55 protein-coding genes and 4 pseudogenes (2 of these 59 cut by a window edge) are annotated in these 56,447 nt (G+C 59.0%); 31 read left to right on the forward strand and 28 right to left on the reverse strand.

Annotation, left to right across the window (positions count from 1 at the left end):
• A protein-coding gene (locus ACA062_RS25280; protein ID WP_497453501.1) for an amidohydrolase family protein crosses the window boundary here: on the reverse strand, positions 1-523 show its 5' portion. Its footprint begins 434 nt before the window's first position; the window shows 523 of its 957 coding nt (coding positions 1-523); it begins with the start codon at positions 521-523; the stop codon falls past the left edge of the window.
• A 475-nt stretch (positions 524-998) separates the two neighbouring features.
• On the opposite strand from ACA062_RS25280, the gene ACA062_RS25285 reads away from it, so the two are divergent.
• The 4 genes from ACA062_RS25285 to ACA062_RS25300 all read left to right on the forward strand — a co-directional run bounded on the left by ACA062_RS25285 (position 999) and on the right by ACA062_RS25300 (position 5,136).
• On the forward strand, positions 999-2,012 hold the full coding sequence (locus ACA062_RS25285) for a Bug family tripartite tricarboxylate transporter substrate binding protein (RefSeq protein WP_497438159.1): 1,014 nt from the start codon (positions 999-1,001) through the stop codon (positions 2,010-2,012).
• 53 nt (positions 2,013-2,065) lie between these two features.
• The gene (locus ACA062_RS25290) at positions 2,066-2,599 is read left to right on the forward strand and encodes a tripartite tricarboxylate transporter TctB family protein (protein WP_497453502.1); all 534 of its coding nucleotides are present in this window, start codon (positions 2,066-2,068) and stop codon (positions 2,597-2,599) included.
• Entirely contained in the window at positions 2,596-4,125 is a 1,530-nt protein-coding gene (locus ACA062_RS25295; protein ID WP_497453503.1) for a tripartite tricarboxylate transporter permease, read from the forward strand. Before ACA062_RS25290 ends, ACA062_RS25295 begins: the two co-directional genes overlap by 4 nt.
• Before the next feature lie 69 nt (positions 4,126-4,194).
• Entirely contained in the window at positions 4,195-5,136 is a 942-nt protein-coding gene (locus tag ACA062_RS25300; protein WP_497438166.1) for a LysR family transcriptional regulator, read from the forward strand.
• Positions 5,137-5,174: 38 nt separating this feature from the next.
• On the opposite strand, the gene ACA062_RS25305 is transcribed toward ACA062_RS25300, so the two are convergent.
• The 3 genes from ACA062_RS25305 to cysK form a co-directional block, all read right to left on the reverse strand.
• Complete coding sequence (locus ACA062_RS25305; RefSeq protein WP_497453504.1) at positions 5,175-6,038, reverse strand: DMT family transporter; 864 nt, start codon at positions 6,036-6,038, stop codon at positions 5,175-5,177.
• 522 nt (positions 6,039-6,560) lie between these two features.
• Entirely contained in the window at positions 6,561-7,499 is a 939-nt protein-coding gene (locus ACA062_RS25310) for an aspartyl/asparaginyl beta-hydroxylase domain-containing protein (protein ID WP_497453505.1), read from the reverse strand.
• Positions 7,500-7,779: 280 nt separating this feature from the next.
• A complete protein-coding gene (gene cysK, locus ACA062_RS25315) occupies positions 7,780-8,754 on the reverse strand; it encodes a cysteine synthase A (protein WP_497453506.1) in 975 nt (324 codons plus the stop codon).
• Positions 8,755-8,850: 96 nt separating this feature from the next.
• Here cysK and ACA062_RS25320 point away from each other — a divergent pair, with 96 nt between their 5' ends.
• Complete coding sequence (locus ACA062_RS25320) at positions 8,851-9,957, forward strand: DUF748 domain-containing protein (RefSeq protein ID WP_497453507.1); 1,107 nt, start codon at positions 8,851-8,853, stop codon at positions 9,955-9,957.
• Here ACA062_RS25320 and ACA062_RS25325 read toward each other — a convergent pair.
• Both ACA062_RS25325 and ACA062_RS25330 read right to left on the reverse strand, forming a co-directional pair.
• On the reverse strand, positions 9,954-10,454 hold the full coding sequence (locus tag ACA062_RS25325; protein ID WP_497453508.1) for a DUF2442 domain-containing protein: 501 nt from the start codon (positions 10,452-10,454) through the stop codon (positions 9,954-9,956). The two genes, ACA062_RS25320 and ACA062_RS25325, sit on opposite strands and share 4 nt — an antisense overlap.
• A complete protein-coding gene (locus ACA062_RS25330; RefSeq protein ID WP_497457496.1) occupies positions 10,442-10,672 on the reverse strand; it encodes a DUF4160 domain-containing protein in 231 nt (76 codons plus the stop codon). Before ACA062_RS25330 ends, ACA062_RS25325 begins: the two co-directional genes overlap by 13 nt.
• 204 nt (positions 10,673-10,876) lie before the next feature.
• On the opposite strand from ACA062_RS25330, the gene ACA062_RS25335 reads away from it, so the two are divergent.
• Positions 10,877-11,722 (forward strand): AAA family ATPase, encoded by an 846-nt coding sequence (locus ACA062_RS25335; protein WP_497453509.1) that lies wholly within the window; start codon positions 10,877-10,879, stop codon positions 11,720-11,722.
• Between the two features lie 33 nt (positions 11,723-11,755).
• Entirely contained in the window at positions 11,756-12,934 is a 1,179-nt protein-coding gene (locus ACA062_RS25340; protein ID WP_150797968.1) for a vWA domain-containing protein, read from the forward strand.
• A gap of 135 nt (positions 12,935-13,069) precedes the next feature.
• Here ACA062_RS25340 and ACA062_RS25345 read toward each other — a convergent pair.
• Positions 13,070-13,441 (reverse strand): annotated as a pseudogene (locus tag ACA062_RS25345) (5-oxoprolinase subunit C family protein); the annotation flags it as partial.
• Between the two features lie 59 nt (positions 13,442-13,500).
• Positions 13,501-13,890: pseudogene (locus ACA062_RS25350) on the reverse strand (5-oxoprolinase subunit B family protein); the annotation flags it as partial.
• Positions 13,891-14,009: 119 nt separating this feature from the next.
• Between ACA062_RS25350 and ACA062_RS25355 the strand changes: the two are divergent.
• From ACA062_RS25355 to ACA062_RS25365, 3 genes and pseudogenes are all read left to right on the forward strand, one after another.
• A pseudogene (locus tag ACA062_RS25355) lies at positions 14,010-14,609 on the forward strand (IucA/IucC family protein); the annotation flags it as partial.
• Positions 14,594-15,760 carry an MFS transporter gene (locus ACA062_RS25360; protein WP_497453510.1) on the forward strand — a complete coding sequence of 389 codons (1,167 nt, stop codon included), beginning with the start codon at positions 14,594-14,596 and terminating at the stop codon, positions 15,758-15,760. The pseudogene ACA062_RS25355 and the gene ACA062_RS25360, both read left to right, overlap by 16 nt.
• 62 nt (positions 15,761-15,822) lie before the next feature.
• A complete protein-coding gene (locus tag ACA062_RS25365; protein WP_497453511.1) occupies positions 15,823-17,934 on the forward strand; it encodes a TonB-dependent receptor in 2,112 nt (703 codons plus the stop codon).
• A gap of 190 nt (positions 17,935-18,124) precedes the next feature.
• Here ACA062_RS25365 and ACA062_RS25370 read toward each other — a convergent pair whose 3' ends face one another.
• Genes ACA062_RS25370 through ACA062_RS25380 form a run of 3 tightly spaced genes read right to left on the reverse strand, consistent with a single transcriptional unit; the run spans position 18,125 to position 19,986 of the window.
• Positions 18,125-18,667: a DUF2937 family protein gene (locus ACA062_RS25370; RefSeq protein WP_150766662.1), complete on the reverse strand. Its 543-nt coding sequence runs from the start codon at positions 18,665-18,667 to the stop codon at positions 18,125-18,127.
• Positions 18,668-18,679: 12 nt separating this feature from the next.
• Positions 18,680-19,456, reverse strand: coding sequence for a class II glutamine amidotransferase (locus tag ACA062_RS25375; RefSeq protein ID WP_128872030.1), 777 nt, complete (start codon positions 19,454-19,456; stop codon positions 18,680-18,682).
• A gap of 32 nt (positions 19,457-19,488) precedes the next feature.
• On the reverse strand, positions 19,489-19,986 hold the full coding sequence (locus ACA062_RS25380; RefSeq protein ID WP_497453512.1) for an MFS transporter: 498 nt from the start codon (positions 19,984-19,986) through the stop codon (positions 19,489-19,491).
• A gap of 246 nt (positions 19,987-20,232) precedes the next feature.
• Between ACA062_RS25380 and ACA062_RS25385 the strand changes: the two genes are divergently transcribed.
• Positions 20,233-22,287: a S9 family peptidase gene (locus ACA062_RS25385; protein ID WP_497453513.1), complete on the forward strand. Its 2,055-nt coding sequence runs from the start codon at positions 20,233-20,235 to the stop codon at positions 22,285-22,287.
• Between the two features lie 32 nt (positions 22,288-22,319).
• Here ACA062_RS25385 and ACA062_RS25390 read toward each other — a convergent pair whose 3' ends face one another.
• Positions 22,320-22,610, reverse strand: a complete 291-nt coding sequence (locus tag ACA062_RS25390; RefSeq protein WP_128872027.1) for a hypothetical protein — start codon at positions 22,608-22,610, stop codon at positions 22,320-22,322.
• A gap of 97 nt (positions 22,611-22,707) precedes the next feature.
• Between ACA062_RS25390 and ACA062_RS25395 the strand changes: the two genes are divergently transcribed.
• The 4 genes from ACA062_RS25395 (at position 22,708) to ACA062_RS25410 (ending at position 25,204) form a co-directional block, all read left to right on the forward strand.
• A complete protein-coding gene (locus ACA062_RS25395; RefSeq protein WP_497453514.1) occupies positions 22,708-23,394 on the forward strand; it encodes a spermidine synthase in 687 nt (228 codons plus the stop codon).
• Positions 23,395-23,443: 49 nt separating this feature from the next.
• Positions 23,444-23,815 (forward strand): YajD family HNH nuclease, encoded by a 372-nt coding sequence (locus ACA062_RS25400; protein WP_064679221.1) that lies wholly within the window; start codon positions 23,444-23,446, stop codon positions 23,813-23,815.
• Positions 23,816-24,264: 449 nt separating this feature from the next.
• Positions 24,265-24,735, forward strand: coding sequence for an RNA methyltransferase (locus ACA062_RS25405; protein ID WP_128872026.1), 471 nt, complete (start codon positions 24,265-24,267; stop codon positions 24,733-24,735).
• A gap of 91 nt (positions 24,736-24,826) precedes the next feature.
• Positions 24,827-25,204, forward strand: coding sequence for a YgaP family membrane protein (locus tag ACA062_RS25410; protein WP_497453515.1), 378 nt, complete (start codon positions 24,827-24,829; stop codon positions 25,202-25,204).
• Between the two features lie 142 nt (positions 25,205-25,346).
• Here the strand turns inward: ACA062_RS25410 and ACA062_RS25415 are convergent, their stop codons facing one another.
• Positions 25,347-26,576, reverse strand: coding sequence for a hypothetical protein (locus ACA062_RS25415; RefSeq protein ID WP_497453516.1), 1,230 nt, complete (start codon positions 26,574-26,576; stop codon positions 25,347-25,349).
• Positions 26,577-26,595: 19 nt separating this feature from the next.
• Positions 26,596-27,045 (reverse strand): YcgN family cysteine cluster protein, encoded by a 450-nt coding sequence (locus tag ACA062_RS25420; protein ID WP_497453517.1) that lies wholly within the window; start codon positions 27,043-27,045, stop codon positions 26,596-26,598.
• A gap of 278 nt (positions 27,046-27,323) precedes the next feature.
• On the opposite strand from ACA062_RS25420, the gene ACA062_RS25425 reads away from it, so the two are divergent.
• Complete coding sequence (locus tag ACA062_RS25425; protein WP_497453518.1) at positions 27,324-27,917, forward strand: nitroreductase family protein; 594 nt, start codon at positions 27,324-27,326, stop codon at positions 27,915-27,917.
• A 122-nt stretch (positions 27,918-28,039) separates the two neighbouring features.
• On the opposite strand, the gene ACA062_RS25430 is transcribed toward ACA062_RS25425, so the two are convergent.
• The 6 genes from ACA062_RS25430 to ACA062_RS25455 form a co-directional block, all read right to left on the reverse strand.
• Complete coding sequence (locus ACA062_RS25430) at positions 28,040-28,972, reverse strand: D-2-hydroxyacid dehydrogenase (protein ID WP_497453519.1); 933 nt, start codon at positions 28,970-28,972, stop codon at positions 28,040-28,042.
• Between the two features lie 129 nt (positions 28,973-29,101).
• Positions 29,102-29,395, reverse strand: coding sequence for a YcgL domain-containing protein (locus ACA062_RS25435; RefSeq protein ID WP_307327718.1), 294 nt, complete (start codon positions 29,393-29,395; stop codon positions 29,102-29,104).
• Entirely contained in the window at positions 29,392-30,525 is a 1,134-nt protein-coding gene (gene rnd, locus ACA062_RS25440; protein ID WP_497453520.1) for a ribonuclease D, read from the reverse strand. The genes ACA062_RS25435 and rnd overlap by 4 nt, the downstream gene beginning before the upstream one ends.
• A 123-nt stretch (positions 30,526-30,648) precedes the next feature.
• Entirely contained in the window at positions 30,649-31,311 is a 663-nt protein-coding gene (locus tag ACA062_RS25445) for a class I SAM-dependent methyltransferase (protein WP_497453521.1), read from the reverse strand.
• A 73-nt stretch (positions 31,312-31,384) separates the two neighbouring features.
• On the reverse strand, positions 31,385-33,034 hold the full coding sequence (locus tag ACA062_RS25450) for a phosphoethanolamine transferase (RefSeq protein WP_497453522.1): 1,650 nt from the start codon (positions 33,032-33,034) through the stop codon (positions 31,385-31,387).
• A 179-nt stretch (positions 33,035-33,213) separates the two neighbouring features.
• Entirely contained in the window at positions 33,214-34,596 is a 1,383-nt protein-coding gene (locus tag ACA062_RS25455; protein ID WP_497453523.1) for a glutamine synthetase family protein, read from the reverse strand.
• 535 nt (positions 34,597-35,131) lie between these two features.
• Here ACA062_RS25455 and ACA062_RS25460 point away from each other — a divergent pair.
• Both ACA062_RS25460 and ACA062_RS25465 read left to right on the forward strand, forming a co-directional pair.
• Complete coding sequence (locus tag ACA062_RS25460) at positions 35,132-36,316, forward strand: cyanate transporter (RefSeq protein WP_497453524.1); 1,185 nt, start codon at positions 35,132-35,134, stop codon at positions 36,314-36,316.
• 222 nt (positions 36,317-36,538) lie between these two features.
• Positions 36,539-37,474: a LysR family transcriptional regulator gene (locus ACA062_RS25465; RefSeq protein ID WP_497457497.1), complete on the forward strand. Its 936-nt coding sequence runs from the start codon at positions 36,539-36,541 to the stop codon at positions 37,472-37,474.
• Positions 37,475-37,477: 3 nt separating this feature from the next.
• On the opposite strand, the gene ACA062_RS25470 is transcribed toward ACA062_RS25465, so the two are convergent.
• The 5 genes from ACA062_RS25470 to ACA062_RS25490 all read right to left on the reverse strand — a co-directional run bounded on the left by ACA062_RS25470 (position 37,478) and on the right by ACA062_RS25490 (position 40,251).
• The gene (locus ACA062_RS25470) at positions 37,478-37,843 is read right to left on the reverse strand and encodes a 5-carboxymethyl-2-hydroxymuconate Delta-isomerase (protein WP_497453525.1); all 366 of its coding nucleotides are present in this window, start codon (positions 37,841-37,843) and stop codon (positions 37,478-37,480) included.
• 57 nt (positions 37,844-37,900) lie between these two features.
• Complete coding sequence (locus ACA062_RS25475) at positions 37,901-38,827, reverse strand: LysR substrate-binding domain-containing protein (protein WP_497453526.1); 927 nt, start codon at positions 38,825-38,827, stop codon at positions 37,901-37,903.
• Positions 38,828-38,949: 122 nt separating this feature from the next.
• Positions 38,950-39,333 carry a hypothetical protein gene (locus ACA062_RS25480; RefSeq protein ID WP_497453527.1) on the reverse strand — a complete coding sequence of 128 codons (384 nt, stop codon included), beginning with the start codon at positions 39,331-39,333 and terminating at the stop codon, positions 38,950-38,952.
• 89 nt (positions 39,334-39,422) lie between these two features.
• Entirely contained in the window at positions 39,423-39,974 is a 552-nt protein-coding gene (locus ACA062_RS25485; protein WP_497453528.1) for a GNAT family N-acetyltransferase, read from the reverse strand.
• A complete protein-coding gene (locus ACA062_RS25490) occupies positions 39,946-40,251 on the reverse strand; it encodes a type II toxin-antitoxin system TacA family antitoxin (RefSeq protein WP_497453529.1) in 306 nt (101 codons plus the stop codon). The genes ACA062_RS25485 and ACA062_RS25490 overlap by 29 nt, the downstream gene beginning before the upstream one ends.
• 458 nt (positions 40,252-40,709) lie before the next feature.
• On the opposite strand from ACA062_RS25490, the gene ACA062_RS25495 reads away from it, so the two are divergent.
• Positions 40,710-42,803: an acyltransferase family protein gene (locus ACA062_RS25495; protein WP_497453530.1), complete on the forward strand. Its 2,094-nt coding sequence runs from the start codon at positions 40,710-40,712 to the stop codon at positions 42,801-42,803.
• Positions 42,804-42,929: 126 nt separating this feature from the next.
• Here the strand turns inward: ACA062_RS25495 and ACA062_RS25500 are convergent, their stop codons facing one another.
• The gene (locus ACA062_RS25500; protein WP_497457498.1) at positions 42,930-43,835 is read right to left on the reverse strand and encodes a MerR family transcriptional regulator; all 906 of its coding nucleotides are present in this window, start codon (positions 43,833-43,835) and stop codon (positions 42,930-42,932) included.
• Positions 43,836-44,011: 176 nt separating this feature from the next.
• Between ACA062_RS25500 and ACA062_RS25505 the strand changes: the two genes are divergently transcribed.
• From ACA062_RS25505 to ACA062_RS25535, 7 genes are all read left to right on the forward strand, one after another.
• A complete protein-coding gene (locus ACA062_RS25505) occupies positions 44,012-44,458 on the forward strand; it encodes a PAS domain-containing protein (protein WP_497453531.1) in 447 nt (148 codons plus the stop codon).
• A 124-nt stretch (positions 44,459-44,582) separates the two neighbouring features.
• Complete coding sequence (locus ACA062_RS25510; protein WP_497453532.1) at positions 44,583-45,005, forward strand: nuclear transport factor 2 family protein; 423 nt, start codon at positions 44,583-44,585, stop codon at positions 45,003-45,005.
• Positions 45,002-45,751, forward strand: a complete 750-nt coding sequence (locus ACA062_RS25515; RefSeq protein WP_497453533.1) for an SDR family NAD(P)-dependent oxidoreductase — start codon at positions 45,002-45,004, stop codon at positions 45,749-45,751. The genes ACA062_RS25510 and ACA062_RS25515 overlap by 4 nt, the downstream gene beginning before the upstream one ends.
• A 6-nt stretch (positions 45,752-45,757) precedes the next feature.
• Positions 45,758-47,005 (forward strand): NAD(P)/FAD-dependent oxidoreductase, encoded by a 1,248-nt coding sequence (locus tag ACA062_RS25520; RefSeq protein ID WP_497453534.1) that lies wholly within the window; start codon positions 45,758-45,760, stop codon positions 47,003-47,005.
• The gene (locus tag ACA062_RS25525) at positions 47,002-47,814 is read left to right on the forward strand and encodes a DUF1365 domain-containing protein (RefSeq protein WP_497453535.1); all 813 of its coding nucleotides are present in this window, start codon (positions 47,002-47,004) and stop codon (positions 47,812-47,814) included. The genes ACA062_RS25520 and ACA062_RS25525 overlap by 4 nt, the downstream gene beginning before the upstream one ends.
• On the forward strand, positions 47,789-49,048 hold the full coding sequence (locus tag ACA062_RS25530) for a class I SAM-dependent methyltransferase (RefSeq protein ID WP_497453536.1): 1,260 nt from the start codon (positions 47,789-47,791) through the stop codon (positions 49,046-49,048). Before ACA062_RS25525 ends, ACA062_RS25530 begins: the two co-directional genes overlap by 26 nt.
• A gap of 1 nt (position 49,049) precedes the next feature.
• Positions 49,050-49,538 carry a DUF2878 domain-containing protein gene (locus tag ACA062_RS25535; protein WP_497453537.1) on the forward strand — a complete coding sequence of 163 codons (489 nt, stop codon included), beginning with the start codon at positions 49,050-49,052 and terminating at the stop codon, positions 49,536-49,538.
• A 57-nt stretch (positions 49,539-49,595) separates the two neighbouring features.
• On the opposite strand, the gene ACA062_RS25540 is transcribed toward ACA062_RS25535, so the two are convergent.
• Entirely contained in the window at positions 49,596-50,132 is a 537-nt protein-coding gene (locus tag ACA062_RS25540) for a DUF3833 domain-containing protein (RefSeq protein WP_497453538.1), read from the reverse strand.
• A gap of 10 nt (positions 50,133-50,142) precedes the next feature.
• Positions 50,143-50,700, reverse strand: a complete 558-nt coding sequence (locus ACA062_RS25545; protein WP_497453539.1) for a chalcone isomerase family protein — start codon at positions 50,698-50,700, stop codon at positions 50,143-50,145.
• Between the two features lie 387 nt (positions 50,701-51,087).
• Between ACA062_RS25545 and ACA062_RS25550 the strand changes: the two genes are divergently transcribed.
• The 5 genes and pseudogenes from ACA062_RS25550 to ACA062_RS25570 all read left to right on the forward strand — a co-directional run.
• A complete protein-coding gene (locus ACA062_RS25550; protein ID WP_154979802.1) occupies positions 51,088-51,504 on the forward strand; it encodes a hypothetical protein in 417 nt (138 codons plus the stop codon).
• 143 nt (positions 51,505-51,647) lie between these two features.
• Positions 51,648-52,025 (forward strand): GNAT family N-acetyltransferase, encoded by a 378-nt coding sequence (locus tag ACA062_RS25555; RefSeq protein ID WP_497453540.1) that lies wholly within the window; start codon positions 51,648-51,650, stop codon positions 52,023-52,025.
• Between the two features lie 381 nt (positions 52,026-52,406).
• Positions 52,407-52,670: pseudogene (locus ACA062_RS25560) on the forward strand (short-chain dehydrogenase); the annotation flags it as partial.
• 316 nt (positions 52,671-52,986) lie between these two features.
• Entirely contained in the window at positions 52,987-54,510 is a 1,524-nt protein-coding gene (locus tag ACA062_RS25565; protein WP_497453541.1) for a tyrosine-type recombinase/integrase, read from the forward strand.
• A 966-nt stretch (positions 54,511-55,476) separates the two neighbouring features.
• On the forward strand, positions 55,477-56,447 hold the 5' portion of the coding sequence (locus tag ACA062_RS25570) for a hypothetical protein (protein ID WP_497453542.1). It continues 406 nt past the right edge of the window; the window shows 971 of its 1,377 coding nt (coding positions 1-971); the start codon lies at positions 55,477-55,479; its stop codon lies beyond the right edge, outside the window.

The following is a 56,447-nucleotide window of genomic DNA, read 5'->3' on the forward strand; positions in this document are numbered from 1 at the left end:
CGGCTTCGTGCAAGTTCCACCAGGGCGTCTGCAAATCGAAATGCAGCCCCAGCCCTTGCAGCGTGGCGTAACTGCGCCGCCAACGCTCATCACTCATCAGGCTGCGGACATGACCCACCTGCGCGGGCGTGGACGGGCCACCGGGTTTATGCCGAACGCTGCGCACACACTTGTAGCGTGCTTGCTCGGCCAGTACCTCGAGGGCGTCCGGGTGATCGAGCCAGGCTTGCGCGACGATCGCGTTCGGTACGCCGTAGCGCGCGGCCAGTTGCTCGATGAAACGGGTTTCGCCGATCGGGTCGCGCGGGTTCCATTCGGTCTCGACGTACACCGTTTTCACGACCTGATGGGGCCCGGTATCGTTGAAGTAATCGTCAGGCAGATACCGACGCTTGATCGCACTGTAATCACCGTAGCGAAACGGGATATTGGCCTCGGGCGCCAACCAGGGATGGTCATTGATCGACGGGTCCCAGAAGTGATGATGGGCGTCGATGATCGGCCCACTCCAAAGCTCACCCATGAGGCACCTCGTGGAGGTTGATGATCGCTGGCGATGTCGCCGCAGCCGTCGGCTGGAGACCTGCACCAGGCGAATGCGGGGAAGCACTGGGACGGGCCATGGTGCGTACCTCGATTTATTATTTTTCGGGGTGCAATACACCGCTTGATGGCGGTACTGGCGAGCACTATCGAAGCCTCAGTGATAACCGTCCAATCAAAACTTGAAATAAGGCGATAGCCTTGGGTTATGTCATGCCCTGCTTTGAGGGGGCTTACAGGGTATTGCACCTGGACCTACTTGCTACTCAAATGGCTCTGGCGCAATGGTCCTGGCGATGTATGCGATTTTCGGCGCGGCAACCTATAACCCCAGGCTATCGGCGTATGTATTGTTTTGACTAGACGTGGAAGCGACGCCTTCCCACACTCACTCCAGGCTTGCAGCTCAACCACCGACAAGTCACTCATAACAACTACAAAAACGAGGCCCTTCCATGCGAAATGCATTCGTCCGTCGCACATCCCGTCTGGCTCTTGGCTGCACACTGGTCGCCGCAGGTGTCCTTCCCGCCCTGGCTCACGCCTGGCAGCCGGACAAGAACGTCGAAATCGTCGTCGCTGGCGGTCCCGGTGGCGGTACCGACCAACTCGGCCGACTGATCCAGTCGATCATCACCACGCACAAGTTCCTTGAGGTGAATACCATCGTCCTGAACAAGGGCGGCGGCAATGGCGCCGAAGCCTTTCTCGACCTGAAAATGAACAAGGGCGACCCGGAAAAACTGGTGATTGGCACCAACAACATCTACCTGTTGCCGCTGGTGTCCAAGCTCGGCTATCAATGGCAGGAACTCACTCCGGTAGCGGCCGTGGCCGAGGATGACTTCATTCTCTGGAGCTACAAGGACGCACCGTGGAAAGATGCCAAGGGCTTCTACGAAGCAGCCAAGGCCGATCCGTCGAAAATGCGCATGGGCGGCAGTCAGTCCAAGGATGTCGACCAGACCCTGACCCTGCTGCTGAACCAGACCAACAACAGCAAACTGGTGTACATCCCGTTCAAGAGCGGCAGTGAAGCCGCGACCCAACTGGCCGGCAAGCACATCGCCGCCAACGTCAACAATCCCAGCGAAAGCATCAGCCAATGGCGTGGCGACCAGGTCGAGCCGCTCTGCGTGTTCAGCAAGGAGCGCATGAGCTACACCGAGAAAGTCGCCGGCGATAAATCCTGGGCCGACGTTCCGACCTGCCACGAACAAGGCCTGGGCATCGACCAGTACCGCTTCCCGCGCACCGTGTTCATGCCCGGCGAAGTCACCGCCGAACAACGCGCGTTCTATGTCGAGTTGATGCGCAAAGTCACCGAGACTCCGGAGTTCAAGGCCTACGTCAAGCAGAACGCACTGGTACCGACCTTCCTCGAAGGCGAGCCACTGACCGCCTACATTGAAAAGGACACCGCACGCGTCACGCCGGTGTTCAAGGAAGCCGGCTGGCTGAAAAACTGAGTTGTCCCCGGCCGTCCGCCTGCGCACGGCCGTCACCTGCTGGAGGTGTTTTCATGTCCCATTCTTCGGATTCACCGGCACTGGTCGGTACCCGCTGGGTCGAACTCGGTCTGACACTCTTCACCGCGCTGATCGGCGTGGTGGTGATGTTCGGCAGCGTCGAACAGGGTATCGGCTGGGGCGATTCCGGCCCCGAGCCGGGTTACTTCCCTTTTTACATCGGCCTGCTGTTGAGCGCCGCGAGTGTGGGCAACGGCGTGTTGACCCTGGTGCGCTGGAAAGCGCTGAGCATTTCTTTCGTCAGCCGCCCTGCGTTCAGGCAAGTGCTGTCGGTGTTCATCCCGATTGCGCTGTTCATCGCGGCCATGCCGTTCACCGGTATTTATGTGGCCTCGGCCTGCTTTATCGCCTGGTTCATGTGGCATGACAAAACCCGCGTCAAACCTTATGGCAAGTTGATGATCGCCACGGTATCCCTCGGTGCAGTCCTCGCCAGCTACCTGATTTTCGCACTGTGGTTCAAGGTCCCGCTGGATGCTGGCCCGCTGGGCGACTGGATTGCCCTGGCCGGGAGACATTTCAAATGAGCGAGTTCGATTCCCTGCTGCAAGGCATGAACCTGATCCTCACCCCCGGCCATATCGGCCTGATGGTGATCGGTGTGCTGCTGGGCATTCTGGTCGGCGTATTGCCTGGCCTCGGCGCCCCCAATGGCGTGGCGTTGCTGCTGCCGCTGACGTTCACCATGTCGCCGGTGTCGGCGATCATTCTGCTGTCGTGCATGTATTGGGGCGCGCTGTTCGGCGGCTCGATCACCTCGATCCTGTTCAACATTCCCGGAGAGCCCTCATCGGTGGCGACCACCTTCGACGGCTATCCGATGGCCCGCGAAGGCCGCGCCGCCGAAGCGCTGACAGCCGCCTTCAGTTCGGCGCTGATCGGGGCGCTGGCCGGGGTCTTGCTGCTGACATTCCTGTCGACGCGGATTGCCGCTTTCGCCATGTCCTTCAGTTCGCCGGAATTCTTCGCGGTGTACCTGTTGGCGTTCTGCACCTTCATCGGCATGAGCAAGAACCCGCCGCTGAAAACCGTGGTGGCGATGATGATCGGTTTCGCCATGGCCGCGGTCGGCATGGACACGGTCTCGGGCAACCTGCGCCTGACCTTCGACCAGCCGGCCCTGATGACCGGCATCAGCTTTGAAGTGGCGGTCATCGGCCTGTTCGGCATTGGCGAAATCCTCTGCACGGTCGAGGAAGGCCTGGTGTTCCGTGGCGAGCATGCACGCATCACACCGATGATCATCCTGCGCACCTGGGCCAAGTTGCCGCGTTACTGGTGGACCATTGTGCGCAGCACCCTGGTCGGGTGCTGGATGGGCATCACGCCTGGCGGTCCGACCGCGGCATCGTTCATGAGCTACAGCCTGGCGCGACGTTTCTCGAAAAACCGCGAGAACTTCGGCAAAGGTGAACTCGAAGGCGTGATCGCCCCCGAAACCGCTGACCACGCCGCCGGGACCAGCGCTCTGCTGCCAATGCTGACCTTGGGCATCCCAGGTTCAGCTACCGCCGCCGTCATGCTCGGCGGGTTGATGATCTGGGGCCTGCACCCTGGCCCGACGCTGTTCGTCGAACAACATGACTTCGTCTGGGGCCTGATCGCGAGCATGTACCTGGGCAACGTGGTGAGCCTGATCGTGGTGCTGGCCACCGTGCCGCTGTTCGCTTCGATCCTGCGCATACCGTTCTCGATCATTGCGCCGATCATCATCATGGTCTGCGCCATCGGGGCCTACTCGGTGCACAACTCGTTCTTCGACGTGGTGCTGATGCTTGGCTTCGGCGCGCTGGGTTATCTGTTCAAGAAGCTCGGTTACCCGATCGCGCCGCTGGTGTTGGCCGCGGTGTTGGGGGACAAGGCTGAAGACGCTTTCCGTCAGTCGATGCTGTTCTCCGACGGTCAGATCGGGATCTTCTGGTCGAATGGGTTGGTGGGCAGCCTGACCACGGCGGCACTGCTGATGCTGTTCTGGCCGCTGATCTCCAAAACGCTGCAAGCCCTGCTGGGGCTGCGCAAACCGAACATCGCCAAGCCAAAATCGGTGCTGTGACACAGCAATGCTGGCAACGCCTGACATTTGTTGTCAGGCTTGCCGCAGTCCTTTTTCGCGAGCGCGGCCATGACCCGAATTCCCGTTGCCAATGTGATCCACAGTCGACTGCGTCTGCGCCAGCTACGGCTGATGCTGGCGTTGCAGGAATTCGGCTCGTTGCGCCGCGCCGCCGACCACATCGGCATGACCCAACCGGCGGCGACCAAGATGCTGCACGAAGCCGAGGACTTGCTGGGTGTGGAACTCTTCGAGCGGCTGCCCCGGGGCATGCGCCCTACCCCCTTCGGGGAAACCGTGACTTACTACGCGCGCATGGTGTTCGCCGAAATCAGCGGCATGCGCGAGGAACTGGTTGCGCTTGAATCCGGCAACCTTGGGCGGGTCGCGGTCGGCGCGATTCCGGCGCTGGCTTCGGGGCTGTTGACCCGGACCATCGCAACCTTGAAAAAAAGCCATCCACGGTTGTCGATGAGCATCCAGGTCGATACCAGCGACGTGCTGGTGCAGGCCTTGCTGCAGGATCAACTGGACATCGTATTGGGCAGGATTCCAGCCGGCGCACGGGCCGAAGAATTGCTCTTCGACAGCCTCGGCGAAGAAGCCCTGTGTGTGATTGCCGGCGCGCAACATCCTTTGGCCCAGGAGAAGCAGCTGAGCTGGGCAGAGTTGCAGAACATGACCTGGGTGCTGCAACAGCATCCAAGCCCGATGCGCGCGATCATCAATCAGGTGTTCCACAATGCGCGGGTCGATATCCCCAGCAGCATTGTCGAAACCACCTCGATCATGACTTTGCTCTCATTGGTCCAACAGACCGACATGCTCGGTGTGACACCGGTGTCGGTGGTCGAGGATTATCCTGGCCGTGATCTGCTGGCGGTGCTGCCGATCAAATTCGAAGCACGGCTGCCCCCTTATGGGCTGATCACCCGGCGGCATCGCATTCAATCGTCGGCGATGCAGGCGTTCATGAATTCAGTGCGCGCCGAACATGCGCAGGCCAAGTAAAAAGGCCCGGAGCGCATGCCCCCGGGCCTGGTTTTACTTCAAACAGTTTTTCGGAAGACGAACACCAGACCCACGATGATCAGCAACATACCGAGCACGCTCAAGGCCGCCAGGCGATTGCCGAAAATCAGATAGTCCATGACCGCCGTCACCGCCGGCACCAGGTAGAAAAGACTGGTGACATTCACCAGGTTACCCCGGGCGATCAGCCGATACAGCAGCAAAGTCGCCAGCACCGACACCACCAGTCCCATCCACAACACCGGCACGATGAACCCGCTGCCGAGTTCGAAATGAAACGGCTGGAACGGCACGAAGATCCCGCAGAGCAACAGCCCGGCGAGGTACTGCACCGGCAGCGTGCCGAGGGGATTGTCGGTGATGCGCTTTTGCATGATCGAGCCGAAGGTCATGCTCGCCAGTGCCAGCAAACCGAAGAGCATGCCCGCCAGCGACATGCCGGCCAGACCGATGCCTTGGTAAACCACCATGATCAACCCGGTCAGGCCCAGCGCCAGACCGAACATCCGGCTCCACGAACGCTGACGCTCCATCAGCACCACGGTGAGGATCGGTTGCACGCCCATGATGGTTGCCATCACGCCGGGCGTGACCTTCAGGTCCAGGGCCAGCAGATAGAAAATCTGATAAGCGCCCAGTAACACCACGCCCGTGGCCATTGCATACGCCATCGGTTTGCCGCCCTTGGGCAATTTCAGTTTGAGCAATGGCATCAACAGCACCAGCCCGCACAACGCGATGGCGAAGCGAATCAGCAGAAATGCGAAGGGCGACGCGTGCGCCAGGCCCCATTTGGAGAAGATCGCCCCGCTGCTCCACAGCAGGACGAACAGGCTCGTGGATGCCGCCGCGAGCGCGGTTTTTTTCGAAAGGACAAACATGAATGCCACCTGTAGTCAGGCAAAAAGCCAACTCAGCCGAAGCTGAAATCCAGTAGTTTTTTCAAGCGGGCGCTTTTTCGGACGGGCACGGGAGCAGCAGAGAAAAGCTGATCAGCCCGAAACGCCAACGCCCGGCGGTGATACGACTGCGCACACCGGCGTGCTACTGACAGGTGGAGGGTAGTGACTGATCTGCACAGGCTGCTGATCCCCGCACGGTACGACGCCAGCGTTGACCGCTGAATCGACTACTGCATTGATGAGGGAAGCTGGCATGGGCTGATCTTTTTTGAGGGGTGGACAGGTGGTTTGGAGAAACACCGAGCGCCGACTATAACCAGCGAGTGACAGACATTGCAACGACTTGAACAAACGGATGAAAAACAATCCCCTGTAGGAGCGAGCTTGCTCGCGATGGACGTTAACGATGACGCGTAGCTCCTGAATGAGCGCGTCGCCCTTGAGAACTTCGCGAGCAAGCTCGCTCCTACAGGGGACCGGTGTTTTATTCGGGAATATGCATCAACCGAACAACCAATACCCCAACAACGTCAGCACCACGACCGCCAGCACTGGCCGCAGTACGCGGTAAGCCTTGGGGTTACGGCGCTTCCACTGCTTGATCCCGCCACTGAAGCTGTCGCTGAAGTTCTTGCTCCAGGCATAGGCCTGGTTGATCCCGCCCACACGTTCGTCATCCAGGTTCTGCGGTGCGGTGGCACGCCCCAGGAAGCCACTGACCCAACGATTGATACGGGTCATGAAGCGGTTGCTCAATGGGCGTTCGACATCGCAGAACAGGATGACCCGGGTCTTCTCGGTTTCGTTCTTGACCCAGTGCACATAAGTCTCGTCGAACATCACGTCCTCGCCGTCACGCCAGGCGTAGATCTGACCGTCGACGAAGATGCGGCAGTCGTCGGAGTTCGGCGTCGACAGACCCAAGTGATACCGCAGGGATCCGGCAAACGGATCGCGGTGCGGGTTGAGGTGACTGCCGCCTGGCAGCAAGGCGAACATGGCGCCTTTGACGTTGGGGATGCCACTGAGCAGGGCCACGGTTTTCGGGCACAGGGTTTGTGCCGAGGGCAGCGGTTTGTCATACCACTTGAGATAGAAGCGCTTCCAGCCCTTCTTGAAGAACGAGCCGAAACCCGCATCGTTGTTCTTTTCGGCAGCGCGGATGTAGCCCTCGTCGAACAGGTGCATCGCTTCGTCGCGGATGACTTCCCAGTTGTCCTTGAGTACATCCAGTTCGGGGAACTTGCTGCGGTCCAGATAGGGTCTGGACGGTACGCTGGAGAACAGGTACATCAAGGCGTTGTAGGGGGCGAACAGGGCCGAGTGGTTGACGAACTGGCGCAGGACCGGCAATCGCGCCTTGCCGCGCAAATGCACGTAAAGAGTACTGCCCAGAAACAGCAGCAACAGCGACGCCTTCGCGGCAAGGGAAAAGGTCATCAGCAGCTCCTTGATAGTCGACAACTCTGCACAACGCCATTTACCCGACGTGACAGCCGGCATGATAAACATTACCGGCTGCAGGAAAAACCCGCATAACTCAACATTCAGTGTTGAGGAATTTGCAACAAAGCACTACTCACACAAGGCTCCTGAACGGGGGCTGACCTGAGTCATCCGCCTTTCACAAGATCAAAAACAGGATCAAAAGATCGCAGCCTGCGGCAGCTCCTACGGAATCTTCCGGATTGGCGCAGCCTGCGATCTTTTGATCTTTCAGTTATTGCTGATTTTCCTGCTCCGTAAACAGATCACTGAACAGCATGCTCGACAGGTAGCGCTCGCCGGAATCGGGGAGGATTACCACGATGGTCTTGCCCTGCATTTCCGGGGTTTCCGCCAGTCGGACCGCCACAGCCATCGCCGCGCCAGAAGAGATCCCGCATAAAATGCCTTCTTCCTGCATCAAACGCAGGGCCATGGCCTTGGACTCTTCATCACTGACCAGCTCGACCCGATCGACCATCGACAGGTCCAGGTTCTTCGGCACGAAACCGGCCCCGATACCCTGGATCTTGTGCGGACTCGGCTTGATCTCTTCACCGGCCAGCGCCTGGGTAATAACCGGCGACGCCATCGGCTCCACGGCCACCGACATGATCGGTTTGCCCTGGGTATTCTTGATATACCGCGAAACCCCGGTAATGGTTCCCCCCGTTCCGACACCAGCCACCACGACGTCGACCGCACCATCGGTATCGTTCCAGATTTCCGGGCCGGTGGTTTTCTCGTGAATGGCCGGGTTGGCCGGGTTGTCGAACTGCGCGGGCATGAAATAGGACGACGGGGCGCTGGCAACAATTTCAGCGGCCTTCTCGATCGCCCCTTTCATGCCCTTGGCCGGTTCGGTCAAGACCAGCTCGGCGCCGAGCGCCTTGAGCACTTTGCGGCGCTCGATACTCATGGAGGAGGGCATGGTCAGCATCAACTTGTAGCCACGCGCTGCGGCAACAAACGCGAGGCCGATACCGGTATTGCCCGAGGTCGGCTCGACGATGGTCATGCCTGCCTTGAGTTTGCCGGAGCTTTCGGCGTCCCAGATCATGTTCGCGCCGATCCGGCACTTGACCGAATAACCCGGGTTGCGCCCTTCGATCTTGGCCAGGATGGTCACGCCGCGCGGGGCGATGCGGTTGATCTGCACCAGCGGCGTATTGCCGATGGAATGGGCGTTGTCAGCGAAAATACGGCTCATGGCTGGGTCCTTGTACAGCGTTGAATAAGCCCTCCAAGGTAAGCCTGTTGCCTGTGGTCGTCCAGTCAGTCGAACGTCCGGTTACAACAACAGTCAATGGCTTTACATCGCCAGAGATTTGCCATCATGAAACGGAGATACCGTTGGCCGCTGTGGACGCTAGCCGGCCTGGTTGTGCTGCTGATTGCCCTGCATTTCGCCCTGCCCTACATGGTGCGCAACTACCTGAACGACAAGCTGGCGGACATGGGCGACTACCGTGGCCAGATCGTCGATGTGGACCTGGCCCTGTGGCGCGGCGCCTATAAAATCAACGGGCTGAAAATCGTCAAGGTCGACGGCAAGGTTCCGGTGCCCTTCGTCAACGCACCGCTGATCGACCTCTCCGTCAGTTGGCACTCGCTCTGGTACGACCACGCGGTGGTGGCCGAGGTGCAGTTCATCAATCCCGAAGTGAACTTCGTCGACGGCGGGGCCAACAAGCAAAATTCCCAGACCGGCCAGGGCACCGACTGGCGGGCGCAATTGGGCAAGTTGCTGCCGATCACCCTGAACGAAGTGCGCATCAACGACGGCAAGATCAGCTTTCGAAATTTCAATTCAAAACCACCGGTCAACATGAACGCCACCCAAGTCGACGCCAGCATCTATAACCTGACCAACGTGGTCGACACCGAAGGAAAACGCGACGCTCGCTTCGAAGGCAAGGCGATGTTGCTGGGACATGCCCCCCTGGAAGCCACCGCCACCTTCGACCCGCTGAGCAATTTCGAAGACTTCGAATTCCGGCTGCGCGCCAGGGGCATCGAACTCAAGCGCATGAACGACTTCGCCTCCGCCTATGGCAAGTTCGATTTCAACGCCGGTCATGGCGATGTGGTGATCGAGGCGCAGGCCAAAAAGGCAAAATTGACGGGTTACATCAAACCGCTGCTGAAGGACGTGGACGTGTTCAATTGGCAGCAAGACGTCGAGAACAAGGACAAAGGAATATTTCGCTCCATCTGGGAGGCCATCGTCGGCGGCTCCGAAACCGTACTGAAAAACCAGGGCAAGAACCAGTTTGCCACCCGCGTTGAATTGAGCGGCAATGTGCATCGGCAGGATATCAGCGCGTTCCAGGCGTTTTTGCAGATTTTACGTAATGGTTTCATTCAGGCGTTCAATGCCCGGTATGAACGGCCGAAGCCGGACGCGGGTTAAGGTTTGCGCGTGACGGTATAGCGACCGGTCTCTTCAGCCGCTCGCGCCGGGTCTCGCTGCTGCAGAAAATCCCAGCCCAGGCAGGCCAGGGCTAACGATCGCGGCACAGCTTCACGGCCACTGCTGTAGCGGGTGATGCTTCGGGCGCTGACGCCCAGCGCCTCGGCCGCCTGATTGAGCGGTAACCCGGTGCGAGCGCGCCAATCGATGAAAATCCGGGTGTTTTCGTCCGAGGCGTTTTGTGCAAGCGCATCCAGATAGAGCGTATCGGCGCCAATCTGGATATCCAGTTCAGGCCACTCGACGCTCCAGCCATCATCGCCCAGGGTTGACCCTTCGAAAGCGCCGGGCTCCAGCAAGGGCTGCAAGCCTGGATAGGCGCGCAGGTCACGACTCAAATCGAGGGTCAGTTGCTGACCGTCGATAAACGTCAGCGCGAGGCGATAAGCCGGCAATGCCTGCACGGCCGACAGCCGCGGTCGTTTCATGGGTAACATCGTTTCCAGTCCTCCAACAATTGCACTTGATGAGCCCTTACCCACTGCAGCGCTTCCTTGATAATCAGCGGCGGCGCCTGGCCCATCATCACTTCGACGGCTTCCAGGCTCACCATCACATCCAGCCCGCCACCGGTGAGGTGGACATGGGGCGGAGGATGATCCTTCTCGCGCAACTGGATGCGGTACTTATCGCGAAATCGATATTTAGTAGACATGCCGGGCAAGCTATCGCCAAATTGGCGATAGCTCAATACTGGCCCGCCGCCGAGACTGAGTCAAGATGTGACGCCCCATTCAGAGACTGAATAAGCCGTCTGCGTTCACAGTGGACCGGGCGCCGCGTTATAGTCGGGGTACTACACATTATTGCGCCCCGCCCTGCCTCGTTCAGGTCGGCGTTCACGTTCGAGGATTAGCAGATGAAGTTCGAAGGCACCCAGGCCTACGTTGCCACCGATGACCTGAAGCTGGCGGTCAACGCCGCCATTACCCTGGAGCGTCCGCTGCTGGTCAAGGGCGAACCGGGCACCGGCAAGACCATGCTCGCCGAGCAACTGGCCGAGTCCTTCGGCGCCAAGCTCATCACCTGGCACATCAAGTCCACCACCAAGGCGCATCAGGGCCTGTACGAGTATGACGCGGTCAGCCGCCTGCGCGATTCGCAACTGGGCACGGAAAGGGTCCACGACGTTCGCAACTACCTGAAAAAGGGCAAGCTCTGGGAGGCTTTCGAGGCCGAAGAGCGGGTGATCCTGCTGATCGACGAGATCGACAAGGCCGACATCGAGTTCCCGAACGACCTGCTGCAAGAACTCGACAAGATGGAGTTCTACGTTTACGAGATCGACGAGACCATCAAGGCCAAAAAACGTCCGATCATCATCATTACTTCCAACAACGAAAAAGAACTGCCGGACGCGTTTCTGCGCCGCTGCTTCTTCCACTACATCGCCTTTCCGGATCGCGTCACGATGCAGCGGATCGTCGACGTGCATTACCCGAACATCAAGAAGGACCTGGTCAGCGAAGCGCTGGATGTGTTTTTCGACGTGCGCAAGGTGCCGGGCCTGAAGAAAAAGCCGTCGACCTCCGAACTGGTGGACTGGCTGAAGTTGCTGATGGCCGACAACATCGGCGAAGCGGTGCTGCGCGAGCGCGATCCGACCAAGGCCATTCCACCGCTGGCCGGCGCCCTGGTGAAGAACGAACAGGACGTGCAGTTGCTTGAGCGTCTGGCGTTCATGAGCCGTCGCGGCACTCGCTGATCCCTCTGTTTAACCAGATAGAGGGCGATAGCCATGCTGCTCAACCTGTTCAATGAAATGCGCGCAGCCAAGGTCCCGGTCTCGGTGCGCGAGCTGCTGGACCTGATCAATGCGCTGAAACACCGGGTGACGTTCGCCGACATGGATGAGTTCTATTACCTGTCCCGGGCGATCCTGGTGAAGGACGAAAAGCATTTCGACAAGTTCGACCGCGCGTTCGGTGCCTACTTCAATGGCCTGGAAAAACTCGACGACCACCTCCAGGCCTTGATCCCGGAAGACTGGTTGCGCAAGGAATTCGAACGCTCCCTGAGCGATGAAGAGCGCGCGCAGATCCAGTCCCTCGGCGGCCTGGACAAGTTGATCGAAGAATTCAAGAAACGCCTGGAAGAACAGAAGGAACGCCATGCCGGTGGCAACAAATGGATCGGCACCGGTGGCACCAGCCCATTCGGCTCCGGCGGTTTCAACCCGGAGGGCATTCGGGTCGGCGATGCCGGCAAGCGCCAGGGCAAGGCGGTCAAGGTCTGGGATCAGCGCGAGTACAAGAACCTCGACGACTCGGTGGAACTGGGCACGCGCAATATCAAGGTCGCTTTGCGCCGGCTGCGCAAATTCGCGCGTCAGGGTGCGGCGGAAGAGCTGGATATCGATGGCACCATCGACCACACCGCACGCGATGCCGGGCTGCTGAACATCCAGATGCGCCCGGAGCGGCGCAACACCGTCAAGCTGTTGCTGCTGTTCGACATCGGCGGCTCGATGGACGCCCACGTAAAGATCTGCGAGGAATTGTTCTCGGCCTGCAAGACCGAGTTCAAGCACCTGGAGTACTTCTACTTCCACAACTTCATTTATGAATCGGTGTGGAAGAACAACATGCGCCGCACCTCCGAGCGCACCTCGACCCAGGACCTGCTGCACAAGTACGGCGCCGACTACAAAGTGATCTTCATTGGCGACGCCGCCATGGCGCCCTACGAAATCACCCAGGCCGGCGGGAGCGTCGAACACTGGAACGAAGAAGCCGGTTACCTGTGGATGCAGCGTTTCAAGGAGAAGTACAAGAAGCTCATCTGGATCAACCCGTATCCGAAAGATACCTGGGGGTATACCTCGTCGACCAACATTGTGCGGGAGCTGATTGACGACCAGATGTACCCGCTGACGTTGCGGGGGTTGGAAGAAGCGATGCGGTTTCTTTCCAAATAATCTTCGCAGTCCTTCAGGGCCCCATCGCGGCGGTGCGGCGATCCGACAAGCCCCGCTCCCACAGGTATTGATGTCGTTCACACAATATGTGAACCACCCAAGCCCCTGTGGGAGCCGGGCTTGCCCGCGATGCTTTTAGCGGCCTGAAAACCTGCGCAAATATTCGACCTGCTCCCGATGCGCCACCTCCTGCACCACCGGCTTCAATCTCACCGTCGCCCCGGGCAAACACTGCGCCAGCCGCGCCAACGCCAATGGCGTCAACGCCCCCAACCGCGGATACCCGCCGATGGTTTGCCGATCATTGAGCAACACGATCGGCTGCCCGTCCGGCGGCACTTGGACTGCGCCCAGCGGGATGCCTTCGGAAATCATGGGTTTGCCCTGGTACTCCAACGCCGTTCCCAACAAGCGAATGCCCATGCGATCGGCACGGCTGTCGAGGGTCCAGACGCTGTTGAATGCGTCGAACAGACTCTGCCCGCTGAACTCACCGATCTGCGCGCCGAAACGGCCAGCGTCCTGCAACAGGCACAACGGTGTACTCGCTTCTATCGATAGACGGCTCATGCCTGCGCCTCCAGTGGTGTGTCGTCACCGCCCAGGTTGATGAACTCGGCATGGCTGACGGCTTCAAAGCGCACGGTATCGCCCGGTTGCATCAGGCTGTAGCCGTCGCGCTCGCGGTCGAACAATTTGGCCGGGGTCCGGCCGATCAGGTTCCAGCCACCCGGCGAAACCACGGGGTAAGCCGCCGTCTGGCGTTCGGCGATGCCGACACTGCCGGCCGCGACCTTTTTACGCGGAGTGCCCAGGCGCGGTGCCGCCAGCGCTTCTTCCACCAGGCCCATGAAGGCGAACCCCGGCGCAAAACCCAACGCGAACACCTGATATTCGCGTTCGCTATGGCGGCGGATCACCTCATCGACCGCCAATCCGCTGCGCTGCGACAACAGGACAAATGAGCAACAGGAAGCGTCCTACGCGATAACAGGAATCGTCTTCATTACCATTATTCTCCAAGCTATTACCCTTGCGCGCTCAGCCAAACGACAGTCGACAGGAGTCGAACTCGATGCGCGCCTACACGCAAGTTCAGCAGCAGTTGCTCGCCCACTGGAGCGAAGCACTCGGCACAGAAGCATTCCAGTTTCATGGCATCACCCTTGACCATCTGAGCAACGCGCGTGAACCCGCCGCCCAACGCTGCTTCCAACGCTTGATCCAGGCACTGTTTCGCGAAAACCTGATCCCCACCGACGTCTGCACCTACGACAATAGTGATCGCTGTTGGTTGCCTGTCGGGCCTGACGCGCACCTTTGCTTTGATCACTTGTCTGGCGGAAGAATGGACAGTTGGGATTTGCGCGGCAACGTCGTCCTTTTCCCCGCCGGCAAAATGCCTCACAAAATTCAGATACCCAGCGAACTGCTCGCTCACCTCAGCATTCACTTTTCCCCCTCCGCCTCCCCCCAGGTGCTCGAGCGCCTGGCCCAGGAGTTGGATGACAGCTTCCACAACGACACCTTATGCCTGGCGTTTCACCACGGATGGACCGAGCGCTTGAGAGAGCAAATTGACACCGAGCACGATGACAATCTGCTTGCGTGGCTCAAAGCTGGTTCCGCCTCGCAGCATCCAACGTTGCTGCTCGAGCAATGGGGCACTCTTGGCCTGACGGGCGCGCGTTGCAACTGTTGATCATCATCCAGTTCGTTTCCATGGGTGCCATGGAAATGAGCGGCCCGTTCTGGCCCCTGCAGATCCAGCATCTTCTCGGGCCAGAGGGTGCTGGTTATACCTCGTTGTTATCGGCGCTGGTCTACGCCGGCCCGATGCTCGCGGCCATACTGATGACGCCTGTGTGGGGCCGTTTGGGGGATCGTACCGGGCACAAACCGATGATCATCCGGGCGCTGCTGGCACTCGCACTGTGTCAAGCGTTGGCGGCCATCATTGGCGACCCATGGTTGTTGGTTGGTATTCGCGTGATGCAAGGCGCACTGGCCGGATTTCTCGCGGCCGCGCAAGCCTACGCGCTGGCATGCTGCGACAACGCCCGGCGCGGTCACACCCTGGCCCGCTTGCAATCAGCGACGGCTGTAGGTTCGTTGGTCGGCCCGATCCTGGGCGGTGGATTGATGGACATCTCGGGGTTTGCCCTCCTCTGTTATGGCGCGACCGTGATTTGTCTGGTGTGTGCGTCAGCAAGCGTATTCCTGCCACCCGACAAAGCGCGGGGGGCGAGCAAACAATCTGCTACGCCTGGGTCCCTGCCAAAAGGCTGGCTCGGCACAATCCTGCTGGTCATCGTGCTGATCCAGGCCGCAAAGATGATTCCGCAATCGTTTTACGCCCTGTACGTCGCCAACATTCTGCAAGCGCCTAACTGGCTGATCGGCGCCAGTTACGCGGCAAGTGCCGCGACCCTGGCCCTATCCGCGCCAATGTGGGGACGCCTGTTCGACCGCTGGGAGCCAGCCCATACCTTGCGCGTTATTGAAGGTGTGGCCTGGTTATGCGCCTTGACGCTTGCCGCGACAGCACTGGCCAATGAATGGATGGGGTTTCTCGTCACCCGGCTGGCCTGGGGCATCTGGCAAGGCGCGCTGCTTCCCGTCGCCTACGTACTGATCGCCAATACCGTTTCCTCAAACCAACAGGGTTTTGCATTGGGCCTCGGCAACAGCGCTGCCAAAGCCGGCGCTCTGCTGGGCGTTGTTGTGGGTGGCGTCGGCATGGGCGTGGTCGGTTTGGCCCACAGCTTCTGGCTGGTGGTGCTGGCCTACGTACTGGCCGCTCTAGGGATTCGCTGGATTCGTTAATTCGCCTCAGCGCCTGGCCTCCAGGCGTTTTCTACTACTTTCATCAAAAAAAAGATCACGACATGACCCAGACCAAATTTTCGTTCCTTATTCCACTACTCGGCGCCTTCAGCCCCTCTAGCCTGGCCGAGGAGATTGAGCAGCAGCCCGGCATGTTAAACATGCAAGCCACTGTCGTCTCGGCGACGCGCAACGAAGCGAGCATCGCCTCGATTCCAGGTTCGGTTCAGGTGATTGATGAACAGCAGGTCCGCGAGCAGAGCGGTGCGGGTCGTCGGGTCTCCGACATCCTTGGGCAACTGGTTCCAGGTCTTGCACCTTCCAGCGGCGGGATGAGTAACTTCGGCCAGACCCTGCGTGGGCGCAACATGTTGGTATTGATCGATGGCGTGTCGCAGAACGCCACTCGCGACAATTTTCGCCAACTCAATAGCATTGCGCCGGCCAGTATCGAACGCATCGAAGTGATTTCCGGCGCCAGCAGCGTCTACGGTGCCGGCGCCTCGGGCGGCATCATCAACATCATCACCAAGCGTAATCAGGGACAGGACATCGCCTACAGCAGCAAATTGGGACTGACCAGCGGCAGCAACCTCAATACCAAAGGCTTAGTCTACGAAGTGTTCCAGAGTGCAACCGGACGCAAGGATGCGCTGGACTGGTACGTTTCCGCCGACCTGACCCAGCGCAACGATCAATACGACGGCCGCGGCAAGCGCATCCCTCAGGACACGTCCCAGGGCAGCAACATGGACACCGAAACCTATGACCTGCAAGGTCGATTCGGTTACGAACTGGATGCCGACAAAAGACTCAGCCTGTCGCTGCAGGACTACAAAGACCAACAGGACACCCATTACACCAAGGACCCGGCAAACCGGCAGCAAGCTGTGGCGGTCAAAGGGCTGAAACTGGGCGACCAGCCTTACACCCACAATCAGGCAATCAACCTCAACTACTCCGACAGCGACTTCTACAACCAGGGCCTGCAACTGGAAAGCTACTGGCGCAAGGCTGACGCGCTGTTTTTCCCGGACCTGTCGCGAGGCAAGGCCGGTATCGCCGACAACAACAGCGTTCAGGATGTCTATGGCCTGCGTGCAGCCATTGACTCCTCTCTTCCAGCTATCGGCAATGCCACGGGCAATCTGGTTTGGGGGGCCGACTACGATCATGAGCGTTCCCGTCAACGTGGTGACCAGTACACGCTCAATGGACTGCGTTACACCAAGACCGGCGTCACCTACGAGATGGGCCCGGACATCGAAACCACCACCAAAGCGCTGTTCGGACAGATGTCATGGGAAGTGGGTGACTGGACCTTGCGTGGCGGTGTGCGTCGCGAGTGGATCAAAAGCGCAGTCGCCGACAGTATCGCTTACGGCGAGATCGTTCAGACCGGTAACCGCGCAACGTTGCCGGGCGACACCCTTCAGTACAGTGCCACGCTTTATAACCTGGGTGTGGTCTACCACCTGAGCGAAAACCAGGACATCTTCGTCAACTATAGCCAGGGCTTTTCGCTGCCGGACATCCAGCGCTTCATGCGGGATGTAAGCAGTACCTTCGACATCCAGAGCCTCAACGCCCAGGCCATCAAGGTCGACAGTTACGAGCTGGGCTGGCGCGGTAACTGGAGCCAGTGGCAGGCCGATGTGACGGCGTATGAAAACACTTCGGACGTGACGCAGTTCTACGATGCCAATGATCGCGTATTGCGCCTGATCAATCAGAAAGAGCGGGTTCGCGGCATTGAAAGCAGCCTGACTTTTCGCGCGACCGATCAATGGTCGTTCGGCGGCACGTATGCCTGGGCCAAAGGTGAAACCGAACAAAACGGCAAATGGGTCGACCTGCCGGCGACACGCATTTCACCCGCAAAAACCACGCTGTTCGCCGGCTATGCCAGGGATGACTACACCCTGCGTCTGCAAGGCATGCGCCTGGCCAATTACGATGCTGCCGCCAAGGACAATAACGGGCGTGATATCAATGGCTATACGCTAGTGGATTTACTGGGTTCGGTGCAGTTGCCAGTCGGTCGTCTTGAAGGCGGGGTGTATAACGTCGCCGACCGCACGTACCAAAACCTGTTCGCCCAAGCCAACGCCCGAGCGCCTTACGCGAATGCCCAGGGCCGGACGTTTAGCATGAGCTACGCGGTAGACTGGTAAAAAAGAAGCGGCATGCCAAATGCCGATCAGTTAAGCCCTAACACGATCTGTAGCAGCTGCGAAGCCTGCGTTCGGCTTCGCAGCAGTCGTCGAAGATCAAAAGATCGCAGCCTGCGGCAGCTCCTGCCTTGGAATGCGTTCCCCTGTGGGAGCTGCCGCAGGCTGCGATCTTTCGCTCTTGATCTTTTGCTTACAACCCCCGCACATCCCGGTCTTCGATCGGCCGGCTCTGGCGCAGGCGTTTGCCGCCCAGCACCACCCAGTCGATCAGCCGGAACAGGCATTCAATGCCGAAGGACAGCAGCAGCGCGCCGCTCATGCCCCAGATCATCGCTTCCGGCGTCAGCAGGATCTGGTAGCTGTAGCCATTCCAGGTTTCCTTGCGAATCTCCGGATCGGCGGCCAGGACCACTTGCAGGAAGCGGATATACCACGGCCCCTGCATGGCCTGGAACTGTTTGTCGAGGGCCTGTCGGCGGGTCAACAGGGTGTTCAGGCTATCGGCATCGCTGCGAAAGATCGGGTCTTCGCTGGCGCGGTAATGGGCCACCAACGCCTGCATGTCACCCTTGAAGAACTGATTGGCAGTCCCCTGGAAACCGCTCAGCCCGGTCTGCGCTTCGATCAGATGGGCCTCGACCCGCTTGGCGTAATCGCTGATAAACCCCGGCACCTGGACACCGATCAACAGGCCTGCCGCAAACAACACCAGCCGTAGATAACTGAGCAACATGGTTGCGTGTCCTTATTCGGTCTTGCCCTGGCTGACGCATTCACCGCGCCGCCACAGGCTCCATTGGCCCGGTTCGTAGCGGGTCCAGGTTTCGTTTTCGGTCAAGGGCTCGGTGGCAATTACCGTGACCACATCGTTGGGCGTGGTTTCGGCCTGGAAGTCGACGATCACGTCGACATCCTTCAAGCGTGCCGGGCCAAACGGTGCGCGGCGGGTGATCTGCGCCAGTTTGGTCGAGCAATAGCAGAACAGCCAGTCGCCGTCGCTGAGCAGGCAATTGAACACCCCTTTGCTGCGGTATTCGGCGCACGCGGCCACCAGGTCCGGCAGCAGTTCTTCGACTTCCACGGGTTCCGGGAAGGCGGCACGCACCCGATTGAGCACGTCGCAGAAGGCCGCTTCGCTGTCGGTATCGCCGACCGGGCGATAAAAACTGGTGATGGGTTGAAAGTCCGCCAGTTGGCCGTTATGGGCGAAACACCAGTTGCGCCCCCACAACTCGCGCACGAACGGGTGGGTGTTGGACAGGCAGACCTTGCCGACGTTGGCCTGGCGGATGTGCCCGATCACCACTTCGCTCTTGATCGGATAGCGTTGCACCAGGTTCGCGACTTCCGATTCGCAGCTCGCTGCCGGGTCCTGGAACAATCGCAGGCCTCGGCCTTCATAGAAAGCGATGCCCCAACCGTCGCGGTGCGGACCGGTGCGGCCGCCGCGCTGCATCAGCCCGGTGAAGCTGAACACGATATCGGTCGGGACATTGGCGCTCATGCCCAATAACTCACACATGTTCTGACTCTCGATTCAATGCAGGGGCAAGGTTACAACCGCGGTTCGACCCGCAAACGCTGGGGGTTGCTCGGCACCGGCGGGCGACCGTAACGATCATCGCCGGCACCGCCGAATGGCTGATCTTCTTCAGGTGCGTCGGCCCTGGCCGCGGCCTGGGCGGCGGCAGCCTGCTCCTTGCGAGCCTTGGAGGCACGCTCGATCATGAAACGGATCGCCACGAACACCAGGTAGAGGCCGAAGGCGAGAATGCCGTACATGAACAGGTCGGAAATCGCCCGCCAGGCGTTGTTGCCGACCTTGAACAACAGGTCCAGGGCCGTGATGGCGATGGCCGGGGCGACTTTTTCCTTCACCGGGTCGATGATGGTCGGGCTGAACAGCAACACGACCACCAGCAGCCGCAGCGGCTCACGCAGCCAGCGCCACATCCAGCGGGTCATGCGCATCCACACTAACAGGCAGCCTAAAGCGGCGAAGGCGTAGAGGCCCCAAGCGATCAGATAGTCGTTCTCGGTCATGGTGTCCATGGCAAGGCAGGCAAAGAGGCGCTTATAGTAACGACTTTTCGCCCATCAGGCTGCCCCAATACCAGTCGGTCAAGTCACAGGCCCTGTGGGAGCGAGCTTGCTCGCGATGAGGTCACTACATTCAACATCAATGTTGTCTGGCAGTCCGTCATCGCGAGCAAGCTCGCTCCCACAGGGTCTGCAGAGGCTTCAAGACTGGTCTGCAGCCTGCACCCCCCTATTCAGTACATTGTTCGAGAGCCCTTCATGCCCCTATCCGCCAACGTTTCCAACGCCCCGATCGCCCACAAGGCCGAAGGCGATGACCCGTATGCCTGGCTCCAGGAGCGCGACACCGACGCGGTGCTCGACTACCTGAAAGCGGAAAACAATTATCAAGAGGCGCAAACCGCCGATCAGGCCGGGCTGCGCGAAACCCTGTTCGAAGAGATCAAGGCCCGGATTCTCGAAACCGACCTGTCGCTGCCCTCCCCCTGGGGGCCTTACCTGTATTACACGCGCACCACGGCGGGTGACGAATACGCCCGTCACTACCGCTGCCCGCGCCCGGCCGACGACAGCCTGCAGCTCGACGAAAGCCAGGAGCAACTGCTGCTGGACCCGAACGAACTGGCCAAGGGCGGCTTCTTTTCCCTGGGCGCATTCAGTATCAGCCCCGACCACCAACGCCTGGCCTACAGCATCGACTCCACGGGCGATGAGATTTTCACGTTGTTCGTGAAGGAATTGTCCAATGGTCGTGTCAGCGAACTGGAATTCCAGGACTGCGATGGCAGCATGACCTGGGCCAACGACAGCCTGACGCTGTTCTTCGGCGAACTGGACGACACCCACCGCCCGCACAAACTGTACCGCTATCGACTGGACGGGACAGCGGCCGAAGAAGTGTTCCATGAACCGGACGGTCGATTCTTCATGCACTGCTACCGGTCCAGTTCCGAGCAGCAATTGCTGCTGTCCCTGGGCAGCAAGACGACCAGCGAAGTCTGGGTGCTCGACGCGTTCCAGCCGCAGCAAGCCTTTGCCTGCGTAGCGCCGCGGGTTGAAGATCACGAATACGACGTCGACCACGGTGTGCTCGACGGTGTCTGGACCTGGTTCATTCGCACCAATCGCGACGGCATCAACTTTGCCCTGTACACGGCCGTTGATACCGGCGTCGCGCCGACCCTGGCTGACTGGCAGAACCTGATTCCCCACAGCGACACCACGATGATCGACGGTATGAGCCTCAACGCCGGGGCCATGACCCTGAGTCTGCGGGTCGGCGGCTTGCCGGTGATTGAAGTCCATCCGCAAGACCTGCCGAGCTACCGTGTGCAACTGCCGGATGCGGCCTACAGCCTTCACGTGCAGAACAGCCTGGAATTCATCAGCGACAGGATTCGCCTGCGCTACGAAGCGTTGAACCGTCCGGCGCAAATCCGCCAGCTGGGACTGGCCACCGGCGAGCAGAAAGTCCTCAAGCAAACCCCGGTGCTGGGCCCGTTCGATGCCGATGCCTATGTCAGCCAGCGTCTGTGGGCGACGGCACCCGACGGTACGCAAGTGCCGATCAGCCTCGTGGTCAAACGCGAAGCCCTCGGTAAGCCGACACCCCTTTATCTGTACGGCTATGGTGCGTATGGCGAAAGCCTCGACCCGTGGTTCTCCCATGCGCGCCTGAGTCTGCTGGACCGCGGCGTGGCGTTTGCCATCGCTCACGTGCGTGGCGGCGGTGAATTGGGCGAAGCCTGGTATCGCGCCGGCAAGCAGGAGCACAAGCACAACACCTTCAGCGACTTCATCGCCTGCGCCGAGCATTTGATCGACAACGGCTTGACCACATCAAGGCAACTGGCGATCAGCGGCGGTAGCGCCGGTGGGTTGCTGATCGGCGCCGTCCTCAACATGCGGCCGGAGTTGTTCGGCGCAGCGATTGCCGAAGTGCCGTTCGTCGACGTGCTCAACACCATGCTCGACCCGGATCTGCCGTTGACCGTCACCGAGTACGACGAGTGGGGCAATCCGCAGGAACCGGACGTCTACGAGCGGATCAAGGCTTACGCCCCGTACGAAAATGTCATCGCCCAGGCTTATCCGGCGACGTTGGTGATTGCCGGCTACAACGACAGTCGCGTGCAGTATTGGGAAGCGGCCAAGTGGGTGGCCAAGTTGCGTGCGACCAAAACCGACAACAATCCCCTGATGCTCAAGACCGAATTGGGCGCCGGGCACGGCGGGATGAGCGGGCGGTACCAGGGATTGCGTGATGTAGCGCTCGAATACGCATTTGTTTTCAAAGTGCTGGGTATTGCCTGAGAAACCTGGGCCGACGGTCAATCGTCTTCGCCTTAACCGCCCGGCGACTTGATCTTCGTGCCGTTCTGCTCAAGCCCAGGCAACGTCTGGTCCTTGGGCGGGCTGGGCATTTCGATCGGCGGCAACAGCGGCGGCCCGCCACTGCCGGACCCGGCCTTGGGCACGCTGATCGGGGTGATCTGCGGGTAGGGCGTCGGCGTTGCGGTTCCGGGCGAACCGGGCAACGGCCCGGGGCTGGTGGGAATGGTTGGTTGTTCCTGGGCCTGCACTGCAGTTATCGAGAGCGCGGCCAGGGCAATGACCGTTAGAATGGTGCGCTTCATCAATGGCTCCGTTGGCCTTGTAGTCTGTTTGCAGGCTACTCCCAACCGCCGCTGTTTGCCTGCCCCTGATTGCCGATTTTCCATCAAGAGTGCCCCAATGAAACGTTTCGTTCTGCTCGACACCACCCCGATTCCTGAAAATGGCGGTGCCTTGTGCCTGTTCGAATACGGCGAGGATTTCGTCATCAAGATCCAGGGTGGCGATGGCGGGCAGTTGATGAACACACGCATGCACGGATCCGAAGATGCCCTGGCCGAGATCCCGTGCCGCAAGGTGGCCGGACGGCCGAATTCGCGGGTGTTGATCGGTGGTCTGGGCATGGGCTTCACCCTCGCCTCGGCCCTCAAGCATCTGGGCAAGACGGCTGAAGTGGTGGTCGCCGAACTGGTGCCCGGCGTCGTGGAATGGAACCGTGGGCCGCTGGGCGAGAAAGCCGGCAAACCGCTGCTCGATCCGCGGACGGTGATCCGCATGGAAGACGTGGCCAAGGTGCTGCAAGCCGAGCCACAGGGCTTCGATGCGATCATGCTCGACGTCGACAACGGCCCCGAAGGCCTGACCCAGAAGGCCAACAGTTGGCTTTATTCCGCTGGAGGCCTGAGCGCCTGCGCCAAGGCCCTGCGCCCCAAAGGCGTGCTGGCGGTGTGGTCGGCCAGCGCTGACCGGCAGTTTTCCGACAAGCTGAAAAAGGCCGGTTTCAAGGCCGAGGAAGTGCAAGTCTTCGCCCATGGCAATAAAGGCACCCGCCACACCATCTGGATTGCCGAGAAGCTCAAGGGCTGAGCTAAACTGACCTCATAACCGTCATTAGTCTTTTTACAAAGGTGAACCCATGAGTTCGTCCACCCCAACCAATACATCGAAGCTGGACCGCATCCTCGCCGACAACCAGCGCGACAAGGAAATGGGTTACCGCGACAAGGCCCTGAAGATGTACCCGCACGTGTGCGGCCGCTGCGCCCGCGAGTTCTCCGGCAAGCGCCTGAGCGAACTGACCGTGCACCACCGCGACCACAACCACGACAACAACCCGCAGGACGGTTCGAACTGGGAATTGTTGTGCCTGTATTGCCACGACAATGAACACTCGCGGTACACCGACCAGCAGTACTTTGGTGAAGGCTCGCTGAGTTCGCCGAAGATCGCCAAGGCGACGCATAATCCGTTTGCGGCGTTGGCCGGGCTGATGAAAAAAGACGAGTAATCTTCAGCGCCCCAACTGGCCCCTTCGCGAGCAAGCTCGCTCCCACAGTGATTTGGGGGTGATCACAACTTTGTATCCGCCGCAGAACCCTGTGGGAGCGAGCTTGCTCGCGATAGCAATAACCCAAACCCCACAGTGATTGGCGGTGATCACAACTTTGTATCCGCCGCAGAACCCTGTGGGAGCGAGCTTGCTCGCGATAGCAATAACCCGAACCCCACAGTGATTGGCGGTGATCACAACTTTGTATCCGCCGCAGAACCCTGTGGGAGCGAGCTTGCTCGCGATAGCAATAACCCAAACCCCACAGTGATTGGCGGTGATCACAACTTTGTATCCGCCGCAGAACCCTCGCGAAGGGGCCGGTTCAGGCACCACAAGTCTCCAAACCGGACACCCCTCCCCCAATCCCCGTATAATCGCGCTTTTTCCCCGAAGGCACCCCGCTCGTGGCAGACAAACGGTACAGCTGCATTGGTTTGTATAACCCCAAATCACCGGAAAACGTCGGCTCGGTGATGCGCGCCGCCGGCTGTTATGGCGCCGCGTCGGTGTTCTACACCGGCAAGCGTTATGAACGAGCCGCGGACTTCGTCACCGACACCAAGCGTGTGCACTACGACATTCCGCTGATCGGCATCGACGACCTGAAGAAAATCCTGCCCCTGGGCTGCGTCCCGGTCGCGGTGGAACTGGTCGAAGGCGCCCGTTCGCTGCCGGAATACACCCACCCGGATCGCGCCCTGTACATCTTCGGCCCGGAAGACGGCTCGCTGGATCAAGAGATCCGCGACTGGTGCGAAGACGTGGTGTACATCCCGACCACCGGCTGCATGAACCTGGCGGCCACCGTCAACGTCGTGCTGTACGACCGCATGGCCAAGGGCCTGAACACCCGCTCGGGGCCGAAATTCCGCTGATTGCTGCACATCCGATGGAACAAGCCGCCCGCCTCGGCAGTCAGCTTAATTATCTATTCTTGAAGCAGCCCATCCAGCCAGGAGACAGATCATGAGCGAACTCACACGCGTAGAGCGCATCGAGTCCACCCCGTTCCAGACGCATTCCGACCACAACGTTCAGGGCTGGGAGCGCATCGGCTCCGTGGCCGGTGGCGTGGTGATGGTCAGCAAGGGCCTGCGTCGCGGCGGTGTGTTCGGGTTGATTCAAGTGGCGATCGGCGGCGTGGCGCTGGCTCGCGGGATTACCGGGCACAGTTCGGTCAAGAGTCTGTTGGAGAAAAGCCGCCAGGACATGAATAACGTGCGGGCGAAGATCGAGCGGGCCGGGGAAGAGTTGGGGCGGTTGAAGGCGAATGCCGAGGCGGCGACCAAGACGGCTACCGTGACCGGTAATGATTCTTTGAAGTCGCCTAAGACCGGGGTCTGATCCGGGATTTGTAGTGGGGCTTATGGCCTCTTCGCTGGCAAGCCAGCTCCCACAGGGTTCGGCGGTGCACACATAATTTGTGATCACCGCAAGTACTGTGGGAGCGGGCTTGTCGGATCGCCGCACCGTAGCGAAGGCGGTATTACTGCAGCAACTCGGTATCAAGAACCTTGGAGGACTCGCCAATCACGCTCTCGGCCAGTTGAACGAATTCCTTGGTATCCACACTTTCCAAACGCATCACCCCACGCAACACATCATCCAGTGAACGCTTGTTGCGGGTCTGCAGGCGAATCTCTCGATCCAGCTCTTGCAGCAACAACACCGCCTTCGAAACCTGTGCCGGGCTCATTTGCTCACCGCGCAACGTCGTGACCTTCTGGCCGTCCCTGACCAACTTGCCGTGCAAACTCTCATAGCGCTCATCACTCATGCCACCCGCTCGGCGCACCAGTTCGATCGCGTAATACTCGGCAAAGCCTTCACTGATCCAGTCACTGCGCTGCCGGTCGTTGATCCGGCCGAACACCTGGGCCAATTCACGCACCACCGCGCTGGTGCCGCTTTCGCTGACCAGCGGCAAACGTGTGTTCAGGTAAATCGATTCGTGCGCCGCCAGGCTGCCGCGCCACATCGGGTCATTGGCACCGACGATCAGCAGCTTGCTGGGATGACGCGGGAACACTGCCTGCACTTGCGGCCAGACAAAGGTCAGCAACGTCAGCACGTCCATGCGACGCATGCCCTGGCCTCGGGGCGAAGCGACGGTGACTTCGGTTTCCCCCAACCGCGTGCGACGGCTGCCAAGGTGGCCGGCGAGCATCCAGCCCGTGGGCCGGTCGAACAATCGGGAGACGTTATCGATGCGAAACCTGTCCTTGCCGATCCGCGGCCAGGCGGTTTCGACGCTTTTCCAGCCGTTGGGCAATTCGAATGCAAGGCGTGAAACCAGTTCGATGCCGTCCTGCTGATCGAGCCGGGCGGCCGGCACCAGATCGTCGCCGCGCATCAACGCCCAGGTCGGGGTCATCCGGGTGTCGAAGCTGCCGCTCTTGCGGCCGTGGCTGATGCGCACGCGGTAGGTCAGGCTGGCCTTGTCGGTGGCGGGCTGCCAGACACCGCGCACCGGCTTGCCCGGCGTCAGTTGCCATTGGCCGTCGGCCTTGAAGTCGCTGTAGTGACTGCCATCGCCCAGGTCGAAATCCAGACTGCGCACCGCCGAGCCCTGGGCGAGGGTCAGGCGCACTTCGGCCTGATCGCTTTGGGGCAACAGGCGCACGTGATAATCCAGATCGACCTTCTTCGCCGCCCACACCGGCGAACCCAGGGCCAACAGCCCAACGACCAACGCCAGCCGCAATCCCACAGCCATACACACTCCTGGTGAAACCTTAACCCGCCCGGAAAATCAGATGATCTTCCCAATCCTCTTCGGCCACGCTGCCTTCGGCGAGCATGCGCCCGGATTGTGAAATTCGTTCGTGGTGCACGGCGTCGCGATCACCGCACACCAAGTGGTGCCAGAGCGGCAGGTCCTTGCCCTCGCTGACCAGTCGATAACCGCAGGTCGGTGGCAGCCATTTGAACTCGTCGGCCTTGCCTGGCGTGAGCTGGATGCAGTCCGGCACGAAGTCGCGACGGTTGGGGTAATCGGTGCACTGGCAGGTTTTCAGGTCCAGCAGTTTGCAGGCAATGCGCGTGTAATAGACCGAGTTGTCCTCTTCATCTTCGAGCTTTTGCAGGCAGCACAGGCCGCAGCCGTCGCACAGCGATTCCCATTCCTCTTGATCGAGTTGATCGAGGGTTTTACGCATCCAGAACGGTTCGACTTTAGCGGCCATGGTTCAACATCGACATCAGGTGGTGAAAAGGCCGCCAGTCTAGTGCCAAGGCCCTTGCGGGCCAAGCATTGGCGACTGCCGGTCGACAGGGCTTGTCAGTTTTGGCGCCGCCCAGTAGCTTTGCCAGTCGCAAGGAGCCAGATCCGCGTGCCATTAACGCTCGACCGCGTTGCATTCAGGCGAACTGCCCAGGCTCAAGAAAAACCTCAACGCTCAGCTCAACTGCGGCCGCAGGTTTCAGACAACCCTCACCTTCAACCGTAGCAAGGAATCCCTTGATGAGCGCTAATCCTCGCGTTGCCGACTACGCCATTCACCCTCAATTCACCGATCGCTGGTCGCCCCGCGCCTTCACCGGCGAAGCCATTCCTGTCGAGACCCTGCTGAGCTTCTTCGAAGCCGCACGCTGGGCGCCATCGGCCTACAACTCGCAACCCTGGCGGTTCCTCTACGCGCGTCGCGACACGCCGAACTGGGAGCGTTACCTGGGCTTGCTGAACGAGTTCAACCGCAGCTGGGCACAACACGCCTCGGCGCTGGTGATCGTTGTATCGAAAACCACCTTTGTGGCGCCTGGCGCCACCGAAGAAACCCCGGCCTTGTGGCACACCTTCGACACCGGTTCAGCCTGGGGCCATCTGGCGCTGCAAGCGAGCATCAGCGGCTGGCACACCCACGGCATGGCCGGCTTCGATCAGGAACTGACCCGCAAGGCGCTGAACATTCCTGATGGCTACGCGCTGCATGCGGCCGTGGCGATCGGCAAATTGGGCGACAAGGCGAGCCTGGCGGAGTACCTGCAAGCGCGTGAAGCGCCAAGCCCGCGTCGTCCGTTGAGCGAATTGGCGGCCGAAGGCGATTTCACCCTCTAAACCACACCGCCGCCCCCCTGTAGGAGCTGGCTTGCCAGCGAAGACGGTGTGTCAGTCGATACATGTATCGGCTGATAGACTGCCTTCGCCGGCAAGCCGGCTCCTACAGGTTCATGGTGGACTCAATACCCGCGAGTGAAATCCACTTCCCCGCGCAACGCCTCGCCCGCCTCATACGCCCGCAGGTTCTCGACAAACAGCTGCACCATCATCGATGGCGAGGTCGGCGCCGAACTGTGCCCGGTCAACAGCAAGCCCCAGGCGGTCCAGAACGGGTGACGTTGCGGCAGTGGCTCCTGACGGCAGACGTCGATCACGGCGCCTGCCAGATGCCCTTCCTTCAAGGCTGCCACCAGATCCGCATCGACCACCGCCACCCCACGTCCGACGTTGATGAACAGGCCGGTCGGCTTGAACTGCTTGAACAGCGCCGCGTCGTACAGGTCATGGGTATTCGGTGTGTTCGGCAACAGATTGATCACGTAATCCACTTCACCGACCAGACGCGGCAAATCAGCCAACGCGCCTACTTCGACAAACGGAGCCTGCTCGCGAGCCTCGCTGGCGATGCCATACAACATCACGCCAAACGGCAGCAGGAACTGCGCCACGGCCTGGCCAATGTCACCGGTGCCGACGATCAACACCTTGCGCCCTGCCAGACTGTGCCCCTGGCGGCTGTCCCACTTGCGCTCGACCTGGCTGACCAGTCGCGGCAGCACCTCGCGCTCATGGCCGAGCATGTAGGTGAGCACGTATTCAGCCATGACCTGGCCAAAAATCCCCACCGCCCGGGTCAGGCGATAGTGCCGTGGCAAGCCGTCGGCCAACAGCGGCGTAATGCCGGCCCAGGTCGATTGCAGCCATTGCGGTTGGTGGCCCTGACGCAGCAGGGTCGCCAGCAAATCCGGCTGGCCCAGCCAGATCGGACAATCGGCGGCCTGGCTGGCCAGCTCGGCGGAATCGCCGCTGGTCAGCACTTCCAGGTCGGGCGCTGCCTGACGCAGCAGTTGGGCGTACACAGGGTGGTCGTGTTCAGCAATCAGAACGCGCATGGTTCAAACCTTTCGAAAACAGTGCAGACGACCGCCGATGAAGTAACGCTCCATCGCCCTGGCCATCGCCAAATTCAATTCCAGTGATTCAAGAGAAGGCTCTTCACACAAGCCCGGATGCTCTGCCAATCACATCGGGTCATTGCGTCGCAGCAATTCTTCCGGCAAATGTTCGATGTATTCGTCCTCGGCCGGCGGCATTTGCAGGTGATAGCCCTGCTTGTCGAGGTTTTCCAGGACCAGGGTGATGTCTTCGCGCGACAGTTTGCGCTCGGGACTCAGCACCAGGTCGAAGGCGTGATGCGGTTTGCCGAAGGCGGCCATCAGGCTTTCCGGGACGCGTTCCAGTGCATCGCTTTTGAGCACGTAGAGGTACATCTCGTTTTTCTTCAGGCTTCGGTAGATGGAGCAAATACGTTTCAAGGCTGTTCTCCGGCGGTGGCCAGGCTGTCGAGCAGCGCCTGGCCCATCAATTCGCGGCGCCAGCCACGCAGCGAATCAGGCAGTTGGTAAGGACCATTGGGGAAACCGCTCTTGAGCAGGGCTTCCAGGGTTTTCTTGCGCAGCATCAGTTCCGGCGCGATGTTCAGGCGCTCGGCTTCGGCCTGGCCGATCGCCCGCAGCTGTTTGACCAGCGCGGCGGCCTCCACCGGTAACGGCTCCGGCACGGCAGGCGGCCATTGATCCGGTGACACACTGCCAGAGCGCTTGATCAGATCAAGCAGGAATTCGCCGTCCTGACGCACGGTACGCGGGTGCATGTCTTCGATTTTCGCCAGCGCGCCAAGGTTGTCCGGCTGCGTCCGCGCCAGCGGCCACAGGGAATGCTCACGGACAATGCGATTGCGCGGCAGATCGCGGGCGCGCGCCTCGCGCTCGCGCCAGGCGCAGAGTTCACGCAACACGGCGAGTTGGGCGCGGGACAGCTTCCAGGCCAGCTTGGCGTCGCGATATACCTCGTACGGGTCGATCTCGCGGCGCAGGTTGGCCACCAGTTCGGCGCCATCTTCCAGAACCCAGGCGTACTTGTCGTCAGAAAGCTTCGGGCGCAACTGTACGAAAACTTCCGCCAGGTGCACGGCATCTTCGGCGGCGTAACTGATCTGGGTGTCGGAAAGCGGACGTTGCAGCCAGTCGGAACGGGTCTCGCCCTTGGGCAGGTCGATGCCGAGCACTTCCTGCACCAGCCGCGAATACCCCATGGAGAACCCCAGGTTCAGGTACGCGGCGGCCAGTTGGGTGTCGAACAGTGGCGCCGGCAGGCTGCCGGTCAGGCGCAGCAGGACTTCGAGGTCTTCGCTGCAGGCATGCAGGACTTTGACCACGGCCGGGTTTTCCAGCAACGCGGCCAGCGGCTGCCAGTTGTCGATGGTCAGCGGGTCAATCAGGTAAGCGCGTACGCCATCGCCGATCTGCAGCAGGCCTGCGATCGGATAAAAGGTGTCGACCCGCATGAATTCGGTGTCGAGGGCAACGAACGGCAGCTGCTGCCACTCGGCACAAAACCGACCGAGGCTTTCGTTGTCGCGAATCCAGTGAATATCGATGGCCACACGGCTCTCCCTTGAAGAATGGCGCGCAGTATATATCGCCGCAGGCGATTTCCACGCATCCACTGAACAAGAGCTTTAGCGAAAATACCGGCCAATTAGCAAGAATTGTCTGACAAAGGGAGGTTATCTGGTCTTACGCAGCACATAGACCCGCATCCGTGCGCAACCGGGCAGGAAATCCTGATGGCTGAGCATACGTAATCCCGCCTGCCTGAATTCGGCTTCAACCTCGGCCTTGCCAGGCAGCTGCCGGGGCTGTGCACCCTCTGCACCGGGGCGCTGCAGTTTGAAATGCGCATCAATTCGTACCGCCACTATCACGGTATCGCGGCTGACCCGGTGGAATTCCTTGAGCATGGCCAGCCGATGCTCGGAACCGTCGATGTGTTGAAACAGTTGCATGCAAAAAATGCAATCGACCGCGTTCGCCGACAAATCGATGGTGAAGGCTGAGCTCTGAAAGGTCTTGATTCGCTCAAGCAGGTTCTGCGGATGGTGGGTCTGGGCGTGATTTAGCATGTCCTGGGATGGATCGGACGCGAGGATCACCCGGTTGGCATGCTCGGCCAACACCGGCCAGAAGCGCCCGGCACCGCAGGCCACATCGAGGATCAGGCCCGGCTCGCCGGCCACCTTGAGTGCGCTGCGCACCAACTGCTCGTCGCGCCAGAACGTCAAACGCCGCCCCAGGCCCCGCGGTCGCGACTGATGGCAGTCGCGGGCGTGTTCCCGGTCGTAGCGCCGGGCGAACTCCAGTTCAATGGCGGAGGGGGGTTGCGCGGGCATGTGCAATGACTCTAGTAGGAATATGAACCCGTCGCAGCTTAGCGGCGGGAGCGTGAAAAAAAGGTCGAAGCCTTCATTCTTTGGCCAGCACACCGTCGATCACGGCACCGCGGCAACCGGCGAACATATCCAGATCCTGGTTGTAGACCTTGCTGTTGACCTCCAGCAGACCGAGCATCGAATGGAACAGATTGTCCTGGCTCAAGGGCCTCTCACGGCTCAGTTGCAGGCAGTGGGTGTCCACCGAGAACGATTTTTGATAGCTGTCGGAGAACCAGGCGAGCATCGCGACATGCTTCTGTTGTTCCGGCGCCAGCATATAAGGCGTGCCGTGGAGGAACAGGTTGTACTCGCCCAGAGATTCGCCGTGGTCCGACAGATAGAGCATGGCGGTATCGACTTTGTCCTGATTGCTGCGCAACAGATCGATCAGGGTCGACAACACGTGGTCGGTGTACACCAGGGTGTTGTCGTAGGCGTTAACGATACTTTCGCGACTGCAATTGTTCAGCGCGTTGCTGTCGCAGACCGGGGTAAAGCGTTCGTACTCTTTCGGGTAGCGCTTGAAATATTCCGGACCGTGACTGCCCATCTGATGCAACACCAGGACCGTATCCTTATCCAGGGTATCGATGAAGTGCTGCAGGCCCTGCAGCAGAATTTCATCACGGCATTCACTGTTGGCGCACAGCACCGGGTCCTTGAGGTTGCTGACGTCGTCGAGGGTGACCCGATCGCAGGTGCCTTTGCAGCCCGATTGGTTATCGCGCCAGATCACGTCAAGGCCCGCGCGCTTGAGTACATCCAGCAAGCTCTCTTCGTTTTTCGCCTTGCTGGCGTTGTAATCCTTGCGGCCCATGTTGGAGAACATGCACGGCACCGACACGGCTGTTTCCGTTCCGCAGGAATGCACATCGGTGAAGGCGATCAGGCCCGGTTCCTTATCCAGTTTTGGCGTGGTATCGCGGTCATAGCCGAGGATGCCGAAATTTTCGGCCCGGGCGCTTTCGCCCACCACCAGTACGGTCAGGGATTTACGACCGTGGTTTTGCCAGGCCGTTTTTCTCTCTGCGTCTTCACCGACTTTGACAAAAGGCTGTTGCGCGGAAACTACTTGTTCACGCAAGTAGCTGGCCGTGGCACCGATGTAGTTACTCGGCACCACCATCAGACGCAACTCGTGGTGATTACGAAACAATGAAGACAAGCCCTGATAGTTAACCAGTGCAACGCCACCAATGACGGCGACCGAAGCGACACTCACCAGCACTTTACTTAACAGCTCACGGTGCCAGCGACGATAACTAACCGGGGTCTTCCACAACAACCACGACGGAATAATTCCCAGCAGTAGAATATAAACAAGCAACTTTATCGAGAGTAAGTCGCGTACCTCCGCCGCATTGGTCTGCGCAAAGTTACGCAGCATGCCGATGTCGATCAGCACGCCATATTGACTCATGAAGTAAGCCACGCCGGCACTGACCATGAAGATCAGCGTCAGCACCGGTTTCATCACGGGCCGGAAAGCCAGCAGGGTCAGTACAATATTGAAGACGGCCAGGATCATCACCCCGAAAGCCACGCGCATGACGATGCCTTTGCCGTCAGACGCGGTGATTTCAAACAGGTGTTGCCAGAGTACAAGATTGCAACCCGTTAATAAAAAGGCGCTGGCAATCAGTGTCACCCACTCGGGGCGCACGGCTTTAATCTTCAACATGATGATTGGCTGATCCTGAAAAGAAGTGCCGTCGGCAAATGTGAAAATTTCATTTACCGCGACAACACAAATTTTAAGCAGCCAACCATCAATTTTTTGTGAAAAAGAAGCCAACGATTAGTTGGCTCCGTGTATTAACTCTTAACTTTTAACTTATTTGAGAATGGTTCAGGTTCTGTTCAGGCTTGATGCAAATACCAGCGCCAGTCCTGCTCGCCGACTTCACCCATGAATTGTCGGTACTCGGCACGTTTCACCGCCAGGTAGACCCCGAGAAACTCGGCGCCGAACGCCTCCCGCGCCCAGCTCGAACCTTCCAGCGCGCGCAAGGTGGTCAGCCAGTCGGTGGGCAACAGTTGCGTGGCCTGGGCGTAACCATTGCCCTCTACCGGCGCGCCCGGGTCGAGTTGCTCGCGGATGCCGCGATGGATACCGGCCAGGATCGCCGCGGCCGCCAGATACGGGTTGGCGTCGGCGCCACAGATACGATGCTCGATATGCCGCGAGAACGCCGGCCCGCCGGGCACACGCAAGCTCACGGTGCGATTGTCCACGCCCCAGGTAACCGCCAGCGGCGCGTAGCTGTTGGTCTGGAAACGGCGGTAAGAGTTGGCGTTGGGACAGAACAGCAACAACGAATCGAGCAAAGTGCCGAGCATCCCTGCGACTGCCTGTTTCAGCAGCGGGGTGCCATCCGGGGCTTCGCTGGCGAACAGGTTGTTGCCGTCCTTGTCCGCCAGGCTGACGTGCATGTGCATCCCGGTGCCCGCCAGGTCGTCGAAGGGTTTGGCCATGAAGCACGCCGCCATCCCGTGCTTGTGTGCCACGCCCTTGACCAGCCTTTTGTAACGCACCGCTTCGTCCATCGCCTGCAAGGCGTCAGTGCGATGTTCGAGGGTGATCTCCACCTGCCCCGGCGCGTATTCGGAAATCGCCGTACGCGCCGGAATGCCCTGGAGTTTACAGGCGCTGTAGAGGTCGGCCAGGAACGGTTCGATCTGCTCCAGCTCACGCAAGCCGTAGACCTGAGTCCCACGCGGGCGCCCGCCATCGACATCCCGCGCCGGCTGCGGCCGTCCGTTGCTGTCACGCTGCTGATCCAGCAGGTAGAACTCCAGCTCCGCCGCCATGACCGGGTAATAGCCATCGGCCTGCAAACCTTCGATGACTTTCGCCAGCAGATGCCGTGGATCGGCAATGGTCGCGGGCATGCCCTCTTTCGGGTGCATGCTGACCTGCACCGCCGCCGTTGGAATCAATCGCCACGGCATGCGCGTCAGACTGCCGCTGATCGGGTAGGCCCGGCAATCGATATCACCGACGTCCCAGACCAGCCCGGAGTTTTCCACGTCATCGCCGTTGATGGTCAGGCCGAGAATGGTGCTCGGCAGCGGCCGTCCGCTTTCATACACGGCCAGCAACTCATCGCGGTGCAGCAACTTGCCCCGGGGTACGCCGTTGTTGTCGAGGATGAACAACTCGAACATCTCGATATCCGGGTTCTGTTCGAGGAAGGTCAGGGCTTCTTGTGTGGAGGCGAAGGGGGTCGTGGCAAAACTCATGGGAATTCTCTTGTATTCGCGTCAGGCAAACGCTCAGGCGCTGCCGATTTGATCCCGGCGCATGGCGCGGGACCTGTAAGAACAATCAACGGAAAAGGCAGGAGTCCGGCGGGCGCGCGTGACGGCAATGCCACAGTGCCCAGAAGGCGAGTTTGGAAGGGAGTGCGACCGGACAACCGTCCATAGAGAAGACCGCGGTAAACAGATGAGCGGCAGCGTCACACGGGTGGTTGAGTCGTTAAATCGGGATTTGAAGAACTTTGGGTGTGGGTTGGCTAAACATTCGATGACTGCTCAATTGAACACTCTCTACCAAACACTGAATCCCCTGTGGGAGCGGGCTTGCCCGCGATAGCGTACTTTCAGTCGACATAGTCGCTGAATGTGAAACCGCAATCGCGGGCAAGCCCGCTCCCACAAGGAGATTGCGTTGCCGTAGATATATTTAATTTCTAAATACCGCCCCAGACTTTCTGATTTGCGGCCTCCAGCCCTCTCGCGCCTAATCGGCTCCTTGTCATACAAGGTCCGATTGATGGAAAACGTCCGCGCAACATCCCGCCCTGCACTCCGGCTGATGGCCAGCATCCTTCTGGTCGCCCTGAACCTGCGCCCCTCCATGGCCGCCGTCGGTCCTTTGTTATCCACCATTCGCGGCGACATCGCGCTGAGTTTCAGCCTGGCCTCGCTGCTGACCATGCTGCCAGTGATGGCGATGGGGCTGGCGATGTTCTTCGGCCTCCGGGTCAGCCAGCGCCTCGGTGAACAGCGCACCGTGATGCTCTCGCTGCTGATTATCGGCATGGCCACCCTGTCGCGCCTGTTCCTCGATTCGGCGGCCGAACTGATCCTCAGCGCCGTGCTGGCCGGTATCGGTATCGCGCTGATCCAGGCCTTGATGCCAACACTGATCAAATCCCGCTTCAGCGATAACGTATCCGTGTGCATGGGCCTCTACGTCACCTCGATCATGGGCGGTGCGGCCATCGCCGCATCTTTTGCGCCGCAGGTGATGACCCGGACCGGCAGTTGGCGCATGGGCCTGGCGATCTGGGCGGCGCTGGCGCTGGTGGCGTTGCTGTTCTGGGGCGCCCGGCGCTCAGGGATGCCGACGCCGGTGTCGGCGTCATCACCTGACGCATCCTTCTTCGGCAATTCCCGCGCCTGGTTGCTGGCAATCTTCTTTGGCCTCGGTACAGCGTCCTACACCTGTGTGCTGGCCTGGCTGGCGCCGTACTACGTGGAAAAGGGCTGGAGCGAACAGAACGCCGGGGTGCTCCTGGGTTTCCTGACCGCCATGGAAGTGTTGTCCGGCCTGTTGACGCCGGCCATCGCCCACCGCAGCCGCGACCGACGCCTGGTGCTGGTGGTGTTGCTGGCACTGATCATGGCCGGGTTCTGCGGGCTGATTCTCGGCCCGCACCACCTGAGCCTGTTATGGCCGTGCCTGTTGGGGCTGGGCATCGGCGGGCTGTTTCCGATGAGCCTGATCGTGTCGCTGGATCACCTGGACAACCCCCGGCGAGCCGGTGGACTGACCGCCTTCGTACAAGGCATCGGCTACCTGATCGCCGGTCTCTCGCCGCTGATGGCCGGGATGATCCGCGATCAACTCGGCAGCTTCGAGTGGGCCTGGTGGTCACTGACCGGCGTCATGGCGCTGATGATCCTGATGGTCTTGCGCTTCGATCCACGGCACTACGCCAGGCACATACACTGATCCGCAACGGGCGATGGCGTCATGCATTCGGCCTGCGGGCGCTGTCGATGTCCAGCCACCGCGCAATGCCTGCCACCGTTCAAGGCTGAAGGCTTTTGGCAACAACCTCACCATTATCCGTGAAACTTCCTACAAGGCATTCTCCTCGCACCATCGTTCCGTTAGGATCTTTCGCACACGTTTGCGCAGGTTCAGCGCAAGGAACGCAGCGAGATGGAATGGATGCTGAACAGCAATTTGCTTAGAAAGCTCGACATGCAGGACCTTATGGTGTTTGTCGCCGTGTACGAGCAAAGCAGCGTCACCGGTGTAGCCGAGACACTCTGCGTCAGCCAGTCCACCGTGAGCTATTGCCTGAAAAAGCTGCGCACCAGTTTCGAAGACGAGCTGTTCATCAATACCCGCGCCGGCATGCGCCCCACCTGCAAAGCCGGCACCATGTACAGCCACGTGCTGAAAATCCTCGAAAGCATCAACCTGTGTCACGCCGGCGCCCAGGCGTTCGACCCGACCTTGCAGGCCGTCACGTTCAACATCTGTGCCCCGGAGTACTTCGAGCAACTGATCCTGCCGCGCCTGCTCAAACGCTTCGATTTCGCCGGCCTGCCGGTGATGATCAACATGCACAAGCTCGAAACCGACATCCCAACCGAGGCACTGCACGATGGCAGCCTGGACCTGGTGATTGGCTTCGGCCCCCACTTCCATCGCAGCCACAGCGACCTCAACTCCCGGGTATTGCTGGAGGATGACCTGGTGTGTGTCTTCGATAAGCGCGCCCCACCGCTTGAGCTGCCTCTAAGCCTGCAAGCCTTCGTCGCCCGCCGGCATGTGTTCCCGACCCCCTGGACATCCAACAGCAACATGGTCGATGGCTGGCTGGCGCAGCAGGCGCAACAACGGCAGATCGTCGCCCGCGCCAACAGCTACAGCGCGGCGCTGAAACTGATCACCGGCACCGACTTCATCGTGACCTTGCCCCGACGCATCCAGCCATTGCTGGCCAGCGAGGCGATCTTCAAGCACTGCGAAGCGCCCAACGGCTTGCCGGGGTTCACGCTCGATATGCAGTGGAGCCAAAGTGCCGATCAGGACAGTGCTAATACCTGGTTGCGCGAGCAAGTGGTCCAGGCCTGCATCGAGCAGGAAAAGGCCTGAGGCTCAGTGGCCGATGGCGATCTTGGTGTAGGACTCGCGATCGATGTCGAGAATTTCCACGGCCAGCTGGACTTCAACACCCGTTGGCCACTGACACAGGTCCTGCACCACCGCCAGCAGGCTTTCCGACAACTGCTTCTTGATCTGCCCTGAGCGACCGCTCAACACCGCCAGCTTCACATGCACAAACGCCCGCTCAGTCAATGCGGTACCGACCTTGAACGTCTCGATCTTCACCGCACGGCTCTTGATGTCGAATTCGGCAGCGAACTCACCGGAAGCCACCAGCGCATTGTTGAGCCGGATCAACGCCACGTCGGCATTCAGCTCAGGCAGGTTGGCGGTGTATTCCATGTGCAGATGAGGCATGAGGGTGCTCCTGAAAGTGGGCGAAAGGGTCGTACATATAACACAGCAGCGCCCTGCTCACTCGGGCAGCGGCAACACCGCGCGCTCACCCATGAATGCCTCCAGCCGCGACCGCAACCAGCGCTCGGCCGGATCGGTATCGACATGGCTGAGCCAGACCATCGACAGGTCCAGGGTCGGCGCCTGGAACGGAAACGGTTCCCTGAACAGCACCCCGGACGCGGCCATCGCTTCGGCGGTGTAATCCGGCAGGCTGGCGACCAGGTCAGTCCCGGCAAGCAGGGCCGGCAACGAACTGTATTGCGGTACCGAGAGCACGACATGGCGCGTCCGGCCAATCTCCGCCAGCCACTCATCGGCGTAGCCGCTGACATTGGCGGTATGGGACACCAGCACGTGGGGACGCGAGCAATATTCATCGAGGGTCAGCGGCGTATCGGACGCATCGGCGCGCAACACATTGGGCTGGATATGCCGCAGCAACTTGCGCTTGGCATTGGCTGGCAACCCGCGGGTCTGGCTGATGCCGACGGTGATATCACCGGACGCCAGCAAATCCGGAATCCGCCAGTAATCGACATGCTGCACCACGAACACCACCTTCGGCGCTTCCTGGCGCAAGGCACGCAGCAACGGCGGCAGCAGGCCAAACTCGACATCGTCCGACAGCCCGATACGGAAAGTCATGGTACTGCTGACGGGGTCGAAATCATGGGTCAGGCTCAAGGCCACCGACAGCGAATCCAGCGCCGGCGACAGGTGCCGAATAATCTCCTCGGCCCGCGCCGTCGGCTCCATGCGATGGCCGACGCGAATGAACAGCGGATCGTTGAACATCGTACGCAAGCGATTGAGCGCCGAACTGATGGTCGGCTGACCGAGAAACAGCTTCTCCGCCACGCGCGTGACATTGCGTTCGAGCATCAAGGTCTCGAACACCACCATCAGGTTGATATCGGCCTTGCGTAGTTCGTTGCGGTTCATCCAATGACCCCTGTTCCCAATCTGCCGACAGTTTAGGTAGGTGTCGCAATCGGCGTCTATGCGGCGAAGAGAATAGGCTGATGCCGTTCGCGTTTAATTTCCGAAAGCTGCCTGATATCGATTCACTGATTTTTCTGCTGATTTGAATCATCAGCCGGCAGGACCGGAGGAGATTCGGGCACCGGCGGCGCATCTTCCTCAGGCGTTGTTTGAGGCTTAATCTCTGCTATGGGGGTGACCGGATCAGGGAAAGGCAGGAAAAGTCGTACAATCCATCCGATCAGTGAAAGCAGCACGAAGGTAGCGAAGCCGAAGATCAGCCCGACAACCAGAATGCTCAAGGGGTGGATTTGTGCTGCGTCAGGGCTTTCAAGCATGTACCGAGAGGCCTGGACAGCGGCGTACAGGCCGACCGCAAGGGCTGCCATGAGCTTTACAACCAACCAGAGCCGTCGCCATCTGTTCATGCATATCCCTGTCGTCAGGTGATTTGCTTTGTATTGCATGATAGCTAATCAGTGGGATGCGCCTTGCTGGATCGAAAAGCGACTAAGCTCCACGACTGTCCAGTCACAAGACTATTCCATGTTTCAAGCTACTCGGCCGTATCGGCAATCGCCCCCAGAATCGGCTCGATGCTGACGAGCATGGGAACTCCTCCCCTTACATCCGGCCCGCTCAGGGATTGAAAACCCAAGGACTCATAATACGAAACTGCATTCGGCGCCGCGTCCAGGTACAAGCCCCTGATAGGAACCTCGTTGTGAACCTTGACCGCCTGGATGAATGTATGTCTCAGGATTTCCTGTCCAATTCCAAGCCCCTGATATCGACGGTCCACGCCAAACATCACCATCCGCACCACAGGCAGCCGGGACGGCAGGTTCGATTTTTTGATGGCTGATTTCGCTAGCGTCCTGTCAATGTGCCCCAGCGTGAGCGTACCAAAGCCAACGACTTCGCTCGCAGGGTTAATTGCACCAATCCCCCGGATGTTTTCGTTCTTCAAGGCACGCTTCAAACTGCTTTTGTAGTACTCGTCCATCATGGCAAGCCCACAATCGAAATCTTTCAGATAAAGGTAACTCTCAAGACGAACCTGCAGATGGTTGTCGATTTCATAAGCCGGAATCGCTTTTGTCCCCATGCTTCCCACTCATCAGGTTCAGTAGCCCAGGTGTTGGAGCCGTATCCTTATCAAGGATCTCCAGAGCTCGGGCATAGGCTTGTTCCGACACTTCGATACGCCGATGTTTTTCCATCACCTCCTCCGCCTTCTCAAAGGCAGACGAAATAATGAAAGAAGTCATATCAAGCCCCGAGATTGAAGCGGCCTTGCGGATGAACTCCTTGGCGACATCCGTGGTTTTGAGTTCAAGCCGTGCATTTTTTGGTGCTTTAAGAATTTCGTTAATTTCCAGCATGGGATGTCCCCGTTTTCAGAGCGTATATTTCCTTACTCAGTGTCATTTTGTTGCATCCCCAGATTTAGAAGCGTGAGCAAGCTATTCATCCATGCCCATATCAGAGGTCTTCAACCATGTACGGATGTTAGACGTACAACCCGACAAGCGTCAACCTTCATCCGTACAATAACCGTACGCATCAGCTATCTAAAACTGAAAGCTCCGTCGCAAGAGATCCGCATGCTCTACCAGGGGAAAACCCTGCTTGTTCAAGGGAAGCCCGCGCCAGAATATCCCGGTTACCTCTCGATGAAGTTGTAGGCAAAATCCGAGAGTTGCGTAAGGGGGCTCGCTTGTTGTGTTTTTTGGCAGGTCACCGCTTTGTTGTGTGTCAGGCTCATACCCCCGCCACCGTGCGCGTACTCGCTCGCCCAATGCTTAGCGCTTTCGCTCTCGACTGCTTGAGGAATTAGCCGATGCATCGACCCGCCAGCAGTTACATCCCTGCCATCGACGGCCTGCGGGCGATCGCAGTGATAGCTGTCCTGATCTACCACGCCGATTACCTGTCGCTGTTCCCAGGCGGCTTCACTGGTGTGGACATGTTCTTTGTCATCTCCGGTTTCGTGATCAGCCAGTCGCTGTCCGAGCGACGCGACCTGGGCTTTGCCGATTTCCTGCTCGGGTTCTACCGGCGGCGCCTGCTGCGTCTGTTGCCCGCGTTGTTGGTGGTTCTGATCGCCAGCTTTGTCCTCTCGGCTATGTTGCTGCCTCAAGTCTGGCTCAGCGAGCAAAACAATCGCACCGGGTTGGCCGCATTTCTCGGCCTGAGCAACTTCGTGCTGGCCTGGAACACCGATACCTATTTCGCGCCCGGCGCTGATCTGAACCCGTACCTGCACACATGGTCGCTGGGCGTCGAAGAGCAGTTCTACCTGGTGTTCCCCGTGATCTGGTTCCTGTGGCTGCGTCAGCGCCAACGAGTGCCACTGTTGTGGGCTTTGTTGCCGACGCTGGCTCTGGCCTCGCTGGCCGTCGGCGTGGTGCAGACTGGCAGCGATCCGCTGGCCGCGTTCTACCTGCTGCCTTCGCGATTCTGGGAGCTGGCTTCTGGCGCGTTGCTGTTTCAAATGCTGCAACGGCGCCCGGCGCACGCCCTCGCTAACCACCGAATGACGCTGGTGTTATCAGTCGGCTTCGCCTTGGTCCTGCTCGGCTTCCTGCAGGCCGATATCACAGGATTCCCCCTGCCCTGGGCATTGGCAACAGTGGCCGGCACGCTGCTGCTGATCACCGCCGTGGTGCTGTCCGGCCGCTCCGCGCCGACGGTCGCGCATCGGCTGCTGCAATCGCGCGGGGCAACCTACCTGGGGCGGCTGTCCTACTCGCTGTACCTGTGGCACTGGCCGATCGCAGTGTTCATCCGCTGGACCGTCGGCTTCGAGCTGCTGCTGGTTCAGCTGACCTACCCTTTGCTGGTCCTGGCATTGGCGGTGGCGTCCTACCACTGGGTTGAAACCCCGCTCCGCACAGGCAAGTCGATTCTGCAACGCCGCACCTGGGCAACCGCCGCCGCCAGCTTCGTCGCCGTCGGGCTGTCCATACTGGGCGCGCGCTGGGTTGCAGAGAATCCAGAACGAGTCTCCATCAGCCGCACCGCCGATACCTACACCTGGATGGCCTACCGGCATCAACCGCGCGAATCATTGCCGATCCTGCAAGGTGCACCGCTGGCCGGGCGTCAGATCTTCGTGCTTGGCGATTCACACAGTGCCGCTTATCGCACGCTGCTCAAGCTGGCCTCCCTGCAACTGGGGGTCGAAGTTATCGAGCACGAGCGCGGCGGTTGCGGCGTCGTGCGCTTGATCGGTGGCGATCCACCGGCGTGTGCACAAAGCCGGGAGGCGGCGTTGCAAGCGATCGAAACCAGCGCCAGACCCGGCGACATCGTCCTGCTCGCTTCATTGCGGATGCCGGAGCTGGCCGGGCGCGACTGGGCGGACAACCCACAGGCGGCCTGGGCCGAAGCGCGCGCCGAGCTCGATGCCGATTCGCGCGCCCAAGCCATGGCATCGGCGCACTCGGTGCTGGCACGATTGCAGACTGCCGGACTGCAGGTGGTCATCGATGCGCCAAAGCCGTTGTTCAAGGCTTCGGCCAATCGTTGCTCGGACTGGTTCAATCGGATGAACCCGGTCTGTGCGCCGGGCCTGACCGCCCCGCGCGAGCAGCTGGAAACCCTGCGCGTGCAGCAGATGCAACAACTGCGGCAACTGCGCCGCGACTACCCCAACCTGACCGTCTGGGATCCGTTTGCACTGCTGTGTCCCGGCGCGATCTGCTCAGCTTTCGACCGCGACGGCCAGCCACTCTATTTCGATGCCGACCACCTGAGCGGGCATGGCAATCGGGTCCTTGCCCCGGACTTCATCCGCTTGTTACTGCAAGTGTGGGGGCAACCTGAAGAGGTTGCCGATAACCGCAGCTCTGTCCCACAGGACAGCCCAAATCCAGGCCCACTGCCGAGGTTATCCGGACCTGACATACCTCAGCCCGGCAGAGGTTCCTGAACTCAACTGCGGCATTTACCGCTGGGATAGTGTTCCAGGTCAGGCTCTCTATCCAACCCTTGGCAGGAGCTGGCCGAGGTTTGCAATGCAGTTTCAGATAAGCCTCCTTAGCTGGAACGACCGGATTCAAATTTGCAGTGTCCCCCTTACCAAGGCTTCCAGCCTGGGCAAAATACTCGCTTCGTCATTGCCCAAAATGGCAATCGAAGAACCCCGTAACCCTGCCGACGAAGCGGCAGCTGCGTCGCCGGCCAACGCCACTGGGCACGTAACGCCCATTTGAAGGGCACGCAGTCGCTTGTGCGCATCTGCCTGCAGGGGCGCCTGGACCAATAGCACCAGCGCGGCGGGCTGAATCGCTTTACACAGCAACGGCAGTTCTTCCAGGGGCTGGCCCGTGCCCAGCACCTCGATGCGCAGCTGGTCATTACTCATCAACAAACCGGCGCACAACAGCTCCAGTTCGTGCGCATGGCCCGAGCCGTCCGCCAGCAGCACGCAAGCACCGTTGCTCGGGTTCATCTGCAGTCGCAATAACATCCGCGCACGCAAGAAGGCGTCCAGGAACAGCCACTGACTGCGTCGGCCGAAAGCATTGCCGGATGCCAGGCTGCGCCAGACAGGCAGCAGAATAGCCTCCAGTACCGTAGCCTTCGGATAGATCGTGAATAGTTGCCCGTGAAGGCGCTCCAGCTCAGCGCCATCAAAAGCCTGCGTGGCACGATGAACTGCCTCTTGCCACTGGACCAGGGGGGCTTCGGCCGAGCCTGATACAGCGAGCCCGGGCGTGTCCTGCTGCCGGACGAGCAGAGCGCCTATCTTGCTGATGGGCAGACCCCGGCTGGTCCAGAGCATGATGCTACGTATATGTTCGATGTCCTGTTGCGAATACAGGCGATGCCCTCCCACAGTGCGTACTGGTCGGATCAGCCCGTGGCGGCGCTCCCATGCCCGCAGGGTGATCGGGTTGACGCCGGTCAGGCTGGCGACTTCCCGCATGGGGAGCAAGACGTCGTCGGAGGCGGATTCGATGGGCTCGGTCATTAAAAGTCGTTGCATCCTGAGTGTGTCGGCATTCTAAACCAGGCATGACACTTTTAAACCAGCACCAATCGTTGTCCGGCATCCCTGCGCCCTGCCATCTAGGCATGGCTGTCGCTGACGACTACGCTGTTGGACAAACCCCCGAACCCCAGCGAGCCCGGACCATGATTGACGCCAAACTCCTGCAACTTATGGTCGAAGCCTCCAATGACGGCATCGTCGTGGCCGAGCAGGAAGGCAATGACAGCATTCTCATCTATGCCAACCCTGCCTTCGAGCGCCTGACCGGCTACAGTTCCGACGAAATTCTCTACCAGGATTGCCGGTTCCTGCAGGCAGACGATCATGATCAGGCCGGCCTCGAGGCAATTCGCGATGCCATCCGCCGCGGCCAGCCCTGCCGTCAGGTGCTGCGCAACTATCGTAAGGATGGCAGCCCGTTCTGGAACGAGCTGTCTATCACTCCCGTGCACAATGATGCCGACCAGTTAACCTACTACATTGGCATTCAGCATGACGTCAGCGACAAGGTTGCCGCTCTGGAAAGGATTCAGTCACTCGAGACCGAAGTGGCCGAGCTTCGCCTTCAATTGGCAAGGCTTGGTGGCTAAAGACGGACAGCGCTAGATCGATACAAAAAGTGTACAAGAATATTGACTTGTACAATTTTCGACGTAGGCTTCAGACAAACCTGTACAATTATTTCGAATTGTACAATTTTGCCTGGAGCCTGCCATGTCTGCATTTCTCCGCCATTTTGCCGACACGTTCATAACGCTGAACGCTGATCGCCTGGGCCAACTGGGCGAGCTATACAGCAACGACGTTCAGTTTCGTGATCCGTTGCATCAGCTGGATGGCTTGCCGGCATTGCACACCTACTTTGAAAAGCTGTACAGCAACGTCCAAGATATCCGCTACGACATCCTCGACGTGGATGAAACCGCCCCCGGCCACGGTTATCTGCGCTGGAACCTGCATTTCCGTCATCCGCGCCTGTCCCGCGGCCAGCTGATCAGCCTGCAAGGCTGCAGCCACCTGCGCTGGGCGACACATGTCTACCTGCACCACGACTACTTCGATGCCGGCGCCCTGCTCTACGAGCACGTCCCGGTACTTGGCGGGGTGATCGGCTGGATCAAGGGCAGGCTCGCATGAGCCGCTGCTGGCTGACAGGGGCCAGTAGCGGCCTCGGTGCTGCCCTGGCTGAATTGCTGCTGGAGCAAGGCCATGCGGTGGCCCTGGGTGGCCGGCGGGCGGAGGCACTGATGCCGCTCGTGCTGCGCCACCCTCGGGCCCTGCTGGCTACCGGCGACGTGACTGACCCACGACAGGTCGCGGCTATCTGCGGGGACATCGAGCATGCGTGGGGCGCACTCGACCTGGTGATCCTGAACGCCGGTACCTGCGAATACCTTATGCCGGGCAGGTTCGAGGCCGAGACCGTCGAGCGCGTGATGCGCACTAACCTGCTGGGGGTCAGTTACTGCCTGCAGGCGGCACTGCCACTGCTGCGCCGCGGGCAACGACCACACTTGGTGGTGATCGGCAGCTCGGTGACCTGGCTGGCGCTGCCGCGGGCTGGCGCCTATGGCGCGTCCAAGGCGGCCCTGCGTTATCTGGTCGAGTCCCTGCGCCTGGATCTGCACGCCGAAGGCATCGATGTAACGCTGGTCAGCCCAGGCTTCATCGACACCCCCCTGACCCGGCGCAATGCCTTTGCCATGCCACAACTCTGGACGGCCGACCGCGCCGCGCGGCATGTGGTCGCGCGCCTGACGCGCCGACCGCTGGAGATCAACTTTCCACGTCTTTTCACTCTCGTCCTGCGCCTGCTCGGCGCCCTGCCAGCGCGTTGGCGCCTGGCCCTGGGCCGTCGCCTGGCGCGAACCGAACAGGAATAGCGACACATGCGCATCGCCATCATCGGTAGCGGGATCTCTGGGCTGACCTGTGCCTATCTGCTGTCACGTCGCAACGAGGTGACCGTGTTTGAAGCAGCCGACTGGATCGGCGGCCATACCCATACTGTCGACGTCCAATGGCAGGGCCAGCGTTATGCCGTGGACACCGGTTTCATCGTCTTCAATGACTGGACCTACCCCAACTTCATCCGTTTGCTGGATCGCCTGGGAGTCGTCTCGCGCCCCACCGAGATGAGCTTTTCCGTGAACGATCCGGACAGCGGCCTGGAATACAACGGCAATAACCTCGACACCCTCTTCGCCCAGCGCGGCAATCTGCTGTCGCCGGGCTTCTGGGGAATGTTGCGCGATATCGTGCGCTTCAATCGCCAGGCGGTGGCCGACCTGGATGGCCACCGCATCGAGCCAGGCATGAGTCTTGGCGATTACCTGCACACGCGAAGCTACGGGCAGCGTTTCATCCATCACTATATCGTCCCTATGGGCTCGGCCATCTGGTCGGTATCAAGGGCCGACATGCTGCGCTTCCCGCTGCACTTCTTCGTGCGGTTCTTTCGTAACCATGGCCTGCTCTCGATCAGCCAACGGCCACAGTGGCGAGTGATCGAGGGCGGTTCGCGCAGCTACGTGGAGCCGTTGTGCAAGACCTTCGGCGAGCGCATTCGGCTCAATTGCCCGGTGACGAGCGTCCACCGGGACGACACTGGCGTGGAGATCACCAGCGCCGCAGGCCAGGAGCGCTTCGACAAGGTCGTGTTCGCCTGCCACAGCGACCAGGCCTTGGCGCTGCTGGAGAAACCGACGAGCACCGAGCACGAGGTGCTGGGCGCCCTCACCTATGCCGCCAATGAAGTAGTGCTGCACACCGATACCTGCCTGCTGCCCCGCCGACGCAAGGCCTGGGCCAGCTGGAACTATCGCCTCGGCGGACCCGCCCACGCCCCGGCGGCCGTGACCTACAACATGAACATTCTGCAAGGCCTCGACGCCCCGGTGACCTTCTGCCTGAGCCTCAATCAGGGCGACGGCGTGGACCCGTCGCAAGTGCTGGCACGCTTCAATTACGCCCATCCCCAATACAGCCTTGCCGCCATGGCGGCCCAGGCGCGCCAGGGTGAGCTGCAGGGAAACCGGCACAGCTATTTCTGCGGCGCTTACTGGGCAAACGGCTTCCATGAGGATGGCGTGGTCAGCGCACTGGACGTCGCGCAAAGGTTCGGGGAGCGCCTGTGAACAGCAGCCTTTGCTACGGTTGGGTCAGCCACCGGCGCCTGGCGCCGCGGTTCCATGGCTTCCGCTATCGCAGCGGCATGTTTTACCTGGACCTGGACGAACAGGAACAGCTGCTGGGCCTGTCCCCGCTGCTCGGTGCTTCTCGCCTGGCGCCGTTGTGCTGGCGAGAAACCGATTACCTGCCAGCCTGGACCCGTCGCGGCATGCCCTTGAAGGACGCCGTGCGCGAAGTGGTGGCCAAGGCCCTGGGCCAGGCGCCGTGCGGCGCCATTCATTTGCTGACCCAGCCGCGCAGCTGGGGAATCTCGTTCAATCCGGTCAGTTTCTACTTTTGCCACGACAGCGACGGGCACCTGGCGGCAATTGTGCTGGAAGTCCGCAACACCCCCTGGCGTGAGCGCTTTCACTACGTGTTGTCGGTGCTGCCCGGTCAGCCCCGGCAGTTCTCGGTCAGCAAGGCCTTCCATGTCTCGCCGTTCCTGCCGATGGACATGCAGTACCACATGCGCTTCCACATCGATGGCGAGCACCTGCGCATCCACATGGAAAACCGCCGCGAAGGGCAAACAGTCTTCGAGGCCGACCTGGCCCTGCGCCGCCAGCCGCTGGATGCCGGCGCCCTGCGCCGCCACGTACTGGCCTTCCCCTGGATGAGCCTGCGCACCCTCACCGCCATTTACTGGCAAGCCATGCGCCTGTTGCTCAAGCGCACCCCGCTCTACACCCACACGTCCAGTAAGAGCAGCCAAGACCTTGGCCATCACGTCCACGAGGAGCCCGAGCATGTCCGATCCAACTCTGAGCGTTAGCAAATCCTTTAGCCTGGCGCCACTATTCGGCGGCCTGGCCAGAAGCGCCGTGCTCACTCAGCTGCGCAACCTGCGCCAAGGCCGTCTGCGCCTGATCTGCCAGGACCGGGAGTGGCTGTTTGGCGATGTCGGCAGCGCTCTGCACGCCGAGGTCGAGATCTTCGACGAGGCAGCCTGGGGCATGGTGGCGGCCAACGGCTCGATCGGTGCCGGCGAAGCTTACATCCAAGGCTGCTGGCGCACTCCGGACCTGGCTGCGGTCACCCGCCTCTTCGTCGCCAACCTGGAGGTGCTCGACGCCCTTGAAGGCGGGCTGGCGCGCCTGGGCCGTCCGGTCCTGCGCCTGCTGCATTGGCTCAATCGCAACAACAGGCGCGGCGCGCGGCGCAACATTCTCGCCCATTACGATCTGGGCAATGCCTTGTTCGAGCGGCTGCTGGACCCGACCATGATGTACTCGGCGGCCATGTTCGACAGTCTGGAGCAGAGCCTGGAGCAGGGCCAACTGAACAAGCTTGAGCGTATCTGCGACAAACTCGCGCTGCGCCCCGACGATCATCTGCTCGAGATCGGTACCGGATGGGGTAGCCTGGCGATCCATGCCGCCACCCGGCACGGCTGCCGAGTGACCACCACCACATTGTCCGACGCGCAGTACGCCCATACCCTGCAGCGCGTCCGCGATCTTGGCCTTCAAGAACGCATTACCGTCCTGCGCGAGGACTACCGCGACCTTGGCGGACGCTTCGACAAGCTGGTCTCGATCGAAATGATCGAGGCGGTCGGGCACCGCTATCTGCCGGTTTACTTCCGCCGCTGCGCGTCGCTGCTCAAGGATGACGGCTTGATGCTGCTGCAGGCCATCACCATCCGCGACCAGCGCTATGAACAGGCCCGGCGGTCGGTGGATTTCATTCAACGGCATATCTTTCCCGGCGGTTCCCTGCCCTCCCTGAGCGTCATGCTGCAGACCGCCAGTCGGCATACCTCTTTGAACCTGGTGCACATGGAGGACTTCGGCCTGGACTATGCGCGGACCCTGCAGCACTGGCGCGACAACTTGCGTCAGTCGCGCACCGCATTGGTCGAGCTGGGCTACGACGATACCTTTCAGCGCCTCTGGGAGTTCTACCTGTGTTACTGCCAAGGCGGTTTCGAGGAGCGCGCAATCGGCGTCGCGCAACTGCTCTGGGCAGCCCCGGCCGCACGTCGCGCATCGCTGCCGGGTGCCTGATTTGAGCCGGGCCTGGTTGATCGGTAACGCGCTATGGATGCAGGCCGCCTGGTGGGCTTGCGTGCTGAGCGAGCGGCATCCTTGGCTGCTACTCCCGGTGGTGGCAGGCCTGTTGGTGCATGTGGCTGCTTGCCCACGGCCGCGCGACGAAGCAATCACTCTGGCCTGCGTGGGGATGGCAGGTTGTTCACTGGATGCCGGCCTGGGTGCGCTGGGAGTTTTCGATTTTGCCCAGCCCCCCCTACCCTTGTGGCTGGCCGTACTGTGGCTGGTGCTGGCCAGTGGGCTTCGCCACAGCCTGGCCTGGGCTCGACGTCCCATCTGGTACGGGGCGCTACTGGGCTTGTGCGGTGGACCTCTGGCTTACATCGCTGGCGCAAGGCTGGCCGGTGTAGGGCTGCCTTTGGGCACCCTGGGCACGGCCCTGCTCCTTGCGCCGCTGTGGGCTGCATGGATGCCGCTCGCCCTGCGACTGGCTGCGCGCCGCTGATAAGCAACCGCCCTTCGAATGGGTGAATATCGCCTGCTCAGGCCGGTTATCGAGGGTTCACGGGAGCGACTCCGGCTGGCGACGGAAGAACAGGATCACTTCTCCCACCTCGACGCCAAGCTTGCTCATACTCGAGCGATTGATCATCGTGTCTTCGTCCATCAGGTACATCCAGTCGTCCAGATCCACTTCCCAATGCCTGCCATCAACCGGCAGGTCAAGGCGATAGCGCCAACGCAGCGCGTTGCCAGCGACCTCGCCGCTGGCCTCTCCGACGACGTCGTCCGCACGACCCCGCCAACGCCCGGCACCGGCCGGCTCCAGCGTCCAGACGCGCCGCTGACGGGTGCCATCGCTGTAGAGAAATCGTTCGTCGAGGATCAGTTGCTGGCCTTCGACGCGGCTCTCGATCTGGACGTGGAAACGCTTGACCACCTCGCCCGAGCGATTCTGGAACAGACCCCAAGCCTGTACCGGCCGGGAGAAGAACGCCACCAGATCCAGGGCCGGTCGCTCCTTTGCGTAGTGCTCCACGCCAACGTTGTTACAGCTGACCAGCAACAGGCTAACGAGCAGTACCAGTATTTGACGCATCTCAATCTCCTCACTCCGCCGGCCCGGCCATCCCCAGCAGTCGTTGACGCAGTTGCTTGTCTTGAGTACGCGGATCAAGCCAGATGTCGAAGAAGGCGCGGGCGAATGCAGGGTCCTCGACTCGCCGGCGCAGCTGGCCGTCGACGAAGAAAGTGCAGCCTTTGCCGGGATGGTAGACCCCGGTGATGCGCATTCCGGGCCGAACATCGACGAAGGCGTCACGCATTTCACTGGACCAGCGTTGGAGGGTGGACTCCTCTGGACGAGCCTCTGCCATGCGACGCATTTCTTTGAGACTGGCCTCCACCAGCGTGTCCCTGGAAAAGACACGGTGATAAGTCAGTTCGAGTGCAAAGGGCTGATCCCAGGTCAGCGGCAACCCAGCGCTCCACAACCGCGCGGTGTATAGACTCACGCCAAACCAGGTAAAGTCGCCGCTGCCCACCAGACGCCCATCGGGCAGCGCGGGATGCCAATCCGCCCAGGCAGGTACGGCCAGTACCAGTGCGAACAGCCAGCATATCGACAGACGATGTTCGGGAAAGCGTCTGGAATTAGCCACGTTCATCAACGTCTCGGCCTTTTTATTAAAATTCTATACAAGAATAGCTCAATGTATAGTTTTTAGGCGATCAATAGAGAACGTGTACAACTTTTTTGGGCGTGCATTTGGTGCCCAGCCCATGGCCCTCGGGCGTCTTAGTTGGCGCCATCGCAGGTCAGCGCTGCCGCGTGGAAGGCGACTTTTGCCCTGAAAATCCCCCAAACAAAACTAATAGAATCGGCATAGGGGCGATCTCATAGGCCACGCCCCTGCTACATCGCCCGGCATGCGGGTCCACACCGGTCGCCAAGGGAAGGATTTAGACCCTGGGCGTTTCGGGTCGAGACCACTGCGAAAACCCGGAGTGTCAAGCAGTTTGTGATATTCTTGCTATTCAACAGGAGCAGCACCGTGACTAAGCAAGCACATAACAAACCACTGTTAGCAACGGCAACCAAGAAGTCGCGTGTCATCGTCCAGCGCGATGACGGCCGCTATGTGGCTGTGTCTGCACTCGCAAACGAAGTGGTTGAGCGACAAGCCGCAAAGGCTTTTGCCGGCAGTGCTCTGAGCCAAACGGGCGTACACAAAGCCCCTCGCGCTCCTCGAGTCCCGCACCTTCAGAATCTGGAGCGGGAGCTTCGCGACCTGAAAAAAGTTGTCGATGCACTCGCCGTCCGCTCCGTTGTGCACGATCAGTCGGCTCAGCTTTCTGACTCTGTTGATTTCGAGGGTATGACGGTGCTCGATGCTGATACTGCATACCAGATGCTCGACAATCCCCCTGAGCCCAACAAGGCGCTCCGCAACCTGCTTGCCTTGCGCTAAGGGCTTTCGATGGATTTCATCACCGTCGACTTCGATAAGTCGATTGATCGCGCTGCGTTCGATTGCGAAATGCATCCGCGCTCAATGCATACATTGCCCAGCCGGCTGGCCAGGACGAAAAGCGCAACGTTTCCAGGACATTCATGTATCTGCAGGACGGAGTTTTGCTGGGCTACTATACGCTGGCCAACGCCGCTGTAGCGCTCGATCAGCTCAGTGATGAGATGAAAAAGAAGATGCCCCGGTATCCAATGCCGGCAGTGCTGTTGAGCCGACTGGCCGTAGACAAGAGCATGCAGAAGAAGGGCCTTGGTCAACGATTGATGGCTGATTTCTTTCGCCGCGTATACGCGGTATCGAAGCACTCTGGCGTGGCTTTCATCGTAGTTGATGCGAAAGATGAGGCTGCTGCAGCTTACTACCAGGGCCTGCAGTTCGTGCCCTCGAAGGATAATCCGCTTCGCCTTGTTTTGTCCGCGTCGACGATCATCCAAGGGATGCGCGAGCAGGAAGCCAAGTAGATCTGATTGGTTTTCAAAACAGCCGATTTGATTCCTATACGGTAATTTTGTCGCCTCAAACATCCGTCAACCACCGTAGCAAAGTCCTACACCACTCCCGGAAACCCCCTCCCCACCAATCCCTTGCACAGCCTTCGCCATGGGGCTTATAGTCCGCCCGTCGCCCAAATGGCGACCGGGTTTGGCGACCCGCAGTGGGATGCAAAAGCGTTTGCTTCGTTGCAGGCGTTTTTGCATCTGTAGAGTTGCCATTATGGCAGCTGTGCGCGGGAGACCTTCGGGTCTGCCGGCTTCCACTCCGGTTCGCCAACCTGCGCACAGTTGCCACCCTTTCGTTTGGCGACGTCAGTTGGTAAACCTATAAAAGAGTGGAGTTTACCCATGAATGACTATATGGCTTTAACCAGCAACGCCGACGACCTTCCTTCTCTGTACGTGAATACCACGCAGCCCCTTCATTCATTGCTTAGCACGGCAAGATATAGAATTGGCGCTGTCACTCAAATTCTGGAAAATCTCGCAATGCGCGGTGATATCACCACTGACTCCGTGATCCTTAGCGACTTCGCATTGCTCTGCAGTATTCCGTTACGCGATGGCTACGATTTGCTGGACGTCATAGCACGACGATTGGATACGGAGCCTTGTCCCTCTAGCGCCCCCAGAGCCCCGCAAACGAACGCTAATGAATTTACGCCCCCTTATGCAACATAGGCGTCTGGCAGAGAGAGTTAAGCCTTCCTGGCCCTCGTAGAAACGAGGCTATTAACCATAGCGACAGAAACGAAAAAGCCCCGTAACTTTTCAGCGACGGGGCTTTTTCTATATATGGCGGAGAGATAGGGAGTCTCAGATTACCACCTTCAACCCTAACAAACCCAGCGTTTATCGACCATTACCACCATGAGTAGTAGAAAATAGTAGTAGAATTCACACTACTACTCACGCTTTGGTGCTAGGCATGGCTGATCACATTTTCCAGAAGAAAGGCGAATCAACGTGGTACGTCAGACTAGATGTACCCAAGGATGTCCGCCGCGCGCTTGGTAATCGAACCGTGCTGACCCAGTCACTCAAAACCGGCATGAGATCAGAGGCGATGGTCCGTCGCCTGCCAATCCTTGCGCAGTGGAAAGCTGACATCGCTGCGGCTCGACACGCGAAAGCTGGTAGTGGGGATGAATGGCGACTTGCCCAACACACAGTTGGAAAAGATTTGCAGCAGAGGCGAAACAACGCCATAACAAAGATTTACACCCCGCTGAATCCCGATGCTGCCCCGGCTGACATTTCTTGGTTTGAGAGTCTGCCTGAAATCATTAGTGAGCTACGAGAAGAGGGACAGCATGATATTGCTGATCGTCTAACCAAGCTATCAAGAAAATATGTCGATGTACTTGAGAACGGAGTGAGTGGCGGTGAGGGTGAGGGCATCAACCTTCAAAACGAATTTCTTATGATCATTGGAGAACTAGAAACAGCGTGCATCGCTGAGGAATACAATCTGTCTGACGAAGAACATTCGGAAGCTCAAGCGATTGTAGGTAATCCGGCAATGTACAAACCGCGCTCGCCAATCAGCCCATCCATGATCGAAGCATGGGCAAAGCACCTTGTCTCTCAAATAGCATCAGCGAAAACCCGTGATAGCCATAAAGCTCGCGTTGAAAAGATATCCAAGTTCCTAACAACTGAAGGCGCACCTCTCACCTTCGACACCATCCACAAGTTCTTGAACAGGCAGTCGGGTGCTCGTCAGACCCTAACAAACTATTTGTGGTCGGGTCGAGATTTCTGGAAGTGGGCAATCAAATACAACAGTCAGTTCCATGAACAATTCAGCGGACAACAATGCCCTTTCGATGGTCACGATCTACCGAAGGTTGGAAAAAAAGCTGGTGAATCGTACATTCCGTTCACTCGTAAAGAGGTTGAAGACCTTTACAAGAAAGCAAAAGAAGGTGGTAAAGATGATCTAGCCAACCTGGTAGTCTTTGGTGCATACACTGGCGCAAGGCTTGAGGAGATAGGACGCATCAAGTCAGATGATACGATTATCGACAATGTTGACGAACCGATAGGTTTCAAGATCAATGAGTCAAAAACAGATGCAGGTGTACGGGAAGTTCCTCTTCACCCTTCCCTTGTACCACTGTACAAACATCTGTGCTCACAAGCATCAGTCAATGATGGCTACTTATTCAAAGGTGGTAACAACAAGTATGGCAATCGACTTGACTGGCTGGGCAAGCAGTTTGGACAACTGAAGACCAAAGCTAAGTTCTCCAACCTTCACGTATTCCATAGCATCCGAAAAACAGCAACCACTGAGCTTCATCAAGCAGGCGTGGGTATTGAAGTTATTCCATACATCATGGGCCATGAGAATCCTTCATTCACTTTTAGCGTCTACAGTGCCGGATGTTCATTTGAACAGAAACAAGAAGCTATCAAACATCTTACTTATAACTTTTCGGCGGAGTAATTAGTTTTACCGATAAAATACATACCCAAATCAACGCTACTCTCTATCCGGTACGTCTGCATACCTTGATAGGTGATCGTCGTTCTTAGTGGTGTTTTCTTGCAGTAACAATCGTTTTGATTTGATGTGCTCAATAAGTGCATGGTTAACTGCCTAACGATATTTACATAATAAAAAATACATTGAGAAAGTGGCAACTTACATGTTGACGCTATTGCTTTTTTCAGAATTTATTGATATAATTCGTGTATAGCAAGAGAACAACCTTCAAACTTCTGTGATTATTGCAGTTCTTCCAGAAAGTCTGAATGATCATAGTCGCCATTTTTGGTCATTTCGGTGACTTCCCGCTTTTGAAACTCCCTCTAGTCTTCACTAGCACCTGTTCTCTTGCGCTCTCTTATATAGAAGGACAACCTCAACAGTTGTCCTTTTTTATCATTTAAAACCGACACAAGAATATTACGCTTTGTCACCAATAGCCCTATGGAGGGAAAAATGTATGTCAAATTTAAGGAAGTGCGCTGTATGCAGTAAATCAATCGACCATCGTCGCCCACAAACGAAAACCTGTAGTAATTCATGCCGAACGGGTTTGTGGAGATTGTCAAACGCTGGCCCTGTATCAATCAAGCTGGTACTTTCCAAGCTTCAATTTAATCATCTGAAAACGCAGGCTGATGATCTTGGTGTTCTGATTAATAGCTTGATGCTTGATCGAGCAATGCAGAGTCAACACCTAGTACTTACAGTTGATACACACATAGGCCTCTAACCCACGTACAACGTGGCGTACAGCAATTTAAGGAGATACAAATATGCGCATTCGTTTGAACCCGCGATCTCTACAACAGCTACAACAGGTTATGAACATGTTGGACGAAACTAATCCAACCCATGCTCTTCAACAGATGATCACTACGTTCCATAAGTCGCTTTCCCATCAATCCCTATATGAGGATATCCATGACAATCAAGAGAATAAAAACCTGCACGCTATGCCAAACTGAGTTTACCACTAGCCAAATCAAGGCTAAGCATTGTCCTGCTTGCCGCCCAAAGGCACGTCAGAAGAATCAGAAAGATAAACGCCAAACATTGGCAGAGAAAAGGATTAAAACCCTCCCTCAATCAGAGGAATGGAAATGGATTGCGCGAGAGTGCCGCCGAGCGGGTACAGTTGAAATCTTACAAGGTGTAGATCTGGTTGCTTTATTTGCAGTCTATAAAGCTAGATTCAAAACCTATGGTTGGAACTATGAAACAAAGAAATCTAAGTTCCACCTTTGCCACATCCAACCTGTACAAGGTGATGACACCATAGGATTGCTGCACCACTTGAATCTTTTCATTGGCAACAGCCTCCCCAATCTAATCCATAGCAATAAAAGCTATCAAGGTCGTGGGTTGAGCATTCCTAGCAGTCAGTTAAAGAAGAAATGGTTAGTATGTGAAGACGCGAATGATAGAGAAATTCTGGACAAGGTTACCAAATACTTAGGACCAGTATTAACTGAATACGCAAAATTAAATCCGATTCGTAAAACTCAGCGAATTGGTCTTGCTAACTGGGTATATCAGAACGACCCCAGCAACATTCTATCCTTGGACAAGCTGAATCTAATGTCTATGCATGATCTAAGAAAGATCAAAGCAAAGGTAGAAGGTAAAGAAGTTTACCAAATGAACTGCCCTGCCAAACGGTCAGTGGTGGTTTTGTTAGAAGAATGCCAACGCCTATCCCGACAACTGCCCAATGGTCAACATCAGTCAGATCTGGAATTTATGATTCCGGTTCTATATGTTGCTGCTGCTTGGCTGAGCAGATTACCGGATCAAAGTGGATTATACGGCATACTTGAAAACCCGTACGGTGTTTTGTGGAACCCACTGGAATTGCGAGAAGGCATGGATGCATCAACGTTACGTGACTTCAT

This window comes from Pseudomonas sp. LBUM1679 (genome assembly GCF_059695565.1).

Excerpts from the sequence above, each read along its gene's own strand:
- ACA062_RS25295 (WP_497453503.1), top strand. The coding sequence starts at position 2,596 with ATGAGCGAGTTCGATTCCCTGCTGCAAGGCATGAACCTGATCCTCACC.
- ACA062_RS25420 (WP_497453517.1), bottom strand. The coding sequence starts at position 27,045 with ATGGCCGCTAAAGTCGAACCGTTCTGGATGCGTAAAACCCTCGATCAA.
- ACA062_RS25290 (WP_497453502.1), top strand. The coding sequence starts at position 2,066 with ATGTCCCATTCTTCGGATTCACCGGCACTGGTCGGTACCCGCTGGGTC.
- ACA062_RS25470 (WP_497453525.1), bottom strand. The coding sequence starts at position 37,843 with ATGCCTCATCTGCACATGGAATACACCGCCAACCTGCCTGAGCTGAAT.
- ACA062_RS25465 (WP_497457497.1), top strand. The coding sequence starts at position 36,539 with ATGCTGAACAGCAATTTGCTTAGAAAGCTCGACATGCAGGACCTTATG.
- ACA062_RS25325 (WP_497453508.1), bottom strand. The coding sequence starts at position 10,454 with ATGTTACCCATGAAACGACCGCGGCTGTCGGCCGTGCAGGCATTGCCG.
- ACA062_RS25400 (WP_064679221.1), top strand. The coding sequence starts at position 23,444 with ATGAGTTCGTCCACCCCAACCAATACATCGAAGCTGGACCGCATCCTC.
- ACA062_RS25425 (WP_497453518.1), top strand. The coding sequence starts at position 27,324 with ATGAGCGCTAATCCTCGCGTTGCCGACTACGCCATTCACCCTCAATTC.
- ACA062_RS25395 (WP_497453514.1), top strand. The coding sequence starts at position 22,708 with ATGAAACGTTTCGTTCTGCTCGACACCACCCCGATTCCTGAAAATGGC.
- ACA062_RS25490 (WP_497453529.1), bottom strand. The coding sequence starts at position 40,251 with ATGCTGGAAATTAACGAAATTCTTAAAGCACCAAAAAATGCACGGCTT.
- cysK (WP_497453506.1), bottom strand. The coding sequence starts at position 8,754 with ATGAGCCGTATTTTCGCTGACAACGCCCATTCCATCGGCAATACGCCG.
- ACA062_RS25555 (WP_497453540.1), top strand. The coding sequence starts at position 51,648 with ATGTATCTGCAGGACGGAGTTTTGCTGGGCTACTATACGCTGGCCAAC.
- ACA062_RS25515 (WP_497453533.1), top strand. The coding sequence starts at position 45,002 with ATGAGCCGCTGCTGGCTGACAGGGGCCAGTAGCGGCCTCGGTGCTGCC.
- ACA062_RS25520 (WP_497453534.1), top strand. The coding sequence starts at position 45,758 with ATGCGCATCGCCATCATCGGTAGCGGGATCTCTGGGCTGACCTGTGCC.
- ACA062_RS25445 (WP_497453521.1), bottom strand. The coding sequence starts at position 31,311 with ATGCCCGCGCAACCCCCCTCCGCCATTGAACTGGAGTTCGCCCGGCGC.
- ACA062_RS25385 (WP_497453513.1), top strand. The coding sequence starts at position 20,233 with ATGCCCCTATCCGCCAACGTTTCCAACGCCCCGATCGCCCACAAGGCC.
- ACA062_RS25410 (WP_497453515.1), top strand. The coding sequence starts at position 24,827 with ATGAGCGAACTCACACGCGTAGAGCGCATCGAGTCCACCCCGTTCCAG.
- ACA062_RS25335 (WP_497453509.1), top strand. The coding sequence starts at position 10,877 with ATGAAGTTCGAAGGCACCCAGGCCTACGTTGCCACCGATGACCTGAAG.
- ACA062_RS25360 (WP_497453510.1), top strand. The coding sequence starts at position 14,594 with ATGGGGCACTCTTGGCCTGACGGGCGCGCGTTGCAACTGTTGATCATC.
- ACA062_RS25565 (WP_497453541.1), top strand. The coding sequence starts at position 52,987 with ATGGCTGATCACATTTTCCAGAAGAAAGGCGAATCAACGTGGTACGTC.
- ACA062_RS25545 (WP_497453539.1), bottom strand. The coding sequence starts at position 50,700 with ATGAACGTGGCTAATTCCAGACGCTTTCCCGAACATCGTCTGTCGATA.
- ACA062_RS25365 (WP_497453511.1), top strand. The coding sequence starts at position 15,823 with ATGACCCAGACCAAATTTTCGTTCCTTATTCCACTACTCGGCGCCTTC.
- ACA062_RS25450 (WP_497453522.1), bottom strand. The coding sequence starts at position 33,034 with ATGTTGAAGATTAAAGCCGTGCGCCCCGAGTGGGTGACACTGATTGCC.
- ACA062_RS25285 (WP_497438159.1), top strand. The coding sequence starts at position 999 with ATGCGAAATGCATTCGTCCGTCGCACATCCCGTCTGGCTCTTGGCTGC.
- ACA062_RS25310 (WP_497453505.1), bottom strand. The coding sequence starts at position 7,499 with ATGACCTTTTCCCTTGCCGCGAAGGCGTCGCTGTTGCTGCTGTTTCTG.
- ACA062_RS25300 (WP_497438166.1), top strand. The coding sequence starts at position 4,195 with ATGACCCGAATTCCCGTTGCCAATGTGATCCACAGTCGACTGCGTCTG.
- ACA062_RS25530 (WP_497453536.1), top strand. The coding sequence starts at position 47,789 with ATGTCCGATCCAACTCTGAGCGTTAGCAAATCCTTTAGCCTGGCGCCA.
- ACA062_RS25455 (WP_497453523.1), bottom strand. The coding sequence starts at position 34,596 with ATGAGTTTTGCCACGACCCCCTTCGCCTCCACACAAGAAGCCCTGACC.
- ACA062_RS25480 (WP_497453527.1), bottom strand. The coding sequence starts at position 39,333 with ATGCAATACAAAGCAAATCACCTGACGACAGGGATATGCATGAACAGA.
- ACA062_RS25305 (WP_497453504.1), bottom strand. The coding sequence starts at position 6,038 with ATGTTTGTCCTTTCGAAAAAAACCGCGCTCGCGGCGGCATCCACGAGC.
- ACA062_RS25415 (WP_497453516.1), bottom strand. The coding sequence starts at position 26,576 with ATGGCTGTGGGATTGCGGCTGGCGTTGGTCGTTGGGCTGTTGGCCCTG.
- ACA062_RS25330 (WP_497457496.1), bottom strand. The coding sequence starts at position 10,672 with ATGTCTACTAAATATCGATTTCGCGATAAGTACCGCATCCAGTTGCGC.
- ACA062_RS25390 (WP_128872027.1), bottom strand. The coding sequence starts at position 22,610 with ATGAAGCGCACCATTCTAACGGTCATTGCCCTGGCCGCGCTCTCGATA.
- ACA062_RS25375 (WP_128872030.1), bottom strand. The coding sequence starts at position 19,456 with ATGTGTGAGTTATTGGGCATGAGCGCCAATGTCCCGACCGATATCGTG.
- ACA062_RS25495 (WP_497453530.1), top strand. The coding sequence starts at position 40,710 with ATGCATCGACCCGCCAGCAGTTACATCCCTGCCATCGACGGCCTGCGG.
- ACA062_RS25540 (WP_497453538.1), bottom strand. The coding sequence starts at position 50,132 with ATGCGTCAAATACTGGTACTGCTCGTTAGCCTGTTGCTGGTCAGCTGT.
- ACA062_RS25380 (WP_497453512.1), bottom strand. The coding sequence starts at position 19,986 with ATGGACACCATGACCGAGAACGACTATCTGATCGCTTGGGGCCTCTAC.
- ACA062_RS25475 (WP_497453526.1), bottom strand. The coding sequence starts at position 38,827 with ATGAACCGCAACGAACTACGCAAGGCCGATATCAACCTGATGGTGGTG.
- ACA062_RS25510 (WP_497453532.1), top strand. The coding sequence starts at position 44,583 with ATGTCTGCATTTCTCCGCCATTTTGCCGACACGTTCATAACGCTGAAC.
- ACA062_RS25340 (WP_150797968.1), top strand. The coding sequence starts at position 11,756 with ATGCTGCTCAACCTGTTCAATGAAATGCGCGCAGCCAAGGTCCCGGTC.
- ACA062_RS25460 (WP_497453524.1), top strand. The coding sequence starts at position 35,132 with ATGGAAAACGTCCGCGCAACATCCCGCCCTGCACTCCGGCTGATGGCC.
- ACA062_RS25430 (WP_497453519.1), bottom strand. The coding sequence starts at position 28,972 with ATGCGCGTTCTGATTGCTGAACACGACCACCCTGTGTACGCCCAACTG.
- ACA062_RS25320 (WP_497453507.1), top strand. The coding sequence starts at position 8,851 with ATGGCTTTACATCGCCAGAGATTTGCCATCATGAAACGGAGATACCGT.
- ACA062_RS25485 (WP_497453528.1), bottom strand. The coding sequence starts at position 39,974 with ATGGGGACAAAAGCGATTCCGGCTTATGAAATCGACAACCATCTGCAG.
- ACA062_RS25370 (WP_150766662.1), bottom strand. The coding sequence starts at position 18,667 with ATGTTGCTCAGTTATCTACGGCTGGTGTTGTTTGCGGCAGGCCTGTTG.
- ACA062_RS25505 (WP_497453531.1), top strand. The coding sequence starts at position 44,012 with ATGATTGACGCCAAACTCCTGCAACTTATGGTCGAAGCCTCCAATGAC.